52 protein-coding genes (2 of these 52 running past the window's edge) are annotated in these 57,671 nt (G+C 48.0%); 36 read left to right on the forward strand and 16 right to left on the reverse strand.

Annotation, left to right across the window (positions count from 1 at the left end):
- Positions 1-135: the 5' end (the start) of a MarR family winged helix-turn-helix transcriptional regulator gene (locus tag F0220_RS05580; protein WP_149846354.1), read on the reverse strand. 300 nt of this gene lie to the left of the window's left edge; the window shows 135 of its 435 coding nt (coding positions 1-135); it begins with the start codon at positions 133-135; its stop codon lies off the left edge, out of view.
- A gap of 239 nt (positions 136-374) precedes the next feature.
- On the opposite strand from F0220_RS05580, the gene F0220_RS05585 reads away from it, so the two are divergent.
- The 4 genes from F0220_RS05585 (at position 375) to F0220_RS05600 (ending at position 3,542) form a co-directional block, all read left to right on the forward strand.
- On the forward strand, positions 375-1,313 hold the full coding sequence (locus F0220_RS05585; RefSeq protein WP_188310523.1) for an NUDIX domain-containing protein: 939 nt from the start codon (positions 375-377) through the stop codon (positions 1,311-1,313).
- 94 nt (positions 1,314-1,407) lie between these two features.
- Positions 1,408-1,893 (forward strand): riboflavin biosynthesis intermediates N-glycosidase, encoded by a 486-nt coding sequence (locus tag F0220_RS05590; protein WP_105600885.1) that lies wholly within the window; start codon positions 1,408-1,410, stop codon positions 1,891-1,893.
- Positions 1,886-2,878 carry a TIGR02452 family protein gene (locus F0220_RS05595; protein ID WP_105600884.1) on the forward strand — a complete coding sequence of 331 codons (993 nt, stop codon included), beginning with the start codon at positions 1,886-1,888 and terminating at the stop codon, positions 2,876-2,878. Before F0220_RS05590 ends, F0220_RS05595 begins: the two co-directional genes overlap by 8 nt.
- A 241-nt stretch (positions 2,879-3,119) precedes the next feature.
- Positions 3,120-3,542, forward strand: a complete 423-nt coding sequence (locus tag F0220_RS05600) for a macro domain-containing protein (protein WP_149846355.1) — start codon at positions 3,120-3,122, stop codon at positions 3,540-3,542.
- Between the two features lie 134 nt (positions 3,543-3,676).
- Here the strand turns inward: F0220_RS05600 and F0220_RS05605 are convergent, their stop codons facing one another.
- The 4 genes from F0220_RS05605 to F0220_RS05620 form a co-directional block, all read right to left on the reverse strand.
- Positions 3,677-4,624 (reverse strand): iron-hydroxamate ABC transporter substrate-binding protein, encoded by a 948-nt coding sequence (locus tag F0220_RS05605; RefSeq protein WP_149846356.1) that lies wholly within the window; start codon positions 4,622-4,624, stop codon positions 3,677-3,679.
- A gap of 60 nt (positions 4,625-4,684) precedes the next feature.
- Entirely contained in the window at positions 4,685-5,701 is a 1,017-nt protein-coding gene (locus F0220_RS05610; RefSeq protein ID WP_105600879.1) for a FecCD family ABC transporter permease, read from the reverse strand.
- Between the two features lie 2 nt (positions 5,702-5,703).
- Positions 5,704-6,777, reverse strand: a complete 1,074-nt coding sequence (locus F0220_RS05615; protein ID WP_105600877.1) for a FecCD family ABC transporter permease — start codon at positions 6,775-6,777, stop codon at positions 5,704-5,706.
- A 99-nt stretch (positions 6,778-6,876) separates the two neighbouring features.
- On the reverse strand, positions 6,877-8,604 hold the full coding sequence (locus tag F0220_RS05620; protein ID WP_105600876.1) for an AraC family transcriptional regulator: 1,728 nt from the start codon (positions 8,602-8,604) through the stop codon (positions 6,877-6,879).
- A 548-nt stretch (positions 8,605-9,152) separates the two neighbouring features.
- Here F0220_RS05620 and F0220_RS05625 point away from each other — a divergent pair.
- Both F0220_RS05625 and F0220_RS05630 read left to right on the forward strand, forming a co-directional pair.
- Positions 9,153-10,154 carry a Gfo/Idh/MocA family protein gene (locus tag F0220_RS05625; RefSeq protein ID WP_091015694.1) on the forward strand — a complete coding sequence of 334 codons (1,002 nt, stop codon included), beginning with the start codon at positions 9,153-9,155 and terminating at the stop codon, positions 10,152-10,154.
- Between the two features lie 21 nt (positions 10,155-10,175).
- Positions 10,176-10,799: a pyroglutamyl-peptidase I gene (locus F0220_RS05630; protein WP_179198483.1), complete on the forward strand. Its 624-nt coding sequence runs from the start codon at positions 10,176-10,178 to the stop codon at positions 10,797-10,799.
- 734 nt (positions 10,800-11,533) lie between these two features.
- Here the strand turns inward: F0220_RS05630 and F0220_RS05635 are convergent.
- A complete protein-coding gene (locus F0220_RS05635) occupies positions 11,534-12,376 on the reverse strand; it encodes a 1,4-dihydroxy-6-naphtoate synthase (RefSeq protein WP_091015692.1) in 843 nt (280 codons plus the stop codon).
- Positions 12,373-13,278, reverse strand: coding sequence for a futalosine hydrolase (locus F0220_RS05640; RefSeq protein ID WP_105600874.1), 906 nt, complete (start codon positions 13,276-13,278; stop codon positions 12,373-12,375). Before F0220_RS05640 ends, F0220_RS05635 begins: the two co-directional genes overlap by 4 nt.
- 1,147 nt (positions 13,279-14,425) lie before the next feature.
- Between F0220_RS05640 and F0220_RS05645 the strand changes: the two genes are divergently transcribed.
- From F0220_RS05645 to F0220_RS05695, 11 genes are all read left to right on the forward strand, one after another.
- Positions 14,426-14,815, forward strand: a complete 390-nt coding sequence (locus F0220_RS05645) for a GntR family transcriptional regulator (RefSeq protein WP_105600873.1) — start codon at positions 14,426-14,428, stop codon at positions 14,813-14,815.
- Positions 14,808-15,710 (forward strand): ABC transporter ATP-binding protein, encoded by a 903-nt coding sequence (locus tag F0220_RS05650; RefSeq protein ID WP_105600871.1) that lies wholly within the window; start codon positions 14,808-14,810, stop codon positions 15,708-15,710. Before F0220_RS05645 ends, F0220_RS05650 begins: the two co-directional genes overlap by 8 nt.
- On the forward strand, positions 15,685-17,712 hold the full coding sequence (locus tag F0220_RS05655) for a hypothetical protein (RefSeq protein ID WP_105600870.1): 2,028 nt from the start codon (positions 15,685-15,687) through the stop codon (positions 17,710-17,712). Before F0220_RS05650 ends, F0220_RS05655 begins: the two co-directional genes overlap by 26 nt.
- A gap of 522 nt (positions 17,713-18,234) precedes the next feature.
- On the forward strand, positions 18,235-19,116 hold the full coding sequence (locus tag F0220_RS05660) for a hypothetical protein (RefSeq protein ID WP_146117099.1): 882 nt from the start codon (positions 18,235-18,237) through the stop codon (positions 19,114-19,116).
- Between the two features lie 92 nt (positions 19,117-19,208).
- A complete protein-coding gene (locus F0220_RS05665) occupies positions 19,209-20,222 on the forward strand; it encodes an alpha/beta hydrolase (RefSeq protein WP_146117098.1) in 1,014 nt (337 codons plus the stop codon).
- 52 nt (positions 20,223-20,274) lie between these two features.
- Complete coding sequence (nikR, locus tag F0220_RS05670; RefSeq protein ID WP_105600865.1) at positions 20,275-20,814, forward strand: nickel-responsive transcriptional regulator NikR; 540 nt, start codon at positions 20,275-20,277, stop codon at positions 20,812-20,814.
- A gap of 291 nt (positions 20,815-21,105) precedes the next feature.
- Entirely contained in the window at positions 21,106-22,764 is a 1,659-nt protein-coding gene (locus F0220_RS05675) for an ABC transporter substrate-binding protein (protein WP_105600863.1), read from the forward strand.
- 42 nt (positions 22,765-22,806) lie between these two features.
- Entirely contained in the window at positions 22,807-23,802 is a 996-nt protein-coding gene (locus tag F0220_RS05680) for an ABC transporter permease (protein ID WP_105600862.1), read from the forward strand.
- Positions 23,799-24,731 (forward strand): ABC transporter permease, encoded by a 933-nt coding sequence (locus F0220_RS05685; RefSeq protein ID WP_188310525.1) that lies wholly within the window; start codon positions 23,799-23,801, stop codon positions 24,729-24,731. The genes F0220_RS05680 and F0220_RS05685 overlap by 4 nt, the downstream gene beginning before the upstream one ends.
- A gap of 2 nt (positions 24,732-24,733) precedes the next feature.
- Positions 24,734-25,690: an oligopeptide/dipeptide ABC transporter ATP-binding protein gene (locus tag F0220_RS05690; RefSeq protein ID WP_091015678.1), complete on the forward strand. Its 957-nt coding sequence runs from the start codon at positions 24,734-24,736 to the stop codon at positions 25,688-25,690.
- On the forward strand, positions 25,680-26,291 hold the full coding sequence (locus F0220_RS05695) for an ABC transporter ATP-binding protein (protein ID WP_091015676.1): 612 nt from the start codon (positions 25,680-25,682) through the stop codon (positions 26,289-26,291). Before F0220_RS05690 ends, F0220_RS05695 begins: the two co-directional genes overlap by 11 nt.
- A 183-nt stretch (positions 26,292-26,474) precedes the next feature.
- Here F0220_RS05695 and F0220_RS05700 read toward each other — a convergent pair whose 3' ends face one another.
- Positions 26,475-27,668, reverse strand: coding sequence for a MalY/PatB family protein (locus tag F0220_RS05700; RefSeq protein WP_091015674.1), 1,194 nt, complete (start codon positions 27,666-27,668; stop codon positions 26,475-26,477).
- Positions 27,669-28,079: 411 nt separating this feature from the next.
- On the opposite strand from F0220_RS05700, the gene F0220_RS05705 reads away from it, so the two are divergent.
- Positions 28,080-28,769 (forward strand): stalk domain-containing protein, encoded by a 690-nt coding sequence (locus F0220_RS05705; RefSeq protein ID WP_105600860.1) that lies wholly within the window; start codon positions 28,080-28,082, stop codon positions 28,767-28,769.
- A 198-nt stretch (positions 28,770-28,967) separates the two neighbouring features.
- Here F0220_RS05705 and F0220_RS05710 read toward each other — a convergent pair whose 3' ends face one another.
- Positions 28,968-30,977, reverse strand: coding sequence for a S9 family peptidase (locus F0220_RS05710; protein WP_105600858.1), 2,010 nt, complete (start codon positions 30,975-30,977; stop codon positions 28,968-28,970).
- A 560-nt stretch (positions 30,978-31,537) separates the two neighbouring features.
- Between F0220_RS05710 and F0220_RS05715 the strand changes: the two genes are divergently transcribed.
- The 6 genes from F0220_RS05715 (at position 31,538) to F0220_RS05740 (ending at position 35,729) form a co-directional block, all read left to right on the forward strand.
- A complete protein-coding gene (locus tag F0220_RS05715) occupies positions 31,538-32,095 on the forward strand; it encodes an STM3941 family protein (RefSeq protein ID WP_105600857.1) in 558 nt (185 codons plus the stop codon).
- A gap of 46 nt (positions 32,096-32,141) precedes the next feature.
- Positions 32,142-33,005: an aldo/keto reductase gene (locus tag F0220_RS05720; protein ID WP_373419833.1), complete on the forward strand. Its 864-nt coding sequence runs from the start codon at positions 32,142-32,144 to the stop codon at positions 33,003-33,005.
- A 224-nt stretch (positions 33,006-33,229) separates the two neighbouring features.
- Entirely contained in the window at positions 33,230-33,616 is a 387-nt protein-coding gene (locus F0220_RS05725; RefSeq protein WP_091015665.1) for a GntR family transcriptional regulator, read from the forward strand.
- On the forward strand, positions 33,609-34,307 hold the full coding sequence (locus tag F0220_RS05730; protein WP_091015664.1) for an ABC transporter ATP-binding protein: 699 nt from the start codon (positions 33,609-33,611) through the stop codon (positions 34,305-34,307). Before F0220_RS05725 ends, F0220_RS05730 begins: the two co-directional genes overlap by 8 nt.
- On the forward strand, positions 34,304-35,044 hold the full coding sequence (locus F0220_RS05735) for a hypothetical protein (protein WP_105600855.1): 741 nt from the start codon (positions 34,304-34,306) through the stop codon (positions 35,042-35,044). The genes F0220_RS05730 and F0220_RS05735 overlap by 4 nt, the downstream gene beginning before the upstream one ends.
- A gap of 184 nt (positions 35,045-35,228) precedes the next feature.
- Positions 35,229-35,729, forward strand: a complete 501-nt coding sequence (locus F0220_RS05740) for an LURP-one-related/scramblase family protein (protein ID WP_091015661.1) — start codon at positions 35,229-35,231, stop codon at positions 35,727-35,729.
- A 104-nt stretch (positions 35,730-35,833) separates the two neighbouring features.
- Here F0220_RS05740 and F0220_RS05745 read toward each other — a convergent pair whose 3' ends face one another.
- Positions 35,834-36,718, reverse strand: coding sequence for a WYL domain-containing protein (locus F0220_RS05745; RefSeq protein WP_091015659.1), 885 nt, complete (start codon positions 36,716-36,718; stop codon positions 35,834-35,836).
- Entirely contained in the window at positions 36,666-38,021 is a 1,356-nt protein-coding gene (locus F0220_RS05750) for a helix-turn-helix transcriptional regulator (RefSeq protein WP_091015657.1), read from the reverse strand. Before F0220_RS05750 ends, F0220_RS05745 begins: the two co-directional genes overlap by 53 nt.
- A 370-nt stretch (positions 38,022-38,391) precedes the next feature.
- On the opposite strand from F0220_RS05750, the gene F0220_RS05755 reads away from it, so the two are divergent.
- The 4 genes from F0220_RS05755 (at position 38,392) to F0220_RS05770 (ending at position 44,930) form a co-directional block, all read left to right on the forward strand.
- A complete protein-coding gene (locus F0220_RS05755; RefSeq protein ID WP_105600853.1) occupies positions 38,392-39,885 on the forward strand; it encodes a TROVE domain-containing protein in 1,494 nt (497 codons plus the stop codon).
- A 26-nt stretch (positions 39,886-39,911) separates the two neighbouring features.
- On the forward strand, positions 39,912-40,712 hold the full coding sequence (locus F0220_RS05760; protein ID WP_091015654.1) for a nucleotidyltransferase domain-containing protein: 801 nt from the start codon (positions 39,912-39,914) through the stop codon (positions 40,710-40,712).
- 58 nt (positions 40,713-40,770) lie between these two features.
- Positions 40,771-42,255, forward strand: a complete 1,485-nt coding sequence (locus F0220_RS05765) for a 3' terminal RNA ribose 2'-O-methyltransferase Hen1 (protein WP_105600852.1) — start codon at positions 40,771-40,773, stop codon at positions 42,253-42,255.
- Between the two features lie 62 nt (positions 42,256-42,317).
- On the forward strand, positions 42,318-44,930 hold the full coding sequence (locus tag F0220_RS05770) for a polynucleotide kinase-phosphatase (protein ID WP_181155542.1): 2,613 nt from the start codon (positions 42,318-42,320) through the stop codon (positions 44,928-44,930).
- Between the two features lie 142 nt (positions 44,931-45,072).
- Here F0220_RS05770 and F0220_RS05775 read toward each other — a convergent pair whose 3' ends face one another.
- On the reverse strand, positions 45,073-45,465 hold the full coding sequence (locus F0220_RS05775) for a RidA family protein (protein ID WP_105600850.1): 393 nt from the start codon (positions 45,463-45,465) through the stop codon (positions 45,073-45,075).
- Between the two features lie 276 nt (positions 45,466-45,741).
- Here F0220_RS05775 and F0220_RS05780 point away from each other — a divergent pair, with 276 nt between their 5' ends.
- A complete protein-coding gene (locus tag F0220_RS05780; RefSeq protein ID WP_091015650.1) occupies positions 45,742-45,993 on the forward strand; it encodes an RNA-binding protein in 252 nt (83 codons plus the stop codon).
- Positions 45,994-46,053: 60 nt separating this feature from the next.
- On the opposite strand, the gene F0220_RS05785 is transcribed toward F0220_RS05780, so the two are convergent.
- The gene (locus tag F0220_RS05785) at positions 46,054-46,974 is read right to left on the reverse strand and encodes an AEC family transporter (protein ID WP_105600849.1); all 921 of its coding nucleotides are present in this window, start codon (positions 46,972-46,974) and stop codon (positions 46,054-46,056) included.
- Positions 46,975-47,095: 121 nt separating this feature from the next.
- On the opposite strand from F0220_RS05785, the gene F0220_RS05790 reads away from it, so the two are divergent.
- From F0220_RS05790 to F0220_RS05800, 3 genes are all read left to right on the forward strand, one after another.
- Positions 47,096-47,611, forward strand: coding sequence for a mismatch-specific DNA-glycosylase (locus F0220_RS05790; RefSeq protein ID WP_105600847.1), 516 nt, complete (start codon positions 47,096-47,098; stop codon positions 47,609-47,611).
- A 263-nt stretch (positions 47,612-47,874) separates the two neighbouring features.
- Entirely contained in the window at positions 47,875-48,450 is a 576-nt protein-coding gene (locus tag F0220_RS05795) for an RNA polymerase sigma factor (protein ID WP_062832928.1), read from the forward strand.
- Positions 48,428-50,041 carry a hypothetical protein gene (locus F0220_RS05800; RefSeq protein ID WP_105600845.1) on the forward strand — a complete coding sequence of 538 codons (1,614 nt, stop codon included), beginning with the start codon at positions 48,428-48,430 and terminating at the stop codon, positions 50,039-50,041. Before F0220_RS05795 ends, F0220_RS05800 begins: the two co-directional genes overlap by 23 nt.
- A 240-nt stretch (positions 50,042-50,281) precedes the next feature.
- Here the strand turns inward: F0220_RS05800 and F0220_RS05805 are convergent, their stop codons facing one another.
- A complete protein-coding gene (locus F0220_RS05805) occupies positions 50,282-51,343 on the reverse strand; it encodes a LacI family DNA-binding transcriptional regulator (RefSeq protein WP_181155532.1) in 1,062 nt (353 codons plus the stop codon).
- 157 nt (positions 51,344-51,500) lie between these two features.
- On the opposite strand from F0220_RS05805, the gene F0220_RS05810 reads away from it, so the two are divergent.
- Complete coding sequence (locus tag F0220_RS05810) at positions 51,501-52,820, forward strand: glycoside hydrolase family 125 protein (RefSeq protein WP_105600842.1); 1,320 nt, start codon at positions 51,501-51,503, stop codon at positions 52,818-52,820.
- A gap of 307 nt (positions 52,821-53,127) precedes the next feature.
- On the opposite strand, the gene F0220_RS05815 is transcribed toward F0220_RS05810, so the two are convergent.
- Together F0220_RS05815 and F0220_RS05820 are read right to left on the reverse strand one after the other, a co-directional pair.
- Positions 53,128-54,183 carry a Gfo/Idh/MocA family protein gene (locus F0220_RS05815; protein WP_105600841.1) on the reverse strand — a complete coding sequence of 352 codons (1,056 nt, stop codon included), beginning with the start codon at positions 54,181-54,183 and terminating at the stop codon, positions 53,128-53,130.
- A 48-nt stretch (positions 54,184-54,231) separates the two neighbouring features.
- On the reverse strand, positions 54,232-55,119 hold the full coding sequence (locus tag F0220_RS05820) for a sugar phosphate isomerase/epimerase family protein (RefSeq protein WP_105600839.1): 888 nt from the start codon (positions 55,117-55,119) through the stop codon (positions 54,232-54,234).
- A 129-nt stretch (positions 55,120-55,248) separates the two neighbouring features.
- On the opposite strand from F0220_RS05820, the gene F0220_RS05825 reads away from it, so the two are divergent.
- The 3 genes in view from F0220_RS05825 to F0220_RS05835 are tightly spaced (at most 58 nt apart) and all read left to right on the forward strand, a layout consistent with a single transcriptional unit that may run on beyond the window.
- Positions 55,249-56,145 carry a helix-turn-helix transcriptional regulator gene (locus F0220_RS05825; protein WP_105600837.1) on the forward strand — a complete coding sequence of 299 codons (897 nt, stop codon included), beginning with the start codon at positions 55,249-55,251 and terminating at the stop codon, positions 56,143-56,145.
- A gap of 58 nt (positions 56,146-56,203) precedes the next feature.
- Complete coding sequence (locus tag F0220_RS05830; RefSeq protein WP_105600835.1) at positions 56,204-57,523, forward strand: phytoene desaturase family protein; 1,320 nt, start codon at positions 56,204-56,206, stop codon at positions 57,521-57,523.
- Positions 57,513-57,671, forward strand: the 5' portion of a protein-coding gene (locus tag F0220_RS05835; RefSeq protein WP_105600834.1) for an RNA polymerase sigma-70 factor. The gene runs 753 nt beyond the window's last position; only the first 159 of its 912 coding nucleotides appear in the window; it begins with the start codon at positions 57,513-57,515; its stop codon lies off the right edge, out of view. The genes F0220_RS05830 and F0220_RS05835 overlap by 11 nt, the downstream gene beginning before the upstream one ends.

The raw sequence follows: 57,671 nt of genomic DNA on the forward strand, positions 1-57,671 counted from the left end.
AAGCTGGAACAGCAAAGGGGGCTGCCCCGGGTATAACTCGGGGTGGTTTACAAGTTTCTCATGAACTTTGTAACGTTTCAGTTTCACGAGCTCGGATAGCTGTCCCATTAATCGCTCATTTTGGACTGGGTTCATATCATCTACTCCATTTCTACCTTCATTCGATCTTCTCGGTACTGAAAACCAGACTTTTTGAACACATCATTTAGTTAGTCGACTAACTAAATTTTAAGTTTGATTTGACATATCGTCAAGTGAATACAGATCATTTATTTTGGATTGGAAATATTGACCTGAGACAAAACGATGTGATAAATTGATATTATCTAATTGTTAATAACAAAACGTTAATAACAGAATGGGGTTTATATCGTATGACTAACGAAGGTTCCTCTGGAGGAAATGCTCCCAATTACCAGGAGCATCAGGATCAGGCACATCTCAGTGAACAACAGTTTTTGGAAACGTATAATGCGGGTGATTACGAACGTCCTTCCGTCACCGTGGACATGTTGGTCTTTACGATTCGCAGTGAAGCTCAGGAGAATTATCGCAAGCTTGCGGAACCCGAACTCCAGTTGCTGCTGATTCGGCGAGGTGGCCATCCCTATTTGGGACAGTGGGCTTTACCGGGCGGATTTGTCTCCATGCAGGAATCATTGGAAGATGCTGCTCGGCGGGAATTGTTGACGGAGACGGGGCTGGATGATATTTATCTGGAGCAACTGTACACCTGGGGAGATGTCGATCGAGATCCACGTACACGGGTTATCAGCTGTTCCTATATGGCGCTAGTGGATAGCAGCGAGCTGGAGCTTCAGGCCGGTGATGATGCCAGTGAGGCCAATTGGTTTCGTGTGGAGCAGCGTCTTCTGGAAGAGAAACGCCATATCCATGAGCGTGGACGTGTGACAGAACGCAGGCTGCAATTGATTTTGACCAATGGAACAGAAGAGTTGTCGGCCATTGTTGAGACAAAAGAAACGATAGAAGGAAAAGTGCGGAGCCATCATTTGGCGTTGGGTGAGGTTCAGGGGATTGCATTTGATCATGCCAAAATCATTCATTATGCACTTGAGCGTCTGCGATCCAAGATCGAGTATTCAGATATTGCATTCAATCTGATGCCGGAGACGTTCACACTGACTGCACTTCAGAAAGTACATGAGATCATCAGTGGCAAAAAGCTGCTGGCTGCTGCCTTCCGGCGCAAAATCGCCGATTGGGTCATTGAGACGGGGGACTATGCGAGCAGTGCCGGTCATCGACCATCACGTTTATACAGATTGAATCCAGAGAGGCATACACCATAGAAAAACGGTAGGAATCAATGAACTCGTACGAAGTGACTCAGGCCAGAGGCCCGGATCGCTGTATACATGAGGAGCAAGTAAAGAGGGGATATGGATGGAAAAGTTTACGTTTTTCTGGCGGACTGCATCGCCGTTCTCACAGTGGCACCCGGCGGACTTTACCGTGAACGGGGTTCACTACACGAGTGCGGAGCAATACATGATGCACCAGAAAGCACTGCTGTTTGGGGATCAGACCATCGCAGACAAGATTTTGAAGGCAAGCTCTGCTTCGGTACAAAAAAAGCTGGGAAGACAGGTCACGGGCTTCGAGCAGACTTTATGGGAAGCTGAGTGCCAGCGCATTGTTTACGAGGGGAATTGGGCCAAATTTACACAAAACGAAGAACTGCTAACCGCGCTGCGTGCCACTCGTGGAACGACCCTTGTGGAAGCAAGCCCGGAAGATCGCATCTGGGGTGTGGGACTGGCGGAGGAAGACCCGCGCATTCGCAATCGAAGAACATGGCGAGGAACCAACTGGCTGGGTGAGATTCTGACCCGTCTAAGAGAAGATATAGGAAGTGATTCAGATGAGTGATCAACAACAGGATAAGAACAATAGCAGCAAAAACAAAAATAGCAGTGGACGTTATAGCCACGACAGTAAACCCGATAGATCAACTGGTAATGGTGGCTCTAATTCACGTTCCAAGCGGGCTAATATCGCACAGCAGACGTTGACTATTTTGGATGAAGGGCAATATGTAAATGGTTATGATCGCAAGGTTGAGATAAGTAACGATGTGCAGCAAGCGATCCGAAATTCGGTCTTATACCGTCCAGCAGAATTGTCCGCGCTCAGAGAAAAACGTCGTACAGAAGCTCATGTTGGAATTCAACCCGCGGCCCCGTCATCTGAAGTTGAAGCTGTATTGGGTCGCATTGAAGTTACTGGCGAGACTACACTTGGAGCCGCTTCACGTTTGGCGGTAGCTGAAGGAAGAGAAGATGTGATCTGTCTAAACTTTGCATCGGCAAAAAATCCTGGCGGTGGCTTCCTTGGCGGAAGTCAGGCACAGGAAGAGAGTCTGGCCCGAGCGACAGGACTATACCCGTGCATCGCTCAAATGGATGAAATGTACGATTACAATCGCAAACAGCGATCGGGCCTATATTCGAATTATATGATCTATTCACCGGATGTTCCGGTGATCCGTGATGATGAAGACCGACTGCTGGACAAGTATTATGTATCATCATTCATTACTGCGCCGGCGGTGAATGCGGGTGTGGTGAAAGAGCGTAGAGAAGCGGATGATCTACAGATTGAGTCGGTGATGAAGGAACGCATCCGTTATATTCTGGACGTGGCTTCTGCGAATGGTCACCGCACGATTGTTCTGGGCGCGTACGGTTGCGGCGTATTTCGCAATGATCCGGCAGTGGTAGCGAAGTATTTTCATGATGTGTTAGTGGGAGAGGCATGTAAGGACGCCTTTGAACGAATTGTATTTGCCGTATATGATCGATCAGCAGGTCAGAGAACATTAAAGGCGTTTCAACGTTTTTTGGCAGAGGCCTAATAAAAAAATAAGGGATCTACATAGTTTGAACTAATCATTTGCACGATAACGGAGAGGACAGAAAAAACCTGAAAAAGCAAAGCGTTCGCCTTTATCCCTGGATTTTCCCGTCTAGAAAAAGGGAATCGAAAAAATCTGGGGATAACAGCGATTGGAAGGTTGTTCTGTCATCGTAGTGTCAGTGTAAATAATCTTTAGTTCAACTATTGAATGAGAGCGCTTGATAAAGGAGAGGAATGCGATGCAGTTTCATGAGAGAGAACAGGATTTATTTGAACTGGGGGATGATTACACGCTTGCACACTGCATATCAGCCGATGCAAGGATGGGGAAGGGCATTGCGGTCCAGTTCCGGGAGCGATTCGGATTGGAGAATCTTCAAGAACAGGCCAAACAAGAGCCGCTTGAGATTGGACGATGTTATCCGGTAGGACGGACGCTGAATTTGGTCACCAAGGCAAAGTTCTCCAATAAGCCGACGTACCAATCGTTGACGAATGCAGTAGAATCCATGCGGGACGTATGTGTGATGGAAGGCATCACTAAACTGGCTATGCCCCGAATAGGATGCGGGCTGGACAGACTGAAATGGGAGAAAGTCAGCCCAATTATTCAGAAAGCTTTTGCCGACACGGATGTTGAGATTATTGTCTGTACAGTGTGAGTGTACTTGGTGGAAGAGGATAGATTGCAGCTTGCTGACAGGTCCAAAGCAAAAAACCTCAGCTTTGAGGGGAATAGAGTGTACGTATGATTCATACAAACGCTGTTCCGATTTCAAAGTGAGGTTTTTTTTGGTTATTTTTTGGAGAACATTTCTTTCGCTTCATCCATGGCCATTTTATTACCAATCGATGAGTAATCGAGCCAAGGCTGTGCCCCAATCGGGTAGACATGGCCAGCTTTGACTGCTTTCAGACCTTGCCAGATCGGATTGTTTTGCAGCTCCTTAAACATGGTTTGGGCTTCATCATCTGAATTCACAACCACAAAGATCGCATCTGCATTATAGTCCGGCAAGATTTCACGAGAGACGACTTGATACGGTTTCGTCGAATCGATATCTGTGATGCCTTTGGCAGGCGTCAGACCGAGATCATCATACAAAATGGGACCCATGGGACGGCGTGTACTGAACACACGTAATTCTTTGGCAGTAACACGAATCGCCATTACGGTACCATCACCAATCGTGTCATGAATCAGAGATTTCACTTCTTCCGTCTCAGTCGCGTAGTCCTGAATGTATTGCTCGGCTTCCTTCTCGCGATTCACGAGTTTGCCAATGTCTTTCAGATGGTCGCGCCATGTACCGTCATCCAGATTGAAGACATGCACCGGAGCAATTTTTTCGAATTTGGCAATATCACCACCGGAGAATTCTTCGTCCAGATAGATCACATCGGGTTTCAGGGCAAGCAAAGCTTCCATATCCGGGTCTTTAACCGGACCAAGTGGCGTTGTATTTTGAAGTTGATCAGCAACATGGGACAGGAAACCTTTGGCTTCTCCACCGATAACAGAACCAACCGGCGTAATGCCGAGAGACAGCAGATCATTGGTCAGGTGGATCGACATGGAGGCAATGCGTTGCTCTCCCGTATTTGCACTGTTGTCTTGATTGTTGGTTGAAGTATCCGTAGACGAACCACCAGAAGCAGATGATGAATCATTGGCCGTTCCACAGGCAGCGAGTACAAGCACCAGACAGATACTCAGGACAAGCATAAGATTTTTCTGTAACATAGGTAGTCACATTCTCCTTGAACATCTCTTGGATGTCTTTATTGTTTTTTGAAAAAAAGATCACTTGCTTCGTACTAACAGGTACAAAAAGTAAGGTGCGCCAATCGCAGCAACCACTACACCTGCCGGAATGGCGTTAGGCTGAAAGATCGTTCGCCCGACCGTGTCGGCGGTCACCAGAATAACCATGCCGATGAGCCCGACAGCAGGGATCAAATGCCGATGCATCGGACCAACAAGCCTACGCGCCAGATGTGGTGCGGCCAGACCGATAAAGCCGATCCCACCAGCCATCGATACACTTACGGCAGACAAAGCCACGGCACAGAGCAGCAAAATCACACGCTGGGATCGGACAGGTGTCCCGATACTGGTTGCGGCAGCATCTCCAAGATTGAAGGCATCGAGTGTTTTGGATCGACTCCAAATGTACGAGATACATAGCACCACCCAGGGAAGCAAAGCTTGCACATGAATCCAATCCCGGCCCCAGACGCTTCCTGCGAGCCAGCGAGCGGCAAAGGAATAAGTGTCTTCATCCAGACGCAGGGATAGATAGAGTGTTAACGCATGGAACCCGGCCGCTACCGCAATTCCCACCAAAATCAGCTTAATGGGTGATACGCCGTTATGGCGATCATAAGACAACAGCATGATGATCAGGGCGGCGGCAACACTGCCTGCAAAAGCGAACAACGGAATCAGCAAGGCCACAGAGCCATCCATCGTAAAGGAGAGACTAACAAACACCATTAGTCCAAATGCTGCCCCTGCATGTAATCCCAGAATGCCCGGGTCCGCCAATGGATTGCGGGTGATCCCTTGCAAGGCTGCTCCGGCAATACCAAGTCCCGCTCCGGCCAGTACAGTTACCAGAATGCGAGGCAGTCGGTAATCAAACAGTACAATCTGATCATCCGAACTGCCATTACCAAGCAAAGTCTGGAACACAGCCGCTGGGGAGAGACGAATGGTTCCCGTGTTCAGGCTGATCACAATAACGGCAATGGCGATGCAGAGCAGCGTGATACTGACGATTATTGAACGTTTACCTCGTGAAGGTGTATTAAAATTCATCACTACAAGGCCCTCCTTTCTTTACGGGCCAGATAGAGGAAGAACGGTACACCAACAAAGGCGACCATAATGCCTACCGCGAGCTCCTCGGGCGGGTTCACAATGCGTGAGCCCAGATCGGCGAGCACCAGTAATATCGCTCCAAGCAGAGAAGACATCGGAATGATGAGTCGATAATCCACACCCACCAGTTTGCGGGAGATATGAGGGATGACCAGTCCGACAAATCCAATCGAGCCTACTGCCGACACGGACACACCAGCCAGCACAACAACCGCTGCTAGGGCGAGAAACCTCGTCCAGCGCAGGTTGATCCCGAGATTAATCGCTACTTCTTCACCGAGTGACATCAGCGATACACGCCGGGCGAGTGGCATAATCAGCACCAGTGTCACGAGCAGCACAGGAAGAATCAGCTTGAGATGCCGCCATTCTATTCCGCCAAAACCTCCCGCATACCAGAAGGCCAGATCCTGACTCAGGTCAAAATAAATGGCAACGCCTGTGCTGAGCGAGGTTAACATGGCTGCAATAACGGCCCCAGCAACGGTCAGTCTAATGGAATTTAGACCACCCGGTGCTGCCATGCCAAGCAGGAAGATAAGCAGTGTGCCCAGAACAGCCCCCACGAATGATAAAACCATGATCCAGCCGTATGACAGTCCGGGCCAAAAGGCGAAGCTCAGTGCTACCACAAAAGTGGCTCCAGCATTGATGCCCAGAATGCCCGTGTCTGCCAGCGGATTACGTGTAATGCCTTGCATTAAAGCTCCTGCAACAGCAAAGGCAGCACCGATAATAACCGCGGCAAGGACACGAGGCAGCCGCAGTTCATGAATAATCTGATGTGGTGTCAAAGCTGGGTTGTACTGAAATATGGCAGCCCATACGGTTTCCAGCGTTAACCCTTTGGCACCTAAAGAGATGGCGACAAACATACTTAGCAGCAGTATGGCTATGGCAGACAAAAACGTCAGCCCAACGGTCACTGGAGATTTTCTTGAATTAGACGGACGATGTGGCAGTCCCGGATGTTGAATACGGGTCACTCCTTTGGTACCAACAACGTATTTCATTGTTATTGATTATCATTATCAATTAGTGATCATTATAGAATCTTAATTCAGGCCCGTACATGGCATAAATTAAGATTCTGGAGATGGACATTTTTTAGATTACAAAAGTGAAGGTTTGTTCGTCAACATAGAGAGCGCTTCATCAAGCTGGATGTTAATGGAATATGGAGCATATACGACCCATGAGTTCCAGTCAATGAGATGCACACGTCCGTTTTTTACCGCAGGATGGCTGTTCCATAGTGGATTCGAAGCCATCTCTTTCAACAGTGTTGCCTTTTCATGCATAGAATTAATCGCCAGTACCAAAACGTCCGCCTCCAGTCCGTCCCATTCGCCTGGTGTGAAGGGCAGCCAGTTGAATCCAACGCCGGGAGGTTTGCCAGCCAGTTCGGTCTGAATGCGCTGAGGAGCGGCCAATTGCAAAGTTCGATAAAAGACATGGCCAAAGTTCCGATGACTGTACATCCGTGGACCTTTAGGCGTTAACGTGCCAACGGCAACGGTGATATCCCCGGCCAATTCCTTGATTTTTTTGCGTGCACGCTCTGCCTTGCGTTCATGTCGATCCAGCCAATCTGTGGCTGCTTGGGTACGATCCACAATGGATGCAATCTGATGCAGATGACCGAAGACATCTGTCTGGTTCCAGGGAATCGTGATGATGGGAGCGACATCGCCAATATGCTCCATCGCTTTGGCAGCTGCATTGTCCTTGGTCAGAATCAAATCAGGATTCACATCGAGGAAAGCCTGACGTCCCTGTTCCCACGGTTCATAAGCGTGGAAGGGCAGTGCCAGCGATTTGGGCAGATGAGGCAGGTGACCCTGGATCTGAGCTGCGCATGGCGTGATGCCAAGTGTCATCAGGTGGTCCGTGTATGGATAGGAGAGTGACACGATATTTCGGTGGACCTGCTTCGAATAGGAAGTTGGCGCATAACCGGCATGGTTTCGGAAACGTCTGCTGAAATAAAATTCGTCACGGTAACCCACTTCACGAGCCACATCACGGATACGCAGTTCGGAAGTGAGCAGCAATTCCTTGGCCCGGTTCATCCGCAGATGAGTGATATATTCAATCGGATTTTTCTGCATGCGACTCTTGAATAGCTGTGAGTAATAGGACGGATGCATGTCAGCCAATTCGGCCAGATTTTCCAGCTTGATCTCGTGCATGTAGTTTTCGCGCATGTATTGCAGGGTGGACCTGAGCCACTGTTCCGGTTCATCCTGTCCAGCCGTTTCGTCAGTGGGGTCTTCTTGAGGCCAGAGCATATGTAACAGTTCCGTCAGGAGGAGCTGTGCTTTCAAGCCTGTTTCCAAACCTTCGCTGGTTAATTGTGTAAGCTGTGCGGCAATGCGCTGTATACCGTAAAATGGGCCCTGAATCCAGCCTGTAACAGGTGAATTGAGCTCACGTTCGTAGATTCGTCTGGCTTTTGTTTTCTCCGTAGCCCGATACAGATCGAAGTGAATGATATATAGTTCAATATCATGGTCTTCATCTCCGATCAGTTCAATTGCAGTTCCTGGTGAGCACAGACAAGCTGATTTGCGAGCCATGTGGGATTCGGCCCCATTTATGATTAGTTCGCCTGTGAATTTGTGCATGTATATAAAGGTATGATGAGCAAGTTCAGTAGTGGACCAGCGCCATTTTCCATGGTTTATATGTTCTGCCTGACGAAGTTCGATCAGGGTATCATTCAGGAATGCATCCAGATCTGCCCGGTTTAAGGGTTCCTTTTCTAAATTGGGACTCGTCTGCTGATGTAACGTGTGTGGATTCATGCCGCTGTGGGTGGTACTGGGGATGGTAGTCATGGTGCTTGCGACCTCCTCTCTTATGAAAAGTTATTTGGTTAATGATTGAATCGGGAACGGGACTATATTCGCTCGAATCCGGATCATGCCGTGTGGACACATGTGCAAAATCTGGATCGCGCTTTGTGATAACTATACCAAGAGCTTACCGTCAGCTCGGAGACGCTGGAGTATAATTATTGGCTGTCTTGTCTGTCAGGGCCCGTTCGCAGTATTGTCAGATATTTTTTTAACCTGTAAGACAGGGATAGGATGTTGTTGATCAGGTGTGATGGTTGATTTAACCGGATTATTGCTGGTTACAACCATGCCAAGGGACAAGACCTTTTGGCTCCTGGTCTGCTGATAATCTTAGCAAATCTACTGGAGAATTGAAATGTACACAGAGATGTTCAAGTCCCTGATGAACTGGAATTCTAATGAGAATACATAATCGAAATCGTTTTCTGACGTAAGCCTTTCTTTTTGGTAAAATAAAGGGGATAACCTGTTGGCCTGATCTGAATCATGAACCTTTTTAACACCATTTGCAGTAGGGAGGCTTTAATATGACAGAAGTAGCGGGACGGGAAAAAGTACGTTGGGGCATTATGGGCACGGGATGGATTGCATCCCAGTTTGCAAGGGATTTGGAGCATGCAGGAAACGCTGTGAAAGCAGCGGTAGGTTCACGGACAGCGGGAAGTGCGGAGAAGTTTGCAGCTGAATATGGTTTTGCACGCGCTTACGGTTCTTATGATGAGATGCTTCAAGATCCTGAAGTAGATATTATCTATGTGGCAACACCTCATCCTGTGCATAAGGAAAATGTAATGGCTTGTCTGGAGGCAGGCAAGGCGGTGCTCTGTGAAAAGCCGTTTACGATGAATGCACGCCAGTTGGAGCAACTGGTGGAGACGGCACGGGAGCGCAATCTTTTCCTGATGGAAGGGATGTGGACACGCTTTTTGCCGCCGATTGCTCAAGCCAGAGCATGGATCGCAGAAGGTCGAATCGGTGAAGTACGTTTGCTGCAGGCAGACTTTGGATTCCGTGTCGGCTGGGAGCCGGAAGGAAGGTTGCTTAATCCGGATCTGGGTGGAGGAGCTTTGCTGGATGCAGGGGTGTACCCGATCTCCTTTGCTTCGATGATCTTTGGCGAACAGCCCCAGCATGTATGGAGTACGGCCAATATCGGTGAGACGGGTGTGGATGAGCAATTTTCCGTATTGTTATCCTATTCCGAGGGGCGTTCTGCCTCACTGAGTGCTGCCATTCGTCTGAACCTCAGTAATGAAGCGGTCATATACGGTACGGAAGGCAAGATTCGTCTGCCTTTATTCCTGGCGGGTAAAGAAGCCTATCTGCATGTGAATGGTCAGGACGAGCCCGAGAAGTTTACGGATGATCGAACATGCATTGGTTATGCTTTTGAGGCAGAAGAAGCGGGACGTTGCATCCTGGAAGGCCGCACGGAGAGCCATACTATTAAACTGGACGAATCCCTGGAAATCATGAAGCTGATGGATACGATCCGGGGCCAGTGGGGATTGCGTTACAAATCGGAGTAAACAGACAGGAGCTGACGTGTGATGGTGAAAATTCTGATATCCGGGTTTGAACCTTTTGGCGGAGATGCGGTGAATCCGACGGGGGCGTTAATGGAGGCTCTTGCAAACGAAGTGATCGAGGGTGCTGAGCTAAAAACAGTGTTGTTGCCCGTGCACTTTGATGAATGTGCAGACCTGCTGATCGCAGAGATGGAAGCCTATCGGCCAGATGTGGTCATCGCCTGTGGGCTGGCCAAGGGCAGAACGTGCATCACACCGGAGCGGATTGCCGTTAATGTCAAAGACATTCCGCCTGGCTCCTATGCAGATAACCAAGGACAGCATCCTGTGGACGAGCCAATTGTAGATGGCAGCCCGGACGGTTTGTTTTCCACGTTGCCCATACGTGCCATGGTGAATGACATGTCCGCAGCGGGTATTCCAGCTACCGTGTCTAATACAGCAGGTACATATATCTGCAACAACACGATGTACCGGGTACTGGATCACATTCGAGTAGGGCAACTTCCAATCCGTGCCGGATTTGTACACTTTCCGGCCTCGACAGCGATGGCTGTGTTGCAGCCTTCCGTCCCTTCGCTACCAATTCCCATGATGCTGGATGCGCTGCGGATCATGATTCGCACGGTTGCGGCTGATTCGTAGGGATGGTTGCGGTCGTTCGGCTGCGGTTGCAGCAGAGCGTAGGCGATGGTTTATTCGTATCGTAGACCGCAGTTGTGAATGGGAGAGCAGTAGGCTGGGATGATGGAATACAGTAGGGTTCAAGATGACGTGGAGAGCGTGGAGTCGCATGGGTTTCTTTCTGCTTCTATCTTGGGTTGAGTAGGATGATAGGTATGAGTGTAAGTATGAAGTGAATATAGAGTTATATATAGTCAAAAAAAGAGCTGTCCCACCGTCATAAGTCTGACGTTAAGGGACAGCTCTTTCTTTTTCGTGTGCTATGTGTCATGGGTAGTGAAGTCCAAGATGGTTAGTGAGGTCACTAGTTTGAAGCAAGTATCTTGATGCTACCAAAGCTCTGATAAAAAAACAAGACCCTGGGACACCACCATCACCTGGCTAGTTAAAAAGTTTTTATCCCGGAATGTACCCTATGCAGGACTCTAACGAATCGAGTACACGCTATTAGCCGAAAATCCGCACTTACCGATTTCTAACGAATCGTAGGATCGTTATTGTGCTTGAGTGTGAGAGTTTATCGGCAATTTGAACAAGATTTACCCGAATACGGTGTCTGAGATTCGTTAGAATTCTCAACGCATGATATTCGGCTAAATAAGGTGCGTAAGGTTCGTTAGATGTAGAGCGTACAGATTATAGCCCACAAAATAGCTAAAGAAATAACTAAAGAAATAGCTGAAAACAATCAAATGTTAGATCCGCAACAGATCAAGATCGAACTCGGGAACAAGTCCTTCCTTCATGGCACGACCAAGAAGTGCAGTAATCGCACCATACCCATCATCGCCCAGGTTGGCGCTAAATTCATTAACGTACAGTCCGATATGCTGTGCAGCAACGTCAGGGTCCATTTCTTGGGCGTGTTCCATCACGTATGCTCTCGACTCATCCGGGTGCGCCCATGCATATTCAACGGAGGCGCGTGCCCATCCGGCGAGGGCGTGAGCATCCATGTTGCGACGTGCAATGATTGCTCCGAGCGGAATCGGAAGACCCGTATCGCTTTCCCACCAGTTACCAAGATCCGTCATCAGTTTGAGATCATAGTTCTGGTACGTGAAGCGTGCTTCATGGATAACAAGTCCGGCATCGATCTTGCCGTCTCGAACAGCGGGCATGATCTGGTCGAATGGCATGACAACAATTTCACCTACGCCGCCAGGAACATTTTGTGCTGCCCATAGACGGAACAACATGTATGCTGTCGAGCGCTCGCTTGGTACAGCGACTCTCCGTCCAGACAGATAGGCTGGATCGGTCGTGCCATTTGCGGTAAGAACCAAAGGACCGCATCCTCTGCCGAGTGCGCCACCAGCAGGGAGTAGAGCATAGTCAGACAACACGTATGGCAATGCTGCATAAGATATTTTCATCACTTCAGGTGTATCGGGTCCATCGGGATTTGCCGCCAGACCATTCGTAATATCAATATCAGCATAACGGACATCCAGCTCAGGTGCGCCCGGGATCAACCCATGCACCCACGCGTGAAAGATAAATGTATCATTTGGACAAGGGGAAAATGCAATTTTCATGATGTAATAACCTCCCGTAAAATGGAACTTGCAGCCTGAAGCGCATCGAGGGCATCCTTGATGCGCCAAGCGTCGCGGTCGCGTGGACCGACCGCGTTGGATATGGCCCGCAGTTCGAGTGCTGGCACGCCGAACTGCTGGGCAGCAGTTGCCACGCCGAAGCCTTCCATACCTTCGGCGGCGGCATCCGGCACGCGGCGCAATAGCTCCGCGGCCGTCTCCGCTGTTCCGGTCGCCGTGGACACGGTGATCGCAGTGCCTCCGCTGACAGCGAGCCCGGCCCGCTGCAGCTCATGGCGCAGGCGAGCGGCAAGCTCCGCGTCCGCCGCCACAATGGACGAGCCGAATCCGAGCTCGTCCACACTAAGGAAGCCGTCTGGCGTCTGCGAGCCCAGATCGGCGGCAACCATGGCGTCGGCTACCACGAGGGAGCCGACGTCTGCCCGGCCGGGGAACCCGCCGCCAATGCCGGCACTGATCACCAGCATGTAGGCTGGTGAACTACCGGTCCCGGCAAGGGGCCCTGGCCTTGAAGATGTGGCAGATGTCTGTGCCACATCCGATGGGCTTGGCGCGGTGGAACCGTGCGCCAACGCCATAGTGCTTGCAGCCGCTACGGCATATGCCAATGTAGCGGCTGTTCCTGCTGCGGCCGAGGATGGGCCAACGCCCGCTACGATGACGTCAAATCGTTCCGTGGCCGTGTCTCCCAAACCACGGAGGACCGCATCTTTTTCCGCATCAACCGCGGTTACAATTAACACACGTTGTGATGAATTTGCTTGTACCGGTCTTATATCTGAATTGTTTATTTCCCCAGTTGAATCCCCGTGGTGTCCACTATTTTCGAATGATGCGTTTGGTTTATTATTCTGATCTTCATCCTGTCTATGTTCATTCATCTCGGATTCTCCTTATGAGGTATTAGAGGCGCAGCATATGCTTCCATAGCATCTATCTTACAACAAGCTTTTAGCTACACTTCTTTGAGTTATTACTGGCTTGTATATTTCTGTGTAAATCTATAGTTCAACTTGTATAAATGGAATTCGGGCACATATTTGTTCACTACAAAAGGACATTTATCTTCATTTTGTCTTTCAAAGAGTGGACACTTTTTCTCAAAAGATACTATATCCATTCAGGAAAATGAAACACTACATATAGACTTTTAAGGATTAAAATTTTCAAATAATCTATATGTTGAATATCAATTCCAGGTTGATTGCTTATGTCCGTGTCCACCCTTTGAAAGACATATCTACAATATGTATGCTCAGTGCGGACAACACGAGTTGACCCTCCAAACGAACAGATAAACGATTGAAAAGGCTCAATACTGCCCCGACCCATTCAACGCTAATTATATATCGGGCCATCGGATTATTTACCACAAACCAAATGAAAAACTGGCCGGGTCTACACCCGTTCCCTATATAGTAGCTCACTTGTGCAAACCCGAATTTAAAGCAAATGAACAGTTTTGCTAACTGGGATACAGCTGCCTGCTGTACGGCCTACCGTTTGTGCAGACAATAGATCTATAACGCAACACAACATATATACGCATAACAGACCTAACAATCAATCAGATTAAACGCGCACAAAAAAGTAACAAAGATACAGTGATTATTGAACAATATTTCATCTCCATCATAACGGAAGGGGAAAGACCTGAACAACCTTTGCATGTAATTCTGTCAAAAGCGGTCAAGCGAAGGTTGCGGGTAGCCGTATCACTTCGAGTAGCCCCATCTAGCCATATCGCTTCAGATAGCCGTTTTGCCTCACCTCATGTGAACGTCACCCTGATCGTGCCGCGTCCTAAGTCGAAATGAACTTGCTTCCAATAGTTTTATATGTCAAATAAACCATATAACCTATCTTTATTAACGTACTCCGAATAAAACAGGAAGTCAAAGTCAACAGTTGACAATCCGATTCAACTGTATTAATAATAGTAGTACAGTTAATACACCTAATACACTTCAGATACAGTCATTTAAAACCCATAGGTTATTTCACACATTTACAGAAAGGAGGTGCGGGATGTTCGAATTAGATGTACGCAGCCGTAAGGCGATCTACGAGCAACTGGTGGACAAAGTCAAAGAGATGATCGTATACGGTATTCTAAAGCCCGACGAGCAGCTTCCTTCCGTTCGTGCGTTATCCACGCAGCTGACTGTGAATCCGAATACGATTCAAAAAGCGTATCGCGAGCTTGAACGTGAAGGTTACATCTATTCTTTGCAGGGAAAAGGAAGCTTCGTATCATCGTCAGTGGAACATCCGAATGAAGCCATGAGAGATGAGATCAGAGAGTCTCTGGTGAAGTTGATTGCAGAAGCTTCGTATTCCGGTTTGACCAGAGCGGATATGACGCTTTTGTTTGAGGAAGCGATGGCCCGTATAGAGAAGGAGGAGCCTCATGATTGAGCTGAATCAAGTCGTCAAAGCGTTTGAACAGGAAAAGGCAGTAGATGGCGTAACGATGAACATACATAAGGGATCGATCTATGGTTTGCTCGGTTCCAACGGGGCAGGTAAGACATCGCTGCTCAAAATGATGGCTGGTATTTACCGTCAGGACAGCGGGACTGTTCGTATCGAAGATCATGAGATTTATGAAAATATGGATCTCAAAGGCCGCACAATCTTTATGGCAGATTCGCCCTACTTTTTCCCACAATCTTCAATAACTCAGATGGCTGCATTCTATCGTTCCGTATATCCGCGCTGGAATGAGGAACGGTTCAAGCAACTAGCGACCGTGTTCAAGCTGGATGTCAAACGCAAGTTACATCGCATGTCCAAAGGAATGCGCCGTCAGGCAGCCGTATGGCTGGGACTTAGCTGTATGCCTGAAGTGCTGCTGATGGATGAGCCGATTGACGGCCTCGATCCGGTCATGCGCCAGCAGATCAAAAACTTGCTGTTCCAGGAAGCAGCTGAGCGTCAAGTAACTATTGTCATCTCGTCCCACAACTTGCGTGAGATCGAAGATCTGTGTGACCATGTGGCGATTATGCACAAAGGCCGAATTATTGTAGAGAAGGATCTTGATGATCTGAAGGCCGATACGCATAAAATCCAAGTTGCTTTCCGCCACCCGGACCATGCCAAAGCCATGGATGAGCAGATTGATATCTTGCATGAAGAGAAACGGGGAAGCGTATCCCTGTACATTGTCAAAGGCAACCGACAACAGGTAACCGATCAATTCCGTATACATGATCCGTACCTGCTGGATGTACTGCCTCTGACGCTTGAAGAAATCTTTATCTACGAAATGGAGGACGCAGGGTATGATATTCAACCGATTGTTCTGTAACCGGGGCATCCTGATCCAAAATTTCAGACAGCATGGATGGATAGGCGTTTTATTTCTCATCACATTGTTGTTCTCACTTCCGTTATATATCGCTACCGAGTACAGGGACGTGCCACAGCAGATTACAAGTTTGTTTCAGGCCAATGGTGAAGTGCAGATTTTGTTCGCTATCACACTGCCGGTAGCTGCGGGTATCTTTCTTTTCCGCTATGTTCAATCCGGTACACCTTCGGATCTGTTCCATAGTTTGCCTTTACGTCGTAAACATCTATTAACGGTGAATCTGTTGACCGGATTTGCCATGATCCTGATTCCAATCTGGATTACAACTGCGATCACCGGCTGGGTATGGACGGTACTGGATCAACCTGCTTTTCTGTTCGATGGCAGTACAATCTGGATGTGGGGCTTGAGCATGAGTATCTACTCGCTGTTTATGTTCATGCTAACTGTGGCGGTCGGTATGTGCATTGGTCAATCTGTATTGCAGGGACTCACCGTGTACGCACTCGTCTTGTTACCTGTTGTCGTATGGTTCATTATGTCACTTCATCTCCAGCATTATTTGCTCGGATATGCTTTTGAAGAAGTGGGCTTTAATGCGGAGAAACTTTCACTTGTCCTGCGTGTGGGTTCGATCAGTAACCTCCCTGTAATCCGTCAGGAGTTAATTATCTATGCGATATTTGCAATCCTGTTTATTCCTCTAACCTATGTACTTTATGCGAAGAGACAGGTTGAATCTGCTACTCAAGCAGTTACGTTTAAGCTTATAAAACCTATATTCCGCTTTGGATTAATGTTTACGTTGGTTCTGATTGGCGGAGGTTACTTTACAATGATTGCTCCAAGAGGATCAGCTGGATGGGGAATATTCGGATATATCCTCGGCGGAATTGTAGGTTATATCGTTGCGGAGATGATTATTCGCAAAACATGGCTGATCTGGAGCAGCAGGCTGCTACCCAAGCTGATTCTATATGGTATCATCGCTGGTCTGATACTGTACGTACCTATTGCCGACTGGAATGGATACGCCGCTCGAGTGCCTGAAATGAGCAAGGTGAACAGCATCAAGCTTGGCGGGGAGAGTTATACCTACAGTAACGGTGTCAGTCAGAAAAAGGACGATGCTCACCTCTATTCTAATGATCCGGAATACATGGGGGCAGTTATCGCTCTTCATCAAAAAATTGTGGATTCCGATCTTCCTTTACTGGATGATCCAATTAATACAGGTTTGCGTAATGATGAGTCCATATTAATTAACTACAAGCTGGATAACGGCAAGGTGATGAAACGTAAATACTACATCCCAGAAACGGAATTCCATCAGGAATTAATGGCTCTGAAACAGTCCCAGGATTACAAAAGAGTTGCCTTTGAAACGTATAAGCTGGAAGAAGAGGCATTAAGTTTTGGCATTCGCTCTGCCACTAGTTCATACCGAAAGGTGTATATTAGCAATCCGGAGCAAGTCCGTGAATTCAAGGAACTCTTGAGACAGGACATTTTGGATCAAACCTACGAAGAACAGCGCTCCCCGTGGCAGTCGTTTGCTTACGCAGAGATGAATCAGGATTCGTCTTCGAAAGATCCGTTTCAACCGAGGGAGATGTGGAACTTTGAGATCAAACCTAGCTATGATCGGGTATTGGCTTGGCTGAAGGAGAACCAACTATATGACCAGTTGCTTGTCCAGGCAGATGAGATTGTCTCCGCTCAGTTTGCGAAGCAGGAGATTAACAGTCCGGGTTCGCTTCAGTGGACTACTCCGGAGCCAGAATATATCGATGGAAATCTAAGTGGTAACAAACAGATAGCGACTAAAAACAAAGAAATCATTAGTGATTTGCTCAAACGTCAACGGTCTGGTTATCTAACAGAGAAAGATACCATTTATCAGATCAAGTTGAATGTAACTCGTGGCGAGAACATCTATATGATGCTGAAAGAAGAGGATCTGACCGAGGCGATGAAAGCTATTCTGGTCAATCAATAAGCTAAGCTATATCAGTTGTTATCGATAAGCGGGAAGGGTTCTCCCGTTGATTAAAGGGTTGATATTAGACCAGTCAAACTAGCACGACTTGACCAGATACAACGAATGGAATATATTAGAAAAAGGAAAGGTTCGAGCGACTCGTTCAATCGAATCTCATATGGAACGGCTTATGAGGGAAGCACCCGTAAGAGCAGGCTAATGCCTGACTTGCGGGTGCTTTTTTGTCGTTCGCTGATTTCGTTGGCTATTTTGCTACATATTTTAGAAGAAAGGGTGTAGAAACGCATGCAAACAGAAGCATGGAAGGAAATGATAAGTGAACAGGAGGCCATGTTAGCCATGGTATGTGGTCGTTCCCCATTGGAACGATCAAGCTCACATCACTTCATGGAACATCATGGCTTGGTAGAAGGAAAGAAGGGTCGACAGCATATCGAAGGTTTAGCTTTAGAAGATTTATCTCCAATGGGGACGAGTGAAAACCCTTGCTTTTCTCTAACAGAAGGAAGCCATAATCACATGATGAATCACAGTAAAGTCCAACGCTCTCAATGGTCATCATTCGCTCATCTTATTTTCGGATCACGCCTACTTATAGGGCTTGTGATTCTGTTCAGCGCAGGCACGATTTATTTTGCTTCTTCAGTGGAGGCTGCGGGCATAGATCTTGGCGTAACAGCGCAGAAAGCCTGGGATTCCGTTTTGAACAAAGCCGATGCACAAACCAAGTTAACGTTGAAGCAAGCGTATGAGAAAGTGGGGAACTGGAAGGCTCAAGAGCAAACTTGGGAACAAAAGGTAAAGACACTTCATGCCGCCAATACCGCGGAATTGGAGCGATTACGTGTAGAAATAAGACAAACCGATGACGCGAAGGTCGCAGCTCTAGCCGAAAAGGTAAAGCAAACCCAAGCCCGATATGAGCCGCTATTCGCCCTCTATAGTTCAGTCAATAGACAGTTGGATGCAGCCAAAGCCATCAAAAATAAGGAATGGAGTGCAGCGATCCGTACTCAGGCAGAGACGTTGAAACCCGTTGTGAAACTTGCCAGAGAAGACATCCGGATCAAGAAAAAGGAACTTGCTGAAGCACGTAAACGGAAGAGCGCTGAAATAAAACGTTTACGAGTTATACTAGCAGGGGCCGACTCCGCGAAGAAACAGATTCAAACGGCTAAAAAACAGGCGAGTTTGGCTAAAGAACGATATTCCAACGCTCTACAACAGTTCAAACAGAATACAAAGCAAGGCCAAACGTCACGTGTACTCAGCTCATTGAACACATTGGCTTCTGCAGCAGAGAAGTGGACAGGCACAAAACAAAACATTCATACACTGGAGCAAAAAGTATTTACTACGTATGTGAAAGTCAGACAGGAAATCGCGAAGAGACCCAAATAAGAGGAAACCTGGTTCTCCCTGCTACGTACACCACTTTAGATGTAAAGACGCTTCGATGATGATGGAACGAGGTGGAACTATTGCAGTCCAAATTGGAAACGAAACGTACGGGGGCAAAAGGTTTTAAACGTAAACGGTACTGGATTCCCAGCGTTGTACTCATTTTGATCATAGGTTTTATTGGGGTTGGTACACAATGGACACCAAAAATAACGGTATTTTTATTAAAATCATTAATTGAAACTGCTAATCCAGACATGAATAACAAGGACACTATGCTCTCGGATGGGATAACTCGTGTTGTGGATGTACTCTATGCAGACGAAGGGCGTAATGACAGTACGCTGGATATCTATTATCCTTCCGTAACTTCGGAACCTTTGCCTGTCGTGCTGTGGGTTCATGGCGGTGGATGGGTCTTGGGAGACAAAGCGGATATCACAGAGTATGCCGTACAATTAGCCAAGCAGGGTTACGTTGTCGTCAGTATGAATTATGCGCTCGCACCAGATACGACATATCCCACTCCCGTGATCCAGACGAATCAGGCTTTGATGTATGTGAAGAACCATGTCAGCGAGTATCAGGGTGACCCGGATAACATATTTCTCGCAGGCAACTCGGCAGGTGCCCAGATTGCAAGTCAGACTGCGGCCGTGGTGACGAATCCATCCCTAGCCAAGCTGATGAATATAACACGAGTAGCCCAACCGGATGATTTGCGCGGGGTTCTTCTATTCTGTGGTCCTTACAATCTAAGTACAGTAGCGGAAACAGGGTTTCCACTCATACGTACATTTCTCTGGTCATATACCGGAGTCAAAACATTCGAAGACTACCCGAGACTGAATGAAATGTCGACTGTGCTTCAGGTTACTGCGGCGTACCCGCCTGCATTTATTACCTCAGGCAATGTTGACCCGTTGACCAGTCAATCGATTGAGCTGGCACAAGTCTTGAAGCGACTTGATGTTGATACGGAAACGTTATTTTTCTCGAACTCCTCAGAGAAGCTGGGACATGATTATCAATTTGATCTGAAGAGTGATGCTGGTCAACAGGCGATACGTTCGGCAGTACGATTTATGCAACAGTATAGTCGATGAGCAGACAAGTCTGTGGTACACTCGAAGCAAATGAGGGCGCAGGAGGAGAAGCATGGCAGACAAAGAAGATTTGACCCGGTTCGGGGTGGCGTTTCCTACACCTCTGATTGAGCAGTTTGACCAGTATATTGAGGAACAGGGATACAAAAACCGATCTGAGGCTTTCCGTGATCTTGTTCGCAAAACATTACTGCAACCTTCTGCATTACAATCCGACCAGGATGTGGCAGGCACCATTGTGATGGTCTACGATCACCATATCAGCGATCTTCCCATTCGTTTGATGGAGCTGCAGCACGAGGCGCATCATGACATCATTTCCAATATGCATGTACATCTGAACCATGACCAATGCCTGGAAGTAATTGCGGTACGGGGTAACTTGGGACGCTTGCGTCACCTGCATCAACAGATCCAGGTACAAAAAGGTGTATTGTATGCTGAGCTTTCTGTGACTTATGTGGATGAACTCAACAAACTGGCTTATGCTCAGAGTCATGATCAGGATGACAATCCGAATCAAAGTCAGGATCACAATCACAGTGCGAGTCAGCATGGTCACAGTCATCATCATCATCGTTCTGCCGATTAAGATGAAATGAAGTGTGAGTTAATTTCTATGAAAATATAGCGAATCTAAAAACAGACCTTTGGTTAGATGCCAACTGTCTGTTTTTTTATTGTTTGTTATAATACCTAACTTTATAAAGCGATACAGTTGCTGGTTTATATGGGTTTTCAATGATTAATTCGAATATATGAAAATATTTGGATTTTGAAGTTAACTTTATTGACATACGATTTGTGTTTTGTGCTACAATTTCTCTAAAAAGTAACACGAAAAAAGGGAGTGCAGCACATATTTAGAGGGGGAACGACCAGAATGGGCAGATTTTCATGGAGATGGGGAAAACGAAAAGGTAGAACAGGATTAGGCATTTTGCTTGTATGTTCCATTGGTTTATCTGGTTGTGCACAGGGCACAGCGCCAACAGCTTCGTCATTAGAGAATGGACAGTCAGGAACAAACTCAACCAAAGACGAATTGGTGCTGGCCGTTGGCACCGAGCCGGAAGGCGGGTTTGATCCGACAACCGGATGGGGGCAGTATGGTTCACCACTTTTCCAGAGTACTTTGCTAAAGAGAGATGCCAAACTTCAACTGGTTAACGATCTGGCTACTGAATACTCAGTTAGTGAAGATGGGCTGACCTGGACGGTCACACTTCGGAACGATGTGAAATTCTCTGATGGGGAACCCCTGACGGCTGAGGATGTAAAATTTACGTTTGAAACAGCTGCCAAGAGTGGGTCCGTGATTGATCTGACCAATATGGCTGATGTACAGGCACCTGATGATAGCACGGTCTTATTCACACTGAAATCGCCACAGTCTACATTCATCAGTCTGCTGACGACACTTGGCATTGTACCTGAACACGCCTATGGCGCTGATTATGCAGAACACCCGGTCGGATCAGGACCGTACAAGCTGGTTCAGTGGGACAAAGGACAACAGGCCATCGTGGAAGCCAATGAAGAATATTACGGTAACAAGTCTGCATTCCACAAACTCACCTTCCTCTATCTGGATGAAGATGCAGCCTACGCCGCTGCACAGGCAGGTACGGTGGATATCGCTGCGATCCCGGCAGCGTTTAGCAAACAACAGGTGAATGGCATGACATTGGAGGCCGTGAAAACCGTAGATAACCGTGGCATCATGTTCCCCATGCAACCTGCTGGTGCCAAGTCGGAAGATGGTCTTCCCGCAGGAAATGATGTGACATCCGATCTGGCCATTCGCCAAGCGGTGAATGTTGTGATTGATCGTAAGGCTTTGGTTGAGGGTGTACTGGAAGGGTACGGTCGTCCAGCCTATTCCGCTAGTGATGATCTGCCTTGGAGTAATGCGGAAGCTGTATTTACAGATGCCAATCTCGAAGAAGCGAAGCAGATTCTGGCCGCTGGTGGCTGGGTAGATGCGGATGGTGACGGTATCGTCGAGAAAAACGGAGTAAAGGCCGAGTTCAATCTGCTTTATTTTGCAGGTGATTTAACAAGACAATCTTTGGCACTGGCTGCTGCGGATATGGTTGCCCAGGCTGGAATTAAAATCAATGTTGAAGGCAAAAGCCGTGAAGAGACGAAAAAGATGGCATACTCCAACGCTGTATTATTTGGTTGGGGCAGTCATGATCCGCTGGAGACGTATAACCTCTATAGTAGTACTCACAAAGGAGAAGGATATTATAATGTGGGGCTGTATAGCAATCCTGTCGTGGATTCTTGGATGGAGAAAGCCCTTCATGCAACAAGTGAAGAAGAGGCATTACCGTTCTGGCAGAAAGCGGAATGGGATGGAACAACAGGTTTCAGTTATCAGGGTGATGCGCCATGGGCGTGGCTTGTGAACATAGATCATCTGTATCTGGTTACGAATGGCCTGAACATTGGTAAGCAGCAGATCCATCCCCATGGTCACGGCTGGCCGGTGACAACCAATCTGGAGGAATGGTCCTGGGATAACAGCACGAAATAAGAAGCATAGCGGTAGCTTTAGCCTGAATTGGGGAGAGATTGGATGACGGGCAGGAATGGATGGGCCAGATTTGTTGGTTATAAAGTGTTGCGACTCGTATCTCTATTGGTTGGAGTCAGTGTGTTGTCTTTTCTATTAATGCAATTCTCTCCTGTGGACCCGATTGAAGCCTACATTGGTGGAGACATGATCAGGGTAAGCGCCGAACAGCGCAGTCTTATCGAAGAACGTTGGGGATTGAATGAATCTCCAATGGAACGATTGCTTACCTGGGGACAAGCACTTATTCAGGGAGATTTGGGAACATCAATGATCTACAGACAGCCTGTAGCGGATATTATCCAGGAACGATTCATGAATTCTGTCGCGCTTATGGCTGTAGCCTGGCTACTATCTGGTATCTTCGGATTCACTCTTGGTGTGGTTGCTGCCATGAGAAGGGATTCAAGGCTGGATCGCCTGATCTGCTGGTATTGTTACACGCTGGCCTCCACGCCGGTATTCTGGATTGCGCTGTTGCTGCTAATGGTATTTGGGGTGTGGCTCGGATGGCTTCCAGTTGGTCTTGGGGTACCCGCAGGGATGTCGGCTGATCAGGTGACCTGGGGCGATCGGGCTATTCATATGATTCTGCCAGCGTTGACTCTCAGTCTGACCGGAGTAGCTTCCATCGCTTTGCATACCCGGCAGAAGCTTACGGATGTGCTGGAGTCGGATTATATTCTGTTTGCAAGAGCGCGGGGTGAGCGTGGATTTCAGCTGTTCCGTCGGCATGGGTTCAGACATGTTGTTTTGCCAGCCATCACGCTGCAGTTTGCTTCGTTCAGTGAACTGTTCGGTGGGGCTGTGCTTGCAGAACAGGTATTTTCATACCCCGGCCTGGGTCAGGCAACGGTTCAGGCAGGGTTACGCGGTGATGTTCCACTGCTGCTTGGACTTGTGATGTGCAGTGCGATTTTTGTTTTTACGGGTAATATGATTGCCGACATTCTGTATCGTATGATTGATCCACGGATGAAGGAGGAGCTGATGTCATGAAGCAGACGCTAGAACGCTCCTCCGAACAGACGGCAGAGAAAGCCCGAGTACAGAAAGTGAAAACTGCGAATCAAGAGGTACGGTACATGGCCGCCAGCAATCAATATTCCCGCAATCCTCGCCAAAGAGCGGTGATCTGGGGAAGCCTTGCGGTGATTTGGATTGCCGTTGTGTGGTTGACGGGCAGGCTGCTTCCGGCTGGTTCTACGCTGACTTCATTAATGGATCGGAATTTGGCTCCAACCTGGGCGCATCCATTTGGCACGGATTGGCTTGGAAGAGATATGTTCATGCGTACATTAAAAGGTTTGGCAACCAGCATTCAAGTGGGATTACTTGCTGCATGTGGTGGTGGATTGATCGCAATGCTATTAGGTTTGGCTGCCGCTTCAAGCAAGGCTGCTGACCGGGTAATCTCATGGATTATCGACCTGTTCCTGAGTGTACCTCATCTGGTATCGCTGGTTATGCTGGCCTTTGTATTCGGTGGAGGTTTGGCAGGAGTGGCGGCAGCGATTGCGCTGACTCACTGGCCAAATCTGGCTCGGATTGTAAGAGCGGAGATGATTCAACTGAAATCCGCAGAATATATTCAGATTTCACATAAGTTGGGTCAATCGCGGTTACAGATTGCGGTGCAGCATATGCTGCCACATCTGGTCCCACAACTGTTTGTGGGCGTACTGTTAATCTTTCCCCATGCGATTCTGCATGAGGCAGCCATTACGTTTCTGGGGCTGGGGTTGTCCCCGCAGCAACCGGCAATTGGCATTATTTTGTCAGAGTCGATGAGATATTTATCTGCTGGCATGTGGTGGCTCGCCTTTTTCCCGGGACTGGCATTATTGCTGGTTGTTCGTGCGTTTGATGTGTTGGGCAACAGTCTGAAGACGTTGACGGGTACAGGTAGTTCAAGGGAGGTGAGGTAAATATGGCTCTTCTTGATATTGAGGGGGTATCGGTGTCATTTCGGCGCGCTCGTGGTTGGTTTGGACACGAACAGATTGATGTCATTCAGAATCTGGATCTTTCCATAAACGAGGGTGAGATCGTGGCTGTAGTAGGCGCAAGCGGATCGGGTAAAAGTGTACTTGCGCAGGCCATTATGGGCATTCTGCCTGCCAATGCCAAGTTGGAAGGTAGAATGAGCTATAATGGTGAGCCTTTGACTCCAGAGCGGCAGCTTCATCTGCGTGGTGATGAACTGATGTTAATCCCGCAATCCGTCAGTTATTTGGACCCGCTGATGAAGGTGGGGAGGCAAGTTCAGCCGATAACTCGAGATTTGGAAAGGAAGCGTAGATTCATGAATCAAACCCACTTGAAAAAGACAGAGCAGGAGCTGACGGATCGTTATCATCTTCCTCAAGGAACAGCCGGGAAATACCCGTTTGAGTTGTCCGGAGGTATGGCAAGACGGGTGTTGATGGCTACAGCGACATCAGGCCAGCCGAAGCTGATCATTGCCGATGAGCCCACACCGGGTATCCATCCCGAAGTGCTGGTCGAGACGATGAGGCAATTTCGTGAGCTTGCGAATCAAGGCGTAGGCATTCTATGGATTACCCATGATGTCACGACTGCCCTGACGGCTGCTGATCGCATCGCTGTATTTTATGCGGGTGCCAATGTAGAGACAGCGCAGGTGGATGATTTTACGGGGAATGGAGAACGACTGCGCCATCCGTATACGAAAGCCCTCTGGAATGCGTTGCCGCAAAATGGATTTCAGCCACTCCCAGGCTCCCAGCCGTTAGCGGGTCAAGAGATCATCACAGGATGTTCATTTGTTCCCCGATGTAGCTCAGCAACCGTTGCATGTACCCGCGAACGTCCTCCGCTTCGTCAGATACGAGGCGGAGAAGTGAGGTGTCTCCATGTCACTTGAAGCACAGGAAGTAAGTTATCGTCACGATCAGAAATCGTGGGTGTTTCAGCAGATGAACATGCAGGTGCAACAAGGCGAAGTCGTTGGGTTGTGGGGACCGAGTGGCTGTGGGAAAACAAGCCTTGGGCGCATCCTTGCAGGATATGCCGAACCCGTGGCAGGACAAGTATTACTGGATGGTGAACCACTCCCTCGTACAGGAGTATGTCCGGTTCAGCTGGTATTCCAGCATCCGGAGAAAGCTGTGAATCCACGCTGGCGGATGCGGCGTGTACTTCAGGAGGCGGCTGTGCAGGATGAGCAGTTGCTCGAAGCTTTGGGGATTCAGCAAGCTTGGCTGGACCGCAGACCGGGTGAATTATCCGGTGGGGAACTGCAACGATTCTGTGTGGCGCGAGCACTCGGTACATCGACACGTTATGTGATTGCAGATGAAATGACCACGATGCTGGATGCGATCACTCAGGCACAGATCTGGCATACCGTGATGGAAGTGGCTCGCCAGCGTGATCTGGGATTACTGATCATAAGCCATGATCGGGATTTGCTGAACAGGTTATGCGACAGAATTACACCGATGCCGATGTCGATGTCACTGTAGTTTTAATTAGTTTTGAATAAATAAAATGATTGAATACAAAAGGGCACCCCTTGTGAAGTCATTGACCATGAATGTGAGTCATGGACTTGACTACGGGGCACCCCTTTTTCCATTTTACAGATATTCACCATTTAATGAACAGTACACGTTTTGTTCGAAACATACATAGATGTAATTGACAGCTTATTTGCCCGACACATTGCTTAACAACACAGATAATCTGCGCATCGCCTCTTCAACCGTAGAACGTGGACAGGCTACATTAATACGCATGAACCCTGTACCCTCCGTTCCAAAGAAGCTCCCGTCATTGAAAGCAAGCCCTGCTTCATGAAGAAGCATGTTGCATAGTTGTGCATGTGGGATATTCAGCTCCCGGAAATCCATCCATAACAGATAGGTCGCTTCGGGCAGATGCATTTTAATCTGAGGCATGTGTTCCGCGACATATTGCTGTACATACTCCATATTTCCACGGATATAGGCAAGGCACTCATCCAGCCATTCCTCAGCTCCGTTGTAAGCAGCTTCAGTTGCAACAGCACCCAGTGTGCTGATACTGGCAAGTCCCATCGTTTTTACACCCTGCGCGAACGATTCTCGTAACTTGGCGTTGGGGATAATGATGTTGGATGTGCAGAGGCCAGGAATATTGAACGTTTTGCTTGGAGCCGTACAGATGATACTTAGATCAGAGACGGCGTCCGAGATCAGGGTCAATGGTGTATGAGTTCCCCGCTGATGAACAAGATCGGCATGAATTTCATCTGAAACCATCAGTACGTTGTATTGCAGACACAGTGACGTAAGCCCTTCAAGCTCCTCACGAGTCCATACCCGTCCAACCGGGTTATGAGGACTGCACAGAATCAGCATTTTGACCCGACCGGTCTGCAAGCTGGATTCCAGTTGTTCCAGATCCATCGTGTAATGACCGTCATTCTCTACCAGAGGATTGGTGATCAGTTCACGACCTTGACCACGTACTACTTCATAGAAGGGCGCATACACTGGAGTTTGGATGACCACTGCATCTCCCGGCCCCGTGAATCGTTGTACAGCAATACTGAGTGCGGGCACAATACCTGGAGTGAACACAATCCAGTCATCGTTAATTTTCCAGTTGTGGCGCCGTTCCATCCAGTCTGCAACAGCGGCATGATACGCTTCAGTCCGCACTGTATAACCAAAAATCCCGTGCTCCATCCGTGTTTGCAGGGCCTGAATGACGGATGGTGGAGCAGCAAAATCCATATCGGCCACCCACATCGGAAGCGCATCAGCAGCACCGAAGATCTCCTCAAGCGCATCCCATTTTTCTGATCCGGTAGAGATCCGGTTAATAGACTGATCAAATGTACTGTTATTGTTATTCATCGTATTTAATCCCCCTTGAGTTCCGGTCCTTTGACCACAAATCGACAAATAATTATCTAATACATTGGTTAATTTCGCAACTGTTGTGCGTGTATGATTAGCTTCATATGTATGGTCCGGAATTCAGGACTTTATTCATATAAGAACAACTTAACGAGCCAGAGAACAGCAGGCATACAACAAAGACTATTTTTGTACGCCCTTGGTCCTGTTTTGTTCATATATTATTTACAACCCCTTGTCAGATGCTATTATATTGCTAACATTTGGTGGAACAACGGGCTGTTATCCGAATAAGCTCGTATCCATACAAGATGAGCATAACTACATGAGTCTTTCGTGTACATCGAGCGATCGTCTTGAATCGTATGATGCATAAGGCTGACATTTGAACTCAGGAGGCGTTTAAGGATGAAAAGCAAAAAGTGGTTGATTACTGCGAGTGTGTTCGGCATGGTGTTGACCGGATCGGCAGGTGTATATGCAGGTACACAACTGGAGACGATCAAAGCTTATCTGAACCATGGGCTCGCCATCGAAGTGAACGGGCAGAAATTTACACCGACAGGTGACCAGGGCAAAAAGCTTGCACCAATTACATATCAAGGAAGTACATATCTCCCCGTTCGTTCGATTGCCGATGCGTTGAAGACCGAAGTGAAGTATGATTCCCAAAACAATAAAGTAAGCATCGGTTCTTCAAGCTCTTCTGGCGGGTCCACATCCACAGGCAATAGTGGATCGACATCGCCCTCAACAGGTACAAACACACAGGCGGCAGGCGTGAAGTCCAAGTATCTGCCAGTAGATTTCCCATTACCGAAGGATGCGAAGGCGACAAGTCTCATTGAGAACATCATGGATGGTAACAAAAAAGTAGTGCTCACGTACACAACCAAAGAAACGTTGCTAACCGTTGGAACATCCTACAAAGACTATTACCAGACCAAAAACTTGAGTCAGAACACTCAGGATATACAGGCAGACGGCTTCAGCATCGTGGGTCGTGAAGATGGCAAATATGCCGTAACCATCACGGGTTCTGTGTCTGCGACCAACAAGGACCTGAATGAAGTTACCGTAGTATGGGGCGAAGAGTAAGCGACGAATATAATCACACGCCCTAATACTATCCTGCTTGAGTTGTTCAAATTATAGTGATCCGTATCCTTCTATTATTCAAAAGGTAACGCCAAAAGCCGCCCGTTGAAATCGTAACAGATTTCATTGGACGGCTTTTAGGGTTGAATCCATGTCTGGTTCTATACTCTCTGAATTAATAGTCTAAATAGTAGTCCGTTACAGGTACTCGTTAAACCATCCGGCAATATGCTCCAAACGGCGTACCCTCAAGTGAGGGTGACCTCCACGGGACAACTCGTGGTTGGCGCCTGGGAAACGAACGAGCCTTGTTGTCTGCTTACGCCGTTTCAACGCAATGTATAATTGCTCGGCCTGTTCAATTGGACACCGCAGATCCTGTTCGCCATGCAAAATGAGCAGCGGAGTACTCACGTTGCCGACATAAGCGAGCGGGGAATGTTTCCACAGTTTTTCCGTGTCATCCCACGCGTTACCGCCAATCTGATCTTCCGTGAAGAAATAGCCAATGTCACTGACGCCATAGAAGGATAACCAGTTGGAGATGGAACGCTGGGTAACAGCGGCCTTAAAGCGGTCCGTGTGTCCAACAATCCAGTTGGTCATGAAGCCACCATAACTGCCCCCGGTTACGCCCAATCTGGATTCATCGATAAACTCATATTGGGATAGGGCATAATCCACGCTCTCCATAAGATCGCGATAATCGCCACCGCCATAATCTCCGCGACAGGCATCTACGAATTGCTGCCCGTATCCGAGCCCCCCGCGTGGATTGATATACACAATAGCGTAGCCTTGTGCAGCGAGAATCTGGAACTCGTGCATAAATGTAAAACCATACATCATGTGCGGTCCGCCATGAATCTCCAGAATGGTCGGGATTTTGACCCCGTCGACCATGCCATGAGGTTTCATGATCCAACCTTGCAGACGCAGGCCATCTGAGGAATTAAACCAGAAGGTTTCCGGTGTACTAAGGTGGATCTCATCCTCAAGCTGTGGATTGCTGCGGGTGAGTTGAATCGGTTCTACCCCGGGATCTCCCGGTTGTTCATACATATAGAGATCACCAGGATTTTGTGTATCGGCAACAGCAGCAACGATCTGCCCGTTTTCCAACTCGGCAAATTGATAAATCTCCCGTTCGTCAGGCAATATATACTCGGCACTGCTGCCGTCTCGTGCGAATTTGGCGATGCGTACACTACCATGAATGGTTGCGAGACAGAAGATGGATGAACCATCCCGACTGAATACAGGTCCCGTGGTTGTCAGATGTGATCGCATGTCACCAACAATGCTGTGATTTAACTGTACGTCCCAATCCGTGCTTAGACATACGGGTTCACCACCTGATATAGGAAGGGTATATAGCTTCACAAGCGTGGCATTTCCATAAGAACGGTCACTAGCGAGCAGTGCCAGGGATTGTGCATCGGGTGCAAATGTCAGTCGGCTGAACGTATATCCTTCCGGGGTCAACTGCTGCACATTCGACCCGTCTGCCTTAGCAAGGTACACATGATTGGTCAGGGTGTAATCGTTGTGTTCCTCGCCTGCTTCGGGCATCTGTGCAATCCATGCGATGGATGTTCCGTCCGGGGACCAAGCGTAGTCTCCAACGTCATAGTGACCTGTAGTTACAGGTATTGCTTCCGCATCGATTGGTGCGAGAGCGAAAAGGTGGGAACGTCGACCGTTCCATAATCCACTGGCATCTGATTTCATGCGAATCCGGTCTACGACATGTTCTTGCAGCAGTTTGGGTTTATCGTCTATAGGATCTGTATGTTCTGATTCTTCATCTCCGCTCATATCCACGGATGATTTCACAAGTATGGTATGACCGTCTGGTGACCAGAGCAAGGAGCTGACGCCATGTGTCAGGTGACTGATTTGCTGTGCTTCTCCGCCATCTGATGCGATAATCCACACTTGGGATTTCCCATTAACCTCTCTTAAAAAGGCCAGCTGAGATCCATCGGGTGACCAGGCAGGGGAATGATCCTTCTCTCCAGAGGTAAAGGGCCTGTCCTTCTGACTCCCCAAATGCAGCAGTCTCAGGTGAGAACAATAACCGTCACGTGCTTCATTCGTTTTCCGGCTTACATATACCAGTTGTCCGCCTTGAGGAGACGGAGTTGGATCATTAACCCATGTAATCTGATAAAGATCTTCCGATGTTATGCCGCGCTGACTCATCATTGCTTGTCCTCCCACCATGAATTAGAATTGGTTAATTTCCTAACCTTTCCATTTATATTAACGGAAAGCAAGGAACAGGACAATAAGTGTAATGAAGGAGGAGTAAGACATTTAACAATGTATATTAATTGAATTAAATATTTGCACGTAACGTAGAGGACAGAAATAACCTGAAGAAGCGGAGCGTTCGCCTAAAAGCTTTCTGAAAGAAAGCTGCATCGGAAGCATAGGCTTCCCCGGATTTTCACTTTGAAAAAGTGGATTCAAAAAATCTGGGGATAACAGCGATCGGAAGGTTGTTCTGTCATCGGAGTGACCCATGTAAATATTCTTTGTTCAATTCATATAGGTGTGTTAAAAGGATTTGCTCGAAGGATGACGAATCCTAATGTTGAATAACCGCAGAAATGACGGAAAATGGTCTTAATTCAATGTTTAACATTGGTGAATTTGGTTTAATGTACAATGCAATTCATGTTCTACATTTAAGTATTTGGTTCATAGCCATTCGTTTATATAGAACTTGTATGATTCAGTCGCAATGGAGGAGGAACGTCACGTTGAGCACATCCTATGAGCAGCATGTAGAATATCCAAACCGGAAACGAATGGCGTGGCTTACGGCAGGGGCGGCACTTTTTGTGGCAGCCGGATTTTTTTTGATTTTTGATCGTTCTTCAGGTACGAATGATTCCATCCTTTCGGATGTGATTGGACTTCTATCCATTTTGTTTTTTGGGCTATGTTTCTGCTACAGTCTGGTAAAGATGATTAAGAAGGAACCTTCTTTTGTAATCGATGAGGATGGGTTTGTGGATGCATCTTCTTATACCGCAGGAGGAGCCGTGGCCTGGAGAGACGTTGAGAATATTTTTATGTATGAATTAATGGGACAGAAAATGATCGGGGTCAAATTACGGGATGAGAAGGCCTTTCTGGATCGCCAGAACGGGATGAAACGCAAATTGATGACGGTCAACAGCAATATGGTCGATGCGACCATCAGCGTTGCCCAAAGTAGCCTCACAGTGCCACTGGATCAATTGTATATCATGATGATGAACCACTGGAGACATGTGAGTGATAACATGATATATGATTCGTATAACCGTCGTTAGAGAGGTCAGAATGTCCAAAAGTCTTCAGAATGGAGGAATATAGATGATGCATGGTAATCCAACACGCACGATTCTACTTCCGGATGGAACTGCCCTGCCTGCGATAGGGCAAGGCACATGGAACATGGGAGAGAAGCAATCCAGCCAAGAAGAAGAAATACGGGCACTGCGTTCCGGTATTGAACTGGGAATGACCGTGATTGATACGGCGGAGATGTATGCAGAAGGTGGGGCAGAAGTTGTTACGGGAAAGGCCATCTCGGGCCATCGTGACGAAGTTTTTCTCGTATCCAAAGTGTATCCCCATCATGCGGATCGCAAGCAGATGATTACGGCCTGTGAGCGCAGTCTTACGCGTCTTGGTACAGATCGTCTGGATTTGTATTTGCTCCACTGGCGCGGGGGAGTGCCACTCGAAGAAACGGTTCAGGCCTTGGAGCAGTTGAAGCAATCTGGTAAAATCCTTCGCTGGGGTGTATCGAATCTGGATACAAGGGATATGCAGGAGTTATGGAGTCTGCCGGAGGGGTCTCAGTGCATGGTGAATCAGGTGCTTTACCATGCAGCTTCGCGTGGTATCGAACATGATCTGCTTCCCTGGATGCGCGAACGTAGCGTTCCTGTTATGGCGTATTGTCCACTGGCACAGGGCGGCAGACTTCGAAGTGAATTGTTGGAGCATCCCGTCATTCAGGAGATTGCGCAGGATCGAGGAGTTACGACTTCGCAGATCGCATTAGCCTGGGTGATCAGGGACGGAGATGTGCTGGCGATTCCCAAAGCGGTACAGCTGAATCATGTGGCAGACAATGCAGCAGCAGTGAATATCGTTTTGACACAAGAGGAACTCGCCCGTTTGAATGAGGCATTCCCTGCACCTAAAGGCAAAGTACCTCTAGATATCGTGTAGCTGGCTCTTTTTATGGGATAAGCATATGAATAAGATAACAATACGATTAATAATGTTATGCAGAGCAGATCTTCACGATCTGCTCTTTTTTTTGTATGGATATCAATAGCGGAAGCTTGCCCTTCGATTAAGCGAATATATATTTTAACAAATGGGCTTTACAACACTATTTCACTAGTGTACTATGTAACTAACACACCAGTACAGAGAGGAGCGAGTGCTTTGTGACTATGGAATTTGATAACAACTTACCAATATATCTGCAGATTATGCAGTACATCAAGAGACAGATTGTAACCGGGACACTTCAGGCAGGTGACAAAATCCCTTCGGTTCGTGAACTAGCGGCTGAATTACAGATCAATCCCAATACAGTACAACGGACATTTCAGGAACTGGAGCGAGAAGAAGTGGTCGAAACCAAACGGGGCTTGGGCAGATATGTAACCAGTGAGGAGCGGAAGATTATGACGATCAAAAAAGAGATGGCCGGTGAATTGCTGGAACGCTTTCTGACCGGAATGCAGGAACTGGGGATTGAAGAGCAGGATATCTTATCGATCGTAGCCGATGCCGTTGCGGAAGGAAAGGGAGGAAAAACGCATGAGTAACATTCTTGAACTGAACCAGATTAACAAGACATATGGCAGTAAGAAAGCGCTCAGTAATATCACATTGGATATTGCTCCTGGCCGAATCGTAGGTTTGCTGGGTAGCAACGGCAGTGGCAAAAGTACGCTCATGAAACTGGTTGCAGGTTTGCTGCATCCGAGCAGTGGAACGATTCAAGTCACAGGTAAGCCTGTTGGGCTGGAGACGAAGTCACTGGTTTCATTTATGCCGGATCGTCCATTAACCGAGAAGTGGATGAGAGTGCGGGATGCGATTTCGTACTACCGCGATTTCTATGCTGATTTTGACGAGGAGAAGGCACGGGAGATGCTCGATTTCATGAACCTTGTCGAGAGTGATCGGGTGCGGCATCTATCCAAGGGTATGAATGAACGACTGCAACTAACACTGGCGCTATCCCGTAAGGCTCGTCTGTATCTACTGGATGAACCGATTGGCGGAGTAGATCCGGTTGCGCGTGGCAAGATTCTGGATGCGATCGTCAAATTCTATGATGAAGACAGCAGTCTGATCATTTCCACACATCTGGTGAATGATATCGAACGGATTTTTGATGAAGTGGTCTTCATTCGTGAAGGTCAGCTGGTGATGCGGGAAGAAGTGGAAACGCTCCGTCTGAAATATGGGAAAAGTGTGGATGAGATGTTCAAGGAGGTCTATGCGGAATGATGACATTATTGAAGTATGACTTTAGAAGGAACTGGAATACACTGCTGGCCGGGCTGGTTATTTTGATTATTGCGCAAGTGGCGCTTTCCCTTTTCATGTCTGAGGTCGCAGGGGTTGTGCTTGGCATTATGGGTTATGTTGGGGTAGGTGTGGCTGTTTATGTGAAAATGATCAAAACATACACGTCCAATATCCGCTCTTATAATCGCCGTCTTTTACCCGTAACGGGCCTATCCCATGTGTTGTCTCCTTTGATCTTTGGAGCTCTTTGCGGGTTGGGATTAGTTATTATATTTACGACTCATGCCTACATCTATATCTCAATAAAACTCCGAATGAACGTGGTTACCAATATTGATCTTTCGGGTCTGCATGTTTCGGATTATGTTAGTTTGTTACTGTTTATTGCTTGGGTTATGGTATTCATGACTGTCATCATCTTCCTTTCGATCTCGATTGCAGGCAGCTTCCGTTGGAGAACTGGACCATGGATCGGAATCGTTGCATTCTTGGTCCTCGTTAATCTGATTGGCTGGTTGGAGAATATAATTACGACAGGACGCTTCAGTCCAAATGAGATGTTCCGTTACACCGAAGAAAGTACAGGTATTGCAATCACAGCCAATGGCGTATTATGGTCGGACGGTATGTGGGGGAGTATTGTATTTGAAGTCATCGTAGCAGTTATCTTGGTGTGGGCTACCATTTATCTGAACAACAAAAAAGTTGAAGTCTGATGACAGGATAACTTGAACGTGATGCGGGCAACCAGGGTTGCTCGTTTTTTTTTACATCCAGTGATGATCCGATTTTTGAATCCAACCCCATTAATTGTACGTAAATATAGATATAATGTGTGTACGATGTGAGACTGGGTTAAAGAGAACGAAAGGGGATATGTAAGGGAAAGGAGAACGTATTATGGAACTATACTTCAGGGATAATTTTTTTAACGCGGGTTACACCGAGATTATGAATCCGAATCAGGAACAGGCAGGACATCTGGATTTGAAAAGTGTTTTTGGTTCTTCGCTCGATGTATCCGATAACTCGGGATTGGTCTGTAGCGGCAAATTCCGCATGTTAACCAATCGTTGGGATATCACTGCAGCCGATGGGAGACATCTGGGAGTATTGCGAGCGAGGTTTAGTTTCTTTAGCAAAAAGTATGAGTATGATGCCGGATCGCGCGGTACGTACGATGTGTCTGCTCCGGCATTCTCGCAGGAATATGATATCAGTGGAAGTGGTGGACGCATCGTGGCAAGTTTCCGTCGCACCAGCGGCTGGTTTAGTTCAGGGGCATTTGTATTGGATAACCAGTCGGACCAACTGGACACATATGAATTAATTGCAGTGGTCATGGGAGTGCATGCGATTAACAAGAGACGAAATTCAGCTGCCAGCAGTGGTGGGACCTAGTCAGGCTCATGCACAGCAAAAAGGTTTGGATGAGATCATCCAGACCTTTTTGTATACGGGTTTGTTTTTGAGCAAAGGGCTAGGGTTAACCGACTTTTACGAAATCAATGACCATCGGCTTTTGCGAGCGGTTTTTCCTCGGGTTGGCGGTGCTGAACTTCATTGGAGTATTCGGCATGTTTATCAGGCTCTTTTTCCGCATAACGGGCCAATGCCTTGGCAGCTGTTTCGGACATTCGCTCCCGCATCACTGTGTGGTCAGCAAATCGAACCCGTTTACCGAGAAAACGCATTTTGGATAAGACGTAATCCATCTCATTCCGCGGGACGGTCAGCTCGATCCGATATGTCTGCTTGGTTTCCATGTACTCGACCTGTTTCTCGAAGCAGGAGAAGGCATAGAGGATTCGGGACAGCTCCTGATTGAACTCAGGCAATACTTCGATGGTGATGGTCGTTTTACGCTTCTCTGTTATCGCAGCAATTCGGGCACTGTAGCCTGAAGCGCTATCCGGCTCAACCGGTTGGGCTTCCACGGTAACGATGCTGTGCAGCTTGGTAGACATGAGTTTGTCGAAGCGAGGCGCGTACCAGAGCACGTACCATTCTTTTTTGACCATGGAATACTCCAGTTTATACGGGAAACCAAATTCATCCTGGCTTGTGCGTCCATTGCGGACGCGGCCTGTCATTCGAAATCCCTGATGATGCAGAATGATTAGTCGTAACTGTCTGAGGAGTGGATGAGAGACACTGTTTTCCTCACTTTTGGCTTTTTCGGTCAGGTAATCCTGAAGGTTCAGGTCCTGCTCACCATTTAACATGTTGTGCATTTTATCCAACGTTACAGCGCTCAGGGCTTCTCTTGCGGCAGGGTGATTCAGCATCATGCGAAGCCAGGCCCGTTCCTGTGAGGTCCAGGTGAACAGTCCGGTTTCATTCAGTCGGGTCATCATCTGGTAATTGAACATCTTCTCGAACAGGTTCATAATATCCCGCAATCTCCTTCCATTCCTTGATCATCTCCTGGCGTAGTCTCTGAGGTGCGATGATTTCGCAGCTTGAGCCAAAACTTCGTAACCACGGTTTGATCTCGGTGGTACCGTTGACCTGGATTTCGTAGAGAAAGGTATGATCCGTTTCGGGTATGATCTTGCCCCATTGACCTTGCAGACGAACCCGATCCAGAATGAAGTTGCGCTGACCACGCTCCGGGTGGAAAAAGCGAGCTTGAACCGTCACGGTATTCCCCGTATCTACCAGCCAACTGTAGCGACTGATGTCAGTCCACTGCTGCTTCAACTCGAGCATGTATTCCTCTTCTACAGAATCCTCTTCCTCCAGTTGGGTTATGCCTTCCATGCGGAATTTCACGAAGCCGCGGCGACCCTGATATCCAATGACATACCAACGACCATACTGATGGTCATAAATCACTTCAAGGGGCACGATCCGGTTGGATCGTCCGCCTGCCTCCCGTTCAAAGCGTGGATTCGTATTCTGTGAACTGTAGCTGGATGGTTTTTTCGGTGAATAGTATAGGAACTGCACACGCTTGCGCTGACGAATCGCACTAAGCAGCGTGTAGAGATGAGCTTCGTCCAGGATACGAGAATAATAGTGATACTTATAGATATAGGGTTCGGTCGCTTCTTCTTGAGGAAAACTTGCCGTAATGGCTTTCTTCAGACTATCCCGCAACAAGTAACCTTGGACAGAAGGAACCTGGGTGTTCGCCATCATATCCACAAAATCATACAACTCCAGCTGTTCCTCCACTGTTAATTCGGTAAGGACATCCTGTTGCAAGGCATATCGATACGGTCTGCCACCAGGCTCTTTTCGTATAACCCCAACCTCTTCCAAATACTTCAGGTCGGAGCGAATGGTTTTCTCGTCAGGTAACGCCAGATCTTCCGGCAGATCAGCACAGCAGGCGTCAAGTAATTCCATTGCGGTCAGGGCTGTATCCTGTAGGGTATGCAAAAGGACAGAAAGGCGCTGAACTTCAGTCTCTTTCATCGACTTGGCGCGGAAGAGGAAGAGCAGCATGGGCTCTGCAGATTCTCCGTACTGGAAACGAACGAGGTCAGCTATTTCCCGACTTGCTTCGGCACCTGAACGTTGATCAGCGACGGTCTGCATGATTTCTTTTAACCGACGATTGGTTTTATCAAAGGTATGTACGGATATGCCAAGCCGTTCGGCGTACTGTTTGCGGTTATACGCACCGCTTGTTAGGGATAACATGCGTAAGAACTGAATTTCTTTGTCAAAACTCTCTCTTGCCATGAACATTCACTCCTTGTTATCCCTTCATTGTAGCAGGAAGAGTGGCGGGTTTCATTTAAACTTGTGAAGATTGACTCAATTTCAGAAAATGATTCGTCGCCATACTTTCGCCATGTTCGCGTGCAGATGTGTGAGGCATAATGAGGATGTGAAGCGGGGCAGCAACAAGCACTGTGGATCAAGGTTCCGAGGCGCCAGGGAGGGTTACTTCGACTGTTAATCGACCAGGTCGTTGGTTCGAATCCAATCGCCGCCGTTCATGGCGGTGTAGCTCAGCGGTAGAGCGGGTATTATACCTTCCCACCTTTTTCCTCGGAACATTTTATTATTAAAGTACAGCCATTAGACTCACACCAGGAGGTCATGAGTGATGAGCAGAGCGAAACAATTATTTAATCAACCTCAGCCAACGACACGTAATCATGGGGGCTACGGAGCCTATGAGCGATTGGTGGAGGAACAATATATACAGATGTTGATGACCAATACATTGAACAATACGTTCTATACCGATACCCAGCAACTGATGGACGACGCGATGGTCAGTCATCAGGAGATGGCTGAGGTGGATGTAGGGTTTATGGCGAGGGCTCTGGTCTATGCTCGTAATGAAGGTTTGATGCGGTTACAGCCTTTATATGGTCTGGCACTATTGTCCAAAGCGGATGTGGATCAGTTTGCCAAGGTGTTCTCCCAAGTGGTACAGACACCGGCTGATCTGGCTGATTTTCTGACTATTCTGAGAGGATTGGGGCGGGGGCAGGGCGGCCGAGCGGTGAAGCGTCAGGTGAGTCTCTTTTTGAACGGGATCAGCGAATACTGGGCGATCAAATACAACGGACACGGGCGAGGATACAGTCTGGGGGATATGATCGCTACAGCACACCCCAAGCCGATTGATATGAAGCAGCAAGCCTTGTTTCGTTATTTGCGCGGGCATGAGGTGGATCTTACGGAACTGCCGCAGTTGCAAGCGCTGGAAGAACTGAAAGCTACGCCCAACCCCGCAAGCCGGATGCATCTGATCGAGAAAGGTAAACTGCCGTATTCGGTGGTCACATCGATCATGCAGCCGACACGTACGGTATGGGAGGCGTTGATGTCCCAGATGCCAGCCTTTGCATTGTTGCGCCATCTGAATGCAATGGATCGAGCGGGAGTTTTTGAAAAATCGAAAAATATCGATTACGTAACAGGTCGTTTAACGGATGCAGAAGCCCTGCGTAAGTCGCGCATATTGCCATTCCGTTTCGCCAGTGCGTATGAAATGATTGCGAGGGAAGAGCTGCGGGATGCTTTGCGACAAGCGGTAGAGCTATCCATTGGCAACCTGCCAACGCTGCCGGGAAGAACGGCTATTTTCCTGGATCGTTCCGGTTCCATGCAAGGGGATTATTTACGGATTGGTTCGGTGCTGGCACTGGCGCTTTACAAACAAACAAGAGGTAACGCACTGTTCTGGTTATTCGACCATATGGTTGAGGATGCTCGTCCCAAGATGGATGAGAGCATCCTTTCCCAAGCTCACCGGATTCGCGCACAAGGTGGAACAGACACGGGGCGGCCTGTACGCGAGCTTCGGGATATCGGAGAGAAAGTGGATCAGATCATGATGATCACCGATGAACAGCAGAATGAAGGCAGCCCGTTATATGCCGAGCTTGAGCGATATCGCCGGATGATGAATCCGGAGTTGAAAGCATTTATTGTGGATATAGCACCTTATCGGCAGGCAATGGTACCGCCACGGGATGGCAAAACCTTTTACATCTACGGTTGGAGTGAAACGGTATTGACGTATATTGCCGAGACTGTGGCCGGATATGATACACTTGCGAACCGGGTGAGAGCGATGGAGATTTAATTGTGGGGATTTGGAGGCGGCTGACTATGACCTACGTTCATGAAGAAATGAGAGATACGATTAGACAACAACTGAAGCAGATTGAACAGGAGGAGCAGGTACGGATCATCTATGCGTGTGAATCGGGCAGTCGAGCGTGGGGATTTCCTTCCCAGGACAGCGATTATGATGTGCGTTTTCTGTATGTAAGACCACTGGAATGGTACTTGTCGATTGAGGATAAGAGGGATGTGATCGAACGTCCAATAAGTGATCAGCTCGATATCAATGGTTGGGATCTGCGCAAGGCGTTGAAGCTGTTTCGCAAATCAAATCCGCCACTCTTGGAGTGGCTGCAATCCCCGATTCAGTATGATGAAGAGTATGGCGTGGCACAGCATATCCGTGCACTGTCGCCTTTGACCTTCTCGCCCAAGTCCTGCATGTATCATTATCTGAATATGGCAAAGGGGAACTTCCGCGATTATTTACAAGGTGAGCAGGTGAAGATCAAAAAGTATTTCTATGTTCTACGTCCATTGCTCGCTTGTGGCTGGATTGAACGTTATGATGCGATGCCACCGATGGCATTTGAAGAGCTGGTGCAAGAACTTGTACCTGCGACTACACCGCTGTATACGGAGATTCATGAATTGCTGCGCCGGAAAAAGGCGGGCGAGGAACTGGATCTGGAGCCGCAGTTGCCAGCAATACAGGCTTTCTTAGCCGAGAAGATGGAGCATTTTGAACGACTGGCTGGCCAGATGGAGAATGAGCAGATTATTCAATTTGAAGAATTGGACCGGATTTTCCGTTTGGCATTGCAAGAGGTGTGGGGGAACAATTAGGGCTTGATAACAACGGAAATCATAAAAGAGAATTAATTGAATAAAAGGAGGAGAACGGATGCATTTGATCTTGAAAGCAAGCGGCGCTGACGCGGGGATTGTATCCCATTTGTTAGCGAAGAACCCGCTGAATATATATGACCGCGTAGACAAAGGCGTACGTGTAAGAATGGTGTACACCACCGCTACAGAGAACGAAACGGAAGTGCTGATTCATGCCGAGCCTGATCCTGTGGATCTGGTCAGAGGCACACCTGATGGATATGACATTACGCAATATATCAATGATCGTGAGTTCGTGACCAGCAGCCTGTTCTGCTCCTACATACGTGGGGCGTTAGGAACGGCCCTGAATGGCAAGCCCAAGGAAGGCTATGTGCAATGGGTAGGTCACTCTTTCGAATTGGAACTGACCTTTGGACCGGTGGCATCCGACCTGCCGGATCGGGTTGTGGAGGAATTATTCTCGCCATTGGGATACGCAGTTTCGATGGAACGTGGAGAGCTGTCTTATTCCTTTGATCTGAAAAATAAAAGCACAGTTCGCCATATCACCTTGCGTGGTCGTAACACGGTACAACATGCATTGCGTCAGCTTTTTCTGCTGATTCCAGTGCTGGATAATTACAAACACTATTTCATCAGTGAAGATGAGATCGATAAAATCAAACGTTACGGTGAAGGGTGGCTGGATGCTCATCCACTGAAAGAGCTCATTGTGAAGCGTACGCTTCGTTTTGCCGAATTGATCCGGCAGTATGAGCGACAAGAGGGTGCCTTGTCTGCGTCTCTTGGACAGGAGAGAGAAACAGGTCACACCTCAGACACGGTTATTCAGGAGAATAACGTGGGACATCAGGAAGACAGAGAACAAGATCAACGTGAGTCCGAGTCCGTTAGCAATGGCGTACAATCAGAAACTCCTGTGCGGTTAAACGAGTTGCGTTATCGAGCGATTACGGATGTGGTGTCAGCGTTGCCAGTCAAACGAAGCATTGTGGATATGGGAGCGGGTGAGGGCAAGCTGTCCGCTCGTTTGGCGTTCGTTCCCGGTGTGGAATCGATTCTGGCCGTTGAACCTTCCGGTCAGTCGCGGCTCCGGGCCATGGAGCGCTTCGCGAAGCTGGAGGGTCGTTCTGGAGTGGTGGCTATGCCGGAGCCGATCATCGGTTCACTTTTTTATTTTGACGAGCAGATGCAAAACCAGGACGTCATGATCCTGTGCGAAGTGATTGAGCATATTGAGGAATACCGTCTGAACAGAATTATGGATACAATCATGAACGAATATCAGCCAGAAGTGCTGCTAGTTACTACGCCAAACAAGGAATATAACGAAGTGTACGCAATGGAGCAGGAAAGCTTCCGTCACCATGACCACCGTTTTGAGTGGACCCGTGCGGAGCTGGCTATCCGGTGTGAGGAATGGACGCAACAGGGGAGCTATGGCTACGAGATTAAGGGCATTGGTGAGAATGCAGAAGGCTATGGACAACCTACCCAACTGGTCATTTTTGAGCGGAGAAAGGAGAGTCAATCATGAGGAGAAAAATGAGACCAAACGAAATCTCGGATGAAGGCAGAGAACGTCAGGATCGGAAAAGTGTGACGGAGGAAAGACAGCGTGAGATTCGTCTACCCCACGCAGGCATTGTCGTTCTCGTCGGCCCATCCAACAGTGGCAAAAGTACGTTGCTGGATCGTCTCGTTGAAGAAAGCGTCATTCGGCGCACGGAAGCCGTCTCGTCCGATCAATTCCGCATGCTGGTTGGAGATGATGAGTATGTGGATTGGAAACACCGTCCCCGCAGTGAAGCGGATGTGATCTATGCCGAGTATCAGCAAGTATCGGCCAAAGCCTTTGAAGCGATGGAGGCGATGCTCGCAACCCGCTGTCGTCTGAACAAGCTGACCTGGGTGGATGCGACACATCTGTATCCAGAGGATCGGGAGCGACTGATTCAGGTGGCAAGAAAGGCTCATGTGCCTGTGATTGCTGTTGTGCTGGATATTCCGGAAAAAGAACTGCTGGAACGTGATGCCCAGCGGGAGTATCCGCGTGGACGTCAACGGGTGAAACAACAGGTGCAGCAGTTCAAGCGCACATTACGCTCGATCCGTGAGGATGGCTTTGATGCCAGTTATGTGCTGAAGCAGCCGGATGAGATTACGTTTGTCCGCACATCCAATCCGCTGGTGACTGACATGGGTACAGGTATAGATATCATCGGAGATATTCACGGCTGTTACGAAGAAATGATGGAATTAATCGTGCGTCTCGGTTATGTGGACGAGGATGAAAGTGGCTTGTACCGTCATCCTGAAGGACGAAAATTGGTTTCAGTCGGTGACGTAACGAGCCGTGGGCCAGAATCATTAAAATGTCTGTTGTTCTGGCAACGTCATTGTGCCGCCGAGCTAGCCTACATGATTGACAGTAATCACGGCTGGAAGATTGCACGTTATCTGGATGGTCGTGATGTTACGCTGAATCATGGTGACGAACGGGTAGAGATGGAGTTGCGACAGTTTGAGCAGGAGCACGGTCAGGAGACGGCGAAGCGAGTACGTGCGGAGCTTAGGTCATTTCTGCTTGAAGCACCATCTCATCTGGTGTTTTCCCGGGACGGGGTAAGACAAGTCGTTGTTGCACACGCAGGGATTCGAGATCATTTTATCGGCAAACAGTCCAAACGCATTCAGGATTACTGCCGATATGGCGATGTGGATGGGATGGATGAGCAAGGTCGGCCGGTGCGCAAGGATTGGTACGTGGATCACAATTCGGGTGAATGCATTGTTTGGGGACATGATCCTCGTCCATATCCTACAATTGTGAATGATACAGTCAATATTGATCAAGGTGTCGTTTTTGGTGGCATGCTCACTGCTTGGCGAATGCCAGAACGTGAGGCAGTCAGTGTTCCGGCGAAGCAGGATTATGCGGGAGATCCGGATAGTCCATTAAAGCGCTGGGAACAGCGGCGTTTTGCTCCGCCTAACATACGTAAGTTCAAGGAGGGTTTCACGGTTCAGACAGCATCCAAACTGGATGTGTCTGTGCACGGTGAGATGGCGAAGACGGCAATTGATACGTTTTCCCATTATACTGTACCGCTGGAAGAACTGCTCTACATCCCGCCTACGATGAGTCCGCCGCCGGGTGTATGTTCTGTGGAGGGATACCTGGAGCATCCACAGGATGCATTTCAGTATTATCGCTCTCAGGGAGTTACCCGTATGGTTGCCGAGAAGAAACACATGGGCAGCCGGGCCATTATACTTCTTTTCCGTGATGAGCAAGCTGCGGTGCAACGAGTGGGCCGACCCATGCTGGGGAACATCGTGACAAGGACGGGACGATCCTTTTTTGATCCTTCGACAGAGCAGAGTGTGCTCTCGAAGTTACATGCGGACTTGACCGCAGATGGTTATTTTGATCGTCATCAGACGGAATTTGTACTGCTCGATGCCGAGATTGTTCCTTGGAATCTAAAAGCGCGTGAGCTGATTGCTTCACAATATGCACACGTTGCCGAAGCCTCCATGATGGATCGCTCTACGGTGCTGGACAAACTGCGTGAAGCTGAAGCAGCAGGTCGGAATGTAGATGAGTGGTTGCAGGAGACAGCAGGAAAACTTGCTAATGCCGAGACGTTCCGCGATGTATTCCAGAAATACTGCTGGGATGTGGAGGATATCGGGGACATTCGAATTGCACCGTTCCACACACTAGCACATAGCACGGGAGCATTTTTGGAGCAAACACATGAATGGCACATGGAACAAAACCGTGAGTTCGCTCGCATGTCGACCATGATGATGGAGACAGAATATCGCGTAATTGCAAATGAGGCGGATGAAGCGGATGTTATTCGTTGGTGGAATGAGATTACAGCGGAAGGACACGAAGGTATTGTCATCAAACCTGAAACGTTCCGCGCCTGGAATAACAACAAAATGATTCAGCCTGCGATTAAAGTACGAGGACGTGCATATTTGCACATCATCTATGGGATGGATTACCTGGCACCTGAGAATTTATCCCGACTTCGTAAACGCAAAACGTCCAAAAAAGAACGTCACGCCTTAATGGAGAGTGCTTTGGGTATGGAGGGGATTGAGCGCTTTATACGCAGAGAGCCGGTGGAACGAATTCACGAATGCGTGCTGGCGACGTTATCGCTGGAGTCGGAGCGAGTAGACCCACGTTTGTAACTGTTAAAGTAAAAGAATAAGAAATAAAGATGAAGCTGGTTCGGAGTTAATCCAAACCGGCTTCATGTGCGTATAAACTTCGTTAAAGTGAAACCTCATCAGGCCATTTTACTTGGCGCTGCAACTTTTGACATGACTTGGATCAGTTGGTATGAGCAACGGCGCGAATCTCAATCAGTTGGTGAGGGAAGGCGAGTCCGGATGTGCCAACCATCGTGACAGCCGGACGATGCGTACCGATGTACTCTTTGTACACGGCAACACATGGCTCAAGATGCTCCTGAGGATGAACCAAAAAAATCTCCAGTTCAGCAATGTTCAACTTGGTCACGTTAAATCCTGCGAGCACGCGATCCAAGTTATCCAGTGTCTGGCGAACCTGCGCTTCAATATCATCGACACCAATAAAGGCTCCCTGCATATCATGCGAAAATTGTCCTGCAATGTAGATTGTACCGTTAACACTGTATCCCTGAGCAACGCTAAATGCGTCTTCCCACGGGACACCGTGGCTATATATTTGAGCTGTAGACATATATTTCTCTCCTTTGGGGATTCAAGATAAGGTTAGTATAAACGGAGAAAAACGATTTGGGCAGTACGCACTTTCATGACAGTGACTATCCATTAGGATAGTGTGAACGCAGCGTTTGTAAGCCTAACGACTCATTCCAGAGAATCTTTATATCAGGATATTTAATTTAGGTATAACTAACTTAAGTCCTATATCCTTCCACTAGAATCTGGGTAATAATTATAGTAGGCAAGTGATTAATGGAATCTCATAACGTAACGATAGGGGGTAACCTGTATGGCATCTGTGATTCTGCTGGTGAAACAGACGGAGGACGATGAGAAGGTTATTTATCGCTTCGGACCGAATGAGCGAAAGATGGGGCTCATTGAGATGAATAAGATCAAGGAAAGTGTGAGGGAACTGGAACCTGTCCAGGTGGATGGGGTAAGTCCGAGTTTTTTCTTTAACCGAGCCGCGCAGCGACTGGTACGATGTTTATTCAGGGAAGGCGGCAAGTTCCCTGAACGAACGACGTTTGAAACATAGTTTCAGCAACACAAAATAAGTCCACAACCCTGCTCATGGGTCATGGACTTATTTTTCATTTCAGAACGTTTTGGCAAAAGAGATCAGTGCTGTAATTGTAATAATGTTCAAGAGCGTAGAGATCAGCACTGTCTGGGCTGCAAAATCGGGTTCGTTATCGTATTCTTCCGCCAGGATGGATGCGTTGACACCTGTCGGCATACCCGAAGCGATGATGAGTGCTTGTGCAGCGATGCCTTCCAGTCCAAGCATTAGCACAATTGAAATCCCGATAGCCGGGCCAATCAGAAGTCGCAAAAATGTGCTAATATACACATCAAGACGGTATAGTTGAATTGGATATTTTACAATCTGTGCTCCGAGTGTCAGAAGCGCCACGGCAACCATACTTTGCTGCGCATAGGTCAGCGGCATGGACAGGAACGTAGGCAAGGGAACTTTCCACATGTGGAACAGAATCCCTAACAAGAGCGCATACGGAACAGGCATTTTAAGAAATCCAATAATTACTGCCCGGTAATTACCTTTAAGCTTCGCGCCCTGAATGGACAACACGCCATAGGTGAATGTCAGTAATGCCTGCAAAGACATGACCAGCGCCTGAATGGAAGAGGCGAGTGGATCGCCGCGGAATACCAGTGCATTGATAGGCAGTCCATAGTTGCCTGCGTTATCCAGCATAATACTGTTGTTGAAGGCAGCCTTCATGCCTTTATTCATCCGGAGAGAACGGGAAACGACTGAACCTATAATATAGAGAATCAATACATAGATTGCGTAAAATAATGTCACAGTCCCGAGCAATTCGCCCGACATATCCGAGTGATACATGCTCATAAAGACGGCTGCGGGGGTAATACAATAGAAATTGATTTTGGCGAGGGTGTACAAGTCCAGCTTGAACACCTTTTGCATCCAGGATCCGACGGCGATCAGGAGAAAAACGGGTAGGACGACTTCAAGCATGATGTCTGCAATCATTAGTTCAGCTTCCTTTTTCATGAAAATTTCAATCTGATTTCGAAAATACTTTGCTTATTATATCATTTTATACACAACGGAATGTGGGAATAGGCTAAAAAAGATCAGGAGGTGTTGCATTATGATTCCAGATCATCTGGATGTTGGTTTATCGATATTGTTTATTGGCTTCAATCCGAGCATTACGTCTGGTGAGACGGGTCATCATTATGCTTACAAAGGTAACCGGTTCTGGCGCATTCTTGAACGGTCGGGATTAACTCCGCGTTTATACGATGCACAAGAGGATGGAGAGTTGCTGAAGCTGGGGTACGGATTCACGAATATCGTGGCTCGGCCCACCAGAGGAATGGAAGATATTACGAAGGAAGAGTACGCAGAAGGACGCCAGATTTTGCGGCAAAAGCTGGAGGAATACCGACCGGACATTGCTTGTTTTGTCGGAAAAGGAGTGTACACCCAGTACAGCAAGCGTACCAAAGTGCAATGGGGATTTCAGGACGACCCGGTCGTCAAGGAAATTCAGGAGTTCGTCGCTCCGTCGTCCAGTGGACTCGTGCGCATGTCGATGGATGAGATTGTAGCGATCTATTCACAGCTTGCTGATTTTGTTGCGGAGAAGAATGGAGAAGATTAAGAGACAAGTAAGACAGGAGAGACAACAGGTAGTAGAAAGTGGCTACGATGGAATGTGTGATTCGGGTTGCCATAAAGTTCACCACAAAACTTGTAGAGAATGTGCAGCGGTGAATCACAGAATGTTGGTACACAGAGTTCACCCAGTCGATTTTGTCGATGAGGGCGAATTCTTTTTTTTTGGATAAAGTGAGAGGTTTCGGGAACGGCTTCCGTCTATATAGTACAGAACCATGCATGGAAGCTGTAGAGAAGGGGGATTACATGACTCAACAGATACCGGAGGAGGAGCTTATTCAGCGCATTGTTGCAGGGGATAAGCAGTTGTTCTCCGTGCTAGTGGATAGATATAAAAATAAAGTCTACGGCATCATGCGCGGAATGGGCGCGAGTCATCCGGATGCACAGGATCTCGCTCAGGATACGTTTATTCGCATCTATCGTTATCTCCCGTCGCGGCGGGAGGGAAGCAGTTTCTCGTCGTGGGTGTACACCATTGCGGTGAATCGGATGCGGGATTTTATACGGGAAAAGAAACCCGTCATGTCTCCGGTCGATCAAGGGATCGAACCTGTCAGTAATGAAACACCGGAGAAACGTGTGCTGCATAAAGAGATGCAACGTGAAATATACCGACAGCTCGAACAGTTACCTGAATCGTATCGCCTGGTGTTATTACTGAAGTACACAAACGAGTTGAGCTATGAAGAGATTGCAGACATTACAGGCATGAGTTCAACCAAAGTGCGCAACGCCCTTTATCGCGGGAAAAAAACGCTGAGGAAGCAAATGGAACGCAAAGGAGGTTTAGCTACGTATGAAGCCTATTTCAAAGGATGAGGATCGGTTGTGGGAGGAGCACTTGTATCGTGAGGAGCCGGACGCAGATTTTACGCTTAAGGTCATGCAGAAGCTGGATGGCGTGTCCATGGAAAGTGGAGAAGATGAGCATCCATTCGTGAAAAAATCCATGAGAACGCATTGGATGCGCCGGACGGGAATCGCCGCAGCAGCAGTTGTGATACTTGCCGGAGGGGCCTGGTTTGCTTTTGATCGAACAGCAGAGCCAGCACAACCCGCGGTAAATGCTGTGGATCGTCTGCCATTGCCTAACATACCTGTGCCTGAAGCATTGAAATATTCCTATTTTGCGGATGATTACAAACGTCTTAAACCTCTTGGACTTGTGGTTAATCCGGATATCAATATCAATGACCAGGGCTACACGCTTAAAATTGAAGACGTGCTTGTAGACCGATCTCATATGGTAATGACCATGCAACAAACAACACCTGATGGATTAGGGTTATCACGGTCACTGTCTGCGATGGGGAGAATTCATGTTACGGATGAAGAGGGACGACAGATTGCCACTCTTGCAAGAGATACCAGAACTAAGGGTTCCGTAACTGAACGATTGTTATTCCAGTTTGATGATGAAATTCCGGATCAAGTGGTCGTACGGGGTGAACTGCGTAATTTAAATGTGGGCAGATATTATGATTACGAGAAGAAATCCTACGAAGATAGAGATGTTACGGTGGATTGGAGCTTCCAATTCAATATCGATATGACCAAAGCCAAATCATTGGCTGTTGAAAATTCTATGGATAACACATATACGACGCCAGAAGGACTAAAGCTTGATATGACACAGCTTGTACGCACGCCAAACGGAACCCGGCTTGACCTAAATGTGAGTCTGGATGATAAGCTTCGTGCCAAAGTTGATGAGGATTGGGCGAGTTATATGGGCATCATCTACCATCTTGAAATTCCTGAAACAAATGAATACCGAATTTTCAATGGAATAAGACCAGATGCCCGTCAAGCCAAGTTTCGACTCCAAGATCTGAGTGACTTAGGAAGTGGTGGGCCGTTGAAGCTGACAGAGACATGGGACCCTGCGTTGGTAACGGTAGATGCAAAGAACATTCGCTTTGTTCTGGATGGTTATACCCTCCCGGTGAAGGAAGAGAAATCAGTGGAAGTTGATCTGAATAAGATGCATAAGGACACGAATTTTTATACTTTTGTACATTTTGAACAGCTTGGAGATGGAATAATTTTTGATGATTTTGAGTACGAATCAATGATGGAATCGTATGATCCTCCGAAGGTTGATGTAATGAGAGGGCATTCACTAGTTCTAAAGGGAAGAGGGACGTTCCGAAATGCTTTCATGGGTGATCGCTGGGTTGCAGTAGATTCGGATGGAAAAGAGTATCCTGTTGAAGTGAACGGTTATCCGGATCAGCCTAACAATAACGGTGAATACGTTGAAGATGATCTGCAGTTGAAGATTCGTGGCTTTAACGAAGAAAAGGGTACAAAATTCACTTTGAAAAGAACCGTAGTCAATAGAGAGTATCGTGATGTGAATTGGGAAGTGGATCTTCCATCGTACGATAGCCTGCCTTGGCTGAAATAACCACTAGTACAATTCTTAGACATGAAGTATATGAAGCTTTGAATGGATATGTAAGGATGGGTGGATGGATCGGCAAATTTAAGTGTGAATGTAAAAGAGAAATATAAGCATACAAGCCTAATATACGAAAGAGGCCCTGCATAATGGTATGCGGGGCCTCTTTTTTATGCACCAGATTTACGGGGAAAGCAAGTGCCTAACAAATTCATCTTCAGAAAAGAGCGGTTACCTTTTACGGAATTATGCCGATTCCCTTGGAATCAAGGTGGTCGATAACATCACTGTCTCTTTAGGTGTCCCCGGGCGTTCGATCCGACGTTGTAAAGCTTCAACGGCACGTTGTCCGAGTTCCTCTTTGCACAGATTAACCGTTGTCAGGGGCGGGGAGGAAGTAACCGCAGAGTGTACATTGTCGATACCGATGACAAGGCAATCTTTAGGCGTGGAGATGCCCATCTCCTGTAATTTGTGCATCCACTGCAAGGCAATATCATCATTAACACCAATCCAGGCATCGGGACGTTCGTCTTCTGGCATGTTTTGAATGTCAGTGGCTAACTGGTTAACCCATTCCCCGTTCTCATACGGAATATTCCATTCTCTGAAGCTGGTCGTATGACTGGTATCCACATGGAAATGGTTCAAGGCCAACTCAATCCCGATCTTCCGCTGCGCGAAGCTTGCGGCACGACCATCATCTGTGATAAGGCCAATCCGTTGACAATTCATCGACATCAAATATCTCGCCACCGTGATACCTGCTTCCAGATTATCATGGCTGATTGTATCACAATTCAACAATGGCTCCTGATGATCTACGAGAATAATAGGTCGACCCGTCTGAGATAGTCTTTGCAGTACCGTATGAGGAAAAGCGCCCATGACAATAATCCCTGCACAATGTTCCCAGTCCAAATGAGGTGCAATAGCTTTTTCGGGAGAGGTGTTCTCGTCCGTCACTCCGAGTGAGGGAGATACAATGGCATGATGCCAACCACGCTCATTACAGGCGGAGATCATACCTGACAGAACACGTTGCCAGTAGTGGGGTTCACCGCGGTTGAGCTGATTCATGCAAATGAGAACAAACGGGGGATCGGACGGATCTACATGGTTTGCAGCAGCAGGGCTATTGCTAGTACCTGGAGTACTTTGGCGATATCCCAAAGCCCGAGCGAGTTCCAGTACCCGTGCGCGTGTCGCTTCACTGACACCCGTCTTGCCACTGAGTGCGCGGGAGACGGCATATTTGGATAATCCGAGCTGGTCAGCCAGCGTCTGAATGGATACTTTGCGTGACATATCATTACTCCTTCGTATGTAAGCGAACTGCATAATTCCATTGAGATGACCTCTAAGAATTGACGATCCTCTTCGGACACAGTACACTTACAAATAATAATGTTATTATAAATTATCATAACAAAAATAACAATAGAGTTATAAGGAGACGACATCCATGGAACAGTTCAGATTACCGAAAATCCCTATGCCACAACTGGAATTGCCACAAGCTGTGCAGGATATTCTGACTGAGGCGGACGAGCGTTTGCAACATCGACCGAGATTGCTGGCTCAGTTTCGAAATTGTTTTCCGAATACACTGGAAACGACCACGAAGCTACTGGAGGATGGGACAACCTTTGTGATTACAGGGGATATTCCCGCCATGTGGTTAAGGGATTCCGTAGAGCAGGTCATGCATTATGTTCCGCTTGCGAAGGATGATGAGAAGTTGCAGCGTATTATCGGAGGCCTGATCAAACGGCATACGTTTTACGCTGATATGGATATCTATGCCAATGCGTTCAATGAAACAGCGAATGGATGGCATTGGGATGCCAATGATGAGACGGAGATGTCACCCTGGGTGTGGGAACGGAAGTTTGAATTGGATTCCCTCTGTTTCTCCATGAAGCTGGCTTATACATATTGGCGGGAGACGGAACTTACGGATATATTCGATGAGCGATTCAAGAAAGTGATGGAGAATATCGTACAACTATGGGAGACGGAGCAGCATCACGCAGAGCAATCACCTTACCGGTTCATGCGGCGCAATTGTCCTGCCCATGATACGCTGCGTAATGAAGGATTGGGTATGCCGGTGAATTATACGGGGATGATCTGGTCCGGATTTCGTCCGAGTGATGATGCCTGTGATTTTCATTATAATATTCCGGCGAACATGTTCGCTGCGGTAACCTTGCGCCAGATGGGGGAGATCGCGAAGTGGGTGTTCCGGGATGAGCAGCTGGTGAGTCAAATGGCTCGTTTGGAAGAAGAGATACGACATGGCATTTCCCTGTACGGTACTTACCGTCATCCAGAGTATGGACAGATATATGCCTATGAGACGGACGGTTACGGCAACTTTTGTCTGATGGATGATGCGGGCACGCCTGGGCTGATGTCCATCCCGTATATGGAGTTTTCTTCGATTGAAGACAAGGTGTATCAGAACACACGTCGATTTATTCTGAGTAAGGAAAATCCGTTCTACTATGAAGGGAAGGTAGCCAAAGGGATCGGTAGCCCGCACACCCCGCCGGGATACATCTGGCACATGGCGTTATCCATGCAGGGTCTGACCGCAGACAATGATGAGGAAATGCTGGCCATGATTGAATTGCTGGAGAACACGGATGCGGATACGGGATATATGCATGAAGGCTTCCACGCCGATGATCCCAGCACGTTCACTAGACCATGGTTTGCTTGGTCCAATAGCCTCTTCTCACAACTGGTGTACAAGGCAATGAAAAAAGGAATTCTATAAAAGATACATGATAAAAAAAGAGTTCTTACTGCTCTTGAAGTGGCCGTTCCGGTTACGAATCGTTCTTTTGATCGCTGTTATCCCCGGATTTCCTGATCGACTTTTGTAAAGTCGAAATCCGGTGATAAAGGCGAACACTTCGTTTCTTCAGAATCGATTTCGTTCCCTGCACTACTTTTACTATCGAGCGCGACTGTTTTTTGAACGACATCATTTTTAGAATAGGAGAGTGGGTAAAAAAACAACAAAGCCCAAACTGCTGAAATTTGCAGTTTGGGCTTTGTTTAATTGATGTACACAGGCTTTTCTATGTGTTTTTCAGTAGATCGGCGATGAAGACTTTTTGGCCTGTGCGGGCGCTTTCCAGGGAAGCGAGGACCATGGCCATGCTGAACTGGTTATCACTGCAATCGGTCTCAGGTAATCGTCCGGATTCCAGTGCGGCGAACATGTCTTCGAGACAGCCGTGATGACCTGTTTTGTCCATGACAGGCAGTTCCGCTTCAATCCGCTCGCTTGGCTGGAAAAAGGATGGTTTGCCGTCAGCATCCAGGCTTTGCGCAGTAACCACCTCAGCATAGATGTCATCATGACCATCCCAGATGGCGGTACCTTTTTCACCGATTACGCGCCAGCTTGCTTCCCATGATGTGGGTACACCCTCTGCGCACCAGGACCCGCGATAGTTGAAAACGGACCCGTCAGACATCTCAAATATACATAACGCCATCGCATTGCCCTGATACCAGGAACCTGGAGGGTTGAACTCATGGCAGTACACCGATACCGGGTTGGCTCCGAGAATATACCGTGCCTGATCAAACGTATGTATTGCCATATCGAGCAGCAGCGGGCTATCCATCAGATCACGGAATCCGCCAAAGTGTGGCCCGAGGAAGAAGTCAGCCCCTGCGTAACCTACCTGCCCTATAGCTCCGCCGGAAATGAGGTGCTGGTAGGCGCGGATACGCGGATCGAAACGGCGGTTCTGCATGACGGCTTGAATGTGTCCTGTACTGCGAGCGGTTTGCACAATATCTGTGCAGTCGGAGAAGGACTCTGCCAGTGGTTTTTCGCCAAATACATGACATCCTTCCTTCAGCGCTGTCATGGCAATGCCGTAATGACTCGCCGGAATCGTGACATCGAATACGATATTAGCACCAGTCGCTTGAATGGCTTCACGGATATCGGTGAACGTAGGGCAGGTGAGCCCATGTCTTGCAGCAAAAGCAAGGGCTGTCTGTTCATACAGATCGACCAGTCCCACGATTTCTGTATCTGGCCTTTGCAAAGCATAATCCGCCCACGTGTTTGCCATGGCACCGCAGCCGGCGATAATTACCCGATAAGGATGAGTCAAGTTCTCATCTCCTTCGCATGGATTGTGTTATACAGCTCGCATGGTTTCCTATACCGGATTGGGCACAAAATCGCCTCCGCGGCATTGTTTCAAATATCGCAATGCATGCACCTGTCCGGTCATTTCAAGTTCGTCTTTGTAGACGGGATCATGCCAGCCTTCAATATCAATCGTGCCCTGATAACCGTTCTGACGCAGAATGGTGATAATGTCTGCCCAGTTGTTATCCCCGAAGCCCGGGGTGCGGTGCCAGACAAATTCCCGTGGACCGTGTACGCCGTATTCCTTGACAATGTCCCAGGCAATCGTGGCATCTTTACCATGTACGTGGAAGACTTTGTGAGCCCATTTGCGCAGCTGTGGAATCGGATCGATCAGGCTGGACATTTGATGGCAAGGCTCCCACTCCAGGCCTACATTTTCATCCGGAACAGCATCAAACATCATCTCCCAGGCCGTTGGATTATGGGCAATGTTCCAGTCGCCTGTCTGCCAGGTTCCTCCCATATCACAGTTTTCAAAAGCAATCCGTACACCCCGGTCTGCTGCCCGGCGTGCCAGTTCACCAAATACTTCCTTGAACCGGGGGATGGACTCGTTAATGGGTTGATCGGTTAATCGTCCGGTGAACCCGGAGACGATATCTGCACCAAAAAGCTGTGCATGATCGATAACCCGCTCCCAGCTTGCCAGTGTATCGGCGTTGTCTCCGGCTCCGGTGAGCGGGTTACCAAATACACTCACCGCGGAGATGACAATACCTTGTTCGTCCACGATTTCACGGACACGTTTGGCTGTTTCCTTCAGGTCCAGATCGCCAGTTGTTTGCCAGAAGGTCAGGTTAAATGATTCGAAGCCGTGTTGCATGATCTGCGGGATAACGCGGACGGCGTCCTGCCCGCCTACAAGGGTACCGATGCGTAATGATTTATTCATGGTTGTATTTCACTCCAATATTGGCTTATAGTACTTCGTGACACATTCATTATAGCCGTGGATTAAAGGGATGGCTCTAAACAATCTTGTGTAATAATAGTCGGATCTTGTGAAGAGGGGGAAGAAGTCGTGCTGGATCTGAAAGCGCTTCACGAAAATACCCGAATTGACCATAAATCACATCCATTTCAGCTGTTCCAAAATCGGTGTTCAGATATGAAAGCGGAAGAATGTATTCTGTATTTGCATTGGCATGAACATTTTGAGTTGATTATCATGCGCAAGGGCAGTGCGCTGTTTCATATTGATAGCAAACCTTATGTGGTTCGCGCAGGTGAGGTCATCATCATTCCTGGAGGTACATTGCATGTCGGATATGCTCTGGATGACGGGGATGTGCATTATGATTCCGTTGTGGTCAACCGTGCACTGTTCCATGATTTCACTCATGATCCTGTGCATGAGCAATATGTCGCGCCGTATTTGGAAGGAAGGGTGAGGTTTCCGGTCAAACCGGCAGAGGAAAACAAAGCCTGCACAGGCTATTATTCTTTGCTGAATGAAGCTGTGGAGGAAATGGCGTTACAGCCCCCGGCTTATCAGCTGGTAGTGAAGTCCAAACTGCATGCTTTGTTCACCCTGCTTGCGCGAACCTTTATGCCACAGCAGTTGCCGGATCGATCGGTGGGATCGTATTTTCCCAATCGCGAACGTTTCAAACAGTTGATTGCACAGATTGAAGCGGACCCCACAGGTAAGATGTCTGTTACGGAAGCGGCAAGCCACGTGGGACTGAATGCGTATCACTTCTGCAAAATGTTCAAAAAGCTGACCGGACGTACCTTTGTTGAATACGTGAACGGGTGCAGAATGAGTGAGGCAGAGCAACTGCTGCAAGGCAGTAGTCTGACCATTACAGAGATCGCCGCCAGAGTCGGCTGTGACAACGCCAACTATTTTACGAAACTGTATAAGCAATACAAGGGGATGACTCCCTCCCAGTGGCGGTTGAAGAAAGAAGGTTGAGTCACAAAAATGCTCCGTTCATCGTCATGTATGCATCAAGCGGAAGGGATTGATATACATGATACAGAATCACAATAAGCCGATATGGGATGTTGTCATCGTGGGAGCAGGCATTGCCGGATTAACCGCCTCGATATATCTGGCACGGGCGGGCCAGACTGTACTGTTGCTCGACAAAGGAAAACATCCCGGAGGCCGGGCTATTTCGACTGAGATCGCAGCCGCACGCGTAAACTTGGGAGCCCATGCTCTCAGTAAGAGTGCGCTTCCCATTCTGAAAGAGGTAGGTGTAACACCTACCGGATCAGTACCGAAACCGCCAGGCACATTGGTGTTCGAAGGAACAAACGGCGGTTATAGAGCGATTCCTCTAGCTCAGCTCTTGCTCGGATCGTTCTTGAAATGGCAGGAGAAGTGCCAGCTTCTCCGGTTCTACAGTTCTCTCCGAAAGGTAGATACATCCGTTTTGCATAACGTTAGTTTGCAGACTTACCTGGAAACCCTGGTTTCCAGTCCACGTGTACGTAGTGTCGTATTTGGGCTCGTTCGTTTGAGCACCTATTGCGATGCTCCTGATCAGGTAAGTGCTGGCGCTGTCATTGAACAACTCAAACAGGACCAAGTGTTGTATATAGATGGAGGCTGGCAATTCCTCGTTAGTCGGCTGACAGAACAAGCTCAGCAGGCGGGTGTATCCATCCGCACAAGCTCGGTCGTACGAGAAATTGTCGGAGGTTATCCCCAAATGATGGTTTCCTTAAAAGATGGTTCACAGTTGACGACTCGCCACGTGATATCCACTGCGGGTCCAATGGATACGTTAGCTCTCCTCAATCCCGCTCTTACACCCATGGAAGTGGAAGCCTATAAAAAGTTAACTCCTGTTCGTGCCGCGTGTCTGGATCTTGTCGTAACGGGGATGCCTCAACCAAAGACGAAATTTGTTTTAGGCGCCGATTACCCGTTGTACTACTCCAACCATTCCGCCGCGGCTTCCTTATCAGAGAACCCGGCAAACGAGGTTGTGCATGTCATGAAGTATTTGTCGGCTTCAATCCATTCGGACCCCACGCAGGATGAACACGAGCTTAAAGGCTTTCTTGATTTCATTCAGCCGGGGTGGCGCGAGCACGTCGTTCAGCAGCGTTTCCTTCCGCGAATGCTTGTCTCGCATGGCATCGTCACCGCAGCGAATGGCGGCCTCCCGGGCAGGCCTGGACCTGCGGTCAAAGGAAGACCCGGACTCTATGTTGCTGGCGATTGGGTAGGAGCTGAGGGGATGTTGATTAACGCCTCTTTAGCGAGCGCGAAAGAGGCTGCTCAAATGATAATAGCAGGTAGAGAAAAAGATAAGGAAGGGATGTATCATGGAGCTTGATTTGGTATACAGAACGTACAGACCTCTTCTTCTTTCCATCGCATATCGTATGTTAGGATCTGTCACTCATGCTGAGGATTTGGTGCAGGATGCATTTGTAACGGTACAACAGCAGGATATCCATAAGGAGGGTGGCCCTGTTCGTAAC

It is taken from the genome of Paenibacillus sp. 37 (genome assembly GCF_008386395.1).
Classification (GTDB): Bacteria; Bacillota; Bacilli; order Paenibacillales; family Paenibacillaceae; genus Paenibacillus; species Paenibacillus amylolyticus_B.

Coding starts and splice junctions, on each gene's coding strand:
- F0220_RS05585 (WP_188310523.1), top strand. CDS start 375: ATGACTAACGAAGGTTCCTCTGGAGGAAATGCTCCCAATTACCAGGAG.
- F0220_RS05590 (WP_105600885.1), top strand. CDS start 1,408: ATGGAAAAGTTTACGTTTTTCTGGCGGACTGCATCGCCGTTCTCACAG.
- F0220_RS05595 (WP_105600884.1), top strand. CDS start 1,886: ATGAGTGATCAACAACAGGATAAGAACAATAGCAGCAAAAACAAAAAT.
- F0220_RS05600 (WP_149846355.1), top strand. CDS start 3,120: ATGCAGTTTCATGAGAGAGAACAGGATTTATTTGAACTGGGGGATGAT.
- F0220_RS05605 (WP_149846356.1), bottom strand. CDS start 4,624: ATGTTACAGAAAAATCTTATGCTTGTCCTGAGTATCTGTCTGGTGCTT.
- F0220_RS05610 (WP_105600879.1), bottom strand. CDS start 5,701: ATGAATTTTAATACACCTTCACGAGGTAAACGTTCAATAATCGTCAGT.
- F0220_RS05615 (WP_105600877.1), bottom strand. CDS start 6,777: ATGAAATACGTTGTTGGTACCAAAGGAGTGACCCGTATTCAACATCCG.
- F0220_RS05620 (WP_105600876.1), bottom strand. CDS start 8,604: ATGACTACCATCCCCAGTACCACCCACAGCGGCATGAATCCACACACG.
- F0220_RS05625 (WP_091015694.1), top strand. CDS start 9,153: ATGACAGAAGTAGCGGGACGGGAAAAAGTACGTTGGGGCATTATGGGC.
- F0220_RS05630 (WP_179198483.1), top strand. CDS start 10,176: ATGGTGAAAATTCTGATATCCGGGTTTGAACCTTTTGGCGGAGATGCG.
- F0220_RS05635 (WP_091015692.1), bottom strand. CDS start 12,376: ATGAAAATTGCATTTTCCCCTTGTCCAAATGATACATTTATCTTTCAC.
- F0220_RS05640 (WP_105600874.1), bottom strand. CDS start 13,278: ATGAATGAACATAGACAGGATGAAGATCAGAATAATAAACCAAACGCA.
- F0220_RS05645 (WP_105600873.1), top strand. CDS start 14,426: ATGTTCGAATTAGATGTACGCAGCCGTAAGGCGATCTACGAGCAACTG.
- F0220_RS05650 (WP_105600871.1), top strand. CDS start 14,808: ATGATTGAGCTGAATCAAGTCGTCAAAGCGTTTGAACAGGAAAAGGCA.
- F0220_RS05655 (WP_105600870.1), top strand. CDS start 15,685: ATGATATTCAACCGATTGTTCTGTAACCGGGGCATCCTGATCCAAAAT.
- F0220_RS05660 (WP_146117099.1), top strand. CDS start 18,235: ATGATGAATCACAGTAAAGTCCAACGCTCTCAATGGTCATCATTCGCT.
- nikR (WP_105600865.1), top strand. CDS start 20,275: ATGGCAGACAAAGAAGATTTGACCCGGTTCGGGGTGGCGTTTCCTACA.
- F0220_RS05675 (WP_105600863.1), top strand. CDS start 21,106: ATGGGCAGATTTTCATGGAGATGGGGAAAACGAAAAGGTAGAACAGGA.
- F0220_RS05680 (WP_105600862.1), top strand. CDS start 22,807: ATGACGGGCAGGAATGGATGGGCCAGATTTGTTGGTTATAAAGTGTTG.
- F0220_RS05685 (WP_188310525.1), top strand. CDS start 23,799: ATGAAGCAGACGCTAGAACGCTCCTCCGAACAGACGGCAGAGAAAGCC.
- F0220_RS05690 (WP_091015678.1), top strand. CDS start 24,734: ATGGCTCTTCTTGATATTGAGGGGGTATCGGTGTCATTTCGGCGCGCT.
- F0220_RS05695 (WP_091015676.1), top strand. CDS start 25,680: ATGTCACTTGAAGCACAGGAAGTAAGTTATCGTCACGATCAGAAATCG.
- F0220_RS05700 (WP_091015674.1), bottom strand. CDS start 27,668: ATGAATAACAATAACAGTACATTTGATCAGTCTATTAACCGGATCTCT.
- F0220_RS05705 (WP_105600860.1), top strand. CDS start 28,080: ATGAAAAGCAAAAAGTGGTTGATTACTGCGAGTGTGTTCGGCATGGTG.
- F0220_RS05710 (WP_105600858.1), bottom strand. CDS start 30,977: ATGATGAGTCAGCGCGGCATAACATCGGAAGATCTTTATCAGATTACA.
- F0220_RS05720 (WP_373419833.1), top strand. CDS start 32,142: ATGCATGGTAATCCAACACGCACGATTCTACTTCCGGATGGAACTGCC.
- F0220_RS05730 (WP_091015664.1), top strand. CDS start 33,609: ATGAGTAACATTCTTGAACTGAACCAGATTAACAAGACATATGGCAGT.
- F0220_RS05735 (WP_105600855.1), top strand. CDS start 34,304: ATGATGACATTATTGAAGTATGACTTTAGAAGGAACTGGAATACACTG.
- F0220_RS05740 (WP_091015661.1), top strand. CDS start 35,229: ATGGAACTATACTTCAGGGATAATTTTTTTAACGCGGGTTACACCGAG.
- F0220_RS05745 (WP_091015659.1), bottom strand. CDS start 36,718: ATGAACCTGTTCGAGAAGATGTTCAATTACCAGATGATGACCCGACTG.
- F0220_RS05750 (WP_091015657.1), bottom strand. CDS start 38,021: ATGGCAAGAGAGAGTTTTGACAAAGAAATTCAGTTCTTACGCATGTTA.
- F0220_RS05755 (WP_105600853.1), top strand. CDS start 38,392: ATGAGCAGAGCGAAACAATTATTTAATCAACCTCAGCCAACGACACGT.
- F0220_RS05760 (WP_091015654.1), top strand. CDS start 39,912: ATGACCTACGTTCATGAAGAAATGAGAGATACGATTAGACAACAACTG.
- F0220_RS05765 (WP_105600852.1), top strand. CDS start 40,771: ATGCATTTGATCTTGAAAGCAAGCGGCGCTGACGCGGGGATTGTATCC.
- F0220_RS05775 (WP_105600850.1), bottom strand. CDS start 45,465: ATGTCTACAGCTCAAATATATAGCCACGGTGTCCCGTGGGAAGACGCA.
- F0220_RS05780 (WP_091015650.1), top strand. CDS start 45,742: ATGGCATCTGTGATTCTGCTGGTGAAACAGACGGAGGACGATGAGAAG.
- F0220_RS05785 (WP_105600849.1), bottom strand. CDS start 46,974: ATGATTGCAGACATCATGCTTGAAGTCGTCCTACCCGTTTTTCTCCTG.
- F0220_RS05790 (WP_105600847.1), top strand. CDS start 47,096: ATGATTCCAGATCATCTGGATGTTGGTTTATCGATATTGTTTATTGGC.
- F0220_RS05795 (WP_062832928.1), top strand. CDS start 47,875: ATGACTCAACAGATACCGGAGGAGGAGCTTATTCAGCGCATTGTTGCA.
- F0220_RS05800 (WP_105600845.1), top strand. CDS start 48,428: ATGAAGCCTATTTCAAAGGATGAGGATCGGTTGTGGGAGGAGCACTTG.
- F0220_RS05805 (WP_181155532.1), bottom strand. CDS start 51,343: ATGTCACGCAAAGTATCCATTCAGACGCTGGCTGACCAGCTCGGATTA.
- F0220_RS05810 (WP_105600842.1), top strand. CDS start 51,501: ATGGAACAGTTCAGATTACCGAAAATCCCTATGCCACAACTGGAATTG.
- F0220_RS05820 (WP_105600839.1), bottom strand. CDS start 55,119: ATGAATAAATCATTACGCATCGGTACCCTTGTAGGCGGGCAGGACGCC.
- F0220_RS05830 (WP_105600835.1), top strand. CDS start 56,204: ATGATACAGAATCACAATAAGCCGATATGGGATGTTGTCATCGTGGGA.